Origin of the sequence: Xenorhabdus sp. PR6a, from assembly GCF_028599065.1 — a bacterium.
GTDB lineage: Bacteria > Pseudomonadota > Gammaproteobacteria > Enterobacterales > Enterobacteriaceae > Xenorhabdus > Xenorhabdus doucetiae.
Genome location: NZ_JAQRFJ010000024.1, coordinates 1 through 47,189, shown reverse-complemented (window position 1 = coordinate 47,189; position 47,189 = coordinate 1). Strand labels below are relative to the sequence as shown.

At 47.7% G+C, this 47,189-nt stretch carries 44 protein-coding genes; 18 read left to right on the top strand and 26 right to left on the bottom strand.

The annotated features are described in order from the left end of the window. Positions 1-294 (top strand): hypothetical protein (locus tag PSI15_RS08700; RefSeq protein ID WP_273583190.1); only part of this gene is annotated, 294 nt, incomplete at its 5' end. A gap of 44 nt (positions 295-338) precedes the next feature. Continuing rightward, on the top strand, positions 339-497 hold the full coding sequence (locus tag PSI15_RS08695; RefSeq protein WP_273583189.1) for a hypothetical protein: 159 nt from the start codon (positions 339-341) through the stop codon (positions 495-497). On the opposite strand, the gene PSI15_RS08690 is transcribed toward PSI15_RS08695, so the two are convergent. Further along, positions 494-1,198, bottom strand: a complete 705-nt coding sequence (locus PSI15_RS08690) for a DUF5710 domain-containing protein (RefSeq protein ID WP_273583188.1) — start codon at positions 1,196-1,198, stop codon at positions 494-496. The two genes, PSI15_RS08695 and PSI15_RS08690, sit on opposite strands and share 4 nt — an antisense overlap. A gap of 275 nt (positions 1,199-1,473) precedes the next feature. On the opposite strand from PSI15_RS08690, the gene PSI15_RS08685 reads away from it, so the two are divergent. From PSI15_RS08685 to PSI15_RS08640, 10 genes are read left to right on the top strand one after another with little or no spacing between them, the layout of a single operon-like run. Continuing rightward, positions 1,474-1,806, top strand: coding sequence for an integrative conjugative element protein, RAQPRD family (locus PSI15_RS08685; protein ID WP_273583187.1), 333 nt, complete (start codon positions 1,474-1,476; stop codon positions 1,804-1,806). Continuing rightward, positions 1,803-2,039, top strand: a complete 237-nt coding sequence (locus PSI15_RS08680; RefSeq protein WP_045969258.1) for a TIGR03758 family integrating conjugative element protein — start codon at positions 1,803-1,805, stop codon at positions 2,037-2,039. Before PSI15_RS08685 ends, PSI15_RS08680 begins: the two co-directional genes overlap by 4 nt. A gap of 32 nt (positions 2,040-2,071) precedes the next feature. After that, positions 2,072-2,449 (top strand): TIGR03745 family integrating conjugative element membrane protein, encoded by a 378-nt coding sequence (locus PSI15_RS08675; RefSeq protein ID WP_273583186.1) that lies wholly within the window; start codon positions 2,072-2,074, stop codon positions 2,447-2,449. Between the two features lie 10 nt (positions 2,450-2,459). Then, on the top strand, positions 2,460-2,831 hold the full coding sequence (locus PSI15_RS08670; RefSeq protein WP_273583185.1) for a TIGR03750 family conjugal transfer protein: 372 nt from the start codon (positions 2,460-2,462) through the stop codon (positions 2,829-2,831). After that, positions 2,828-3,484: a PFL_4703 family integrating conjugative element protein gene (locus PSI15_RS08665; protein WP_273583184.1), complete on the top strand. Its 657-nt coding sequence runs from the start codon at positions 2,828-2,830 to the stop codon at positions 3,482-3,484. Before PSI15_RS08670 ends, PSI15_RS08665 begins: the two co-directional genes overlap by 4 nt. Further along, positions 3,475-4,311 (top strand): TIGR03749 family integrating conjugative element protein, encoded by an 837-nt coding sequence (locus PSI15_RS08660; protein WP_443256082.1) that lies wholly within the window; start codon positions 3,475-3,477, stop codon positions 4,309-4,311. The genes PSI15_RS08665 and PSI15_RS08660 overlap by 10 nt, the downstream gene beginning before the upstream one ends. Continuing rightward, the gene (locus PSI15_RS08655; protein ID WP_273583182.1) at positions 4,301-5,725 is read left to right on the top strand and encodes a TIGR03752 family integrating conjugative element protein; all 1,425 of its coding nucleotides are present in this window, start codon (positions 4,301-4,303) and stop codon (positions 5,723-5,725) included. Before PSI15_RS08660 ends, PSI15_RS08655 begins: the two co-directional genes overlap by 11 nt. Further along, a complete protein-coding gene (locus PSI15_RS08650) occupies positions 5,725-6,081 on the top strand; it encodes a hypothetical protein (RefSeq protein WP_273583181.1) in 357 nt (118 codons plus the stop codon). The genes PSI15_RS08655 and PSI15_RS08650 overlap by 1 nt, the downstream gene beginning before the upstream one ends. Continuing rightward, positions 6,069-6,467 carry a TIGR03751 family conjugal transfer lipoprotein gene (locus tag PSI15_RS08645; protein WP_273583180.1) on the top strand — a complete coding sequence of 133 codons (399 nt, stop codon included), beginning with the start codon at positions 6,069-6,071 and terminating at the stop codon, positions 6,465-6,467. The genes PSI15_RS08650 and PSI15_RS08645 overlap by 13 nt, the downstream gene beginning before the upstream one ends. Then, positions 6,467-9,241 carry a conjugative transfer ATPase gene (locus tag PSI15_RS08640; protein WP_273583179.1) on the top strand — a complete coding sequence of 925 codons (2,775 nt, stop codon included), beginning with the start codon at positions 6,467-6,469 and terminating at the stop codon, positions 9,239-9,241. Before PSI15_RS08645 ends, PSI15_RS08640 begins: the two co-directional genes overlap by 1 nt. 80 nt (positions 9,242-9,321) lie before the next feature. On the opposite strand, the gene PSI15_RS08635 is transcribed toward PSI15_RS08640, so the two are convergent. From PSI15_RS08635 to PSI15_RS08625, 3 genes are read right to left on the bottom strand one after another with little or no spacing between them, the layout of a single operon-like run. Beyond that, complete coding sequence (locus PSI15_RS08635) at positions 9,322-9,651, bottom strand: hypothetical protein (protein WP_273583178.1); 330 nt, start codon at positions 9,649-9,651, stop codon at positions 9,322-9,324. Positions 9,652-9,654: 3 nt separating this feature from the next. Continuing rightward, a complete protein-coding gene (locus PSI15_RS08630; RefSeq protein WP_273583177.1) occupies positions 9,655-14,298 on the bottom strand; it encodes a DUF637 domain-containing protein in 4,644 nt (1,547 codons plus the stop codon). Between the two features lie 53 nt (positions 14,299-14,351). Further along, on the bottom strand, positions 14,352-16,037 hold the full coding sequence (locus tag PSI15_RS08625; RefSeq protein ID WP_273583176.1) for a ShlB/FhaC/HecB family hemolysin secretion/activation protein: 1,686 nt from the start codon (positions 16,035-16,037) through the stop codon (positions 14,352-14,354). Between the two features lie 425 nt (positions 16,038-16,462). On the opposite strand from PSI15_RS08625, the gene PSI15_RS08620 reads away from it, so the two are divergent. Next, the gene (locus PSI15_RS08620; RefSeq protein WP_273583175.1) at positions 16,463-19,720 is read left to right on the top strand and encodes an Ig-like domain-containing protein; all 3,258 of its coding nucleotides are present in this window, start codon (positions 16,463-16,465) and stop codon (positions 19,718-19,720) included. Positions 19,721-19,808: 88 nt separating this feature from the next. On the opposite strand, the gene PSI15_RS08615 is transcribed toward PSI15_RS08620, so the two are convergent. From PSI15_RS08615 to tssF, 9 genes are all read right to left on the bottom strand, one after another. Further along, positions 19,809-20,447, bottom strand: coding sequence for a GAD-like domain-containing protein (locus PSI15_RS08615; protein ID WP_273583174.1), 639 nt, complete (start codon positions 20,445-20,447; stop codon positions 19,809-19,811). A gap of 93 nt (positions 20,448-20,540) precedes the next feature. Further along, positions 20,541-21,176 (bottom strand): GAD-like domain-containing protein, encoded by a 636-nt coding sequence (locus tag PSI15_RS08610; RefSeq protein ID WP_273583173.1) that lies wholly within the window; start codon positions 21,174-21,176, stop codon positions 20,541-20,543. A 97-nt stretch (positions 21,177-21,273) separates the two neighbouring features. Next, a complete protein-coding gene (locus PSI15_RS08605) occupies positions 21,274-21,909 on the bottom strand; it encodes a GAD-like domain-containing protein (protein ID WP_273583172.1) in 636 nt (211 codons plus the stop codon). A gap of 100 nt (positions 21,910-22,009) precedes the next feature. Then, positions 22,010-22,645 (bottom strand): GAD-like domain-containing protein, encoded by a 636-nt coding sequence (locus PSI15_RS08600; protein ID WP_273583171.1) that lies wholly within the window; start codon positions 22,643-22,645, stop codon positions 22,010-22,012. Continuing rightward, positions 22,635-23,918 carry a polymorphic toxin type 15 domain-containing protein gene (locus PSI15_RS08595; protein WP_273583170.1) on the bottom strand — a complete coding sequence of 428 codons (1,284 nt, stop codon included), beginning with the start codon at positions 23,916-23,918 and terminating at the stop codon, positions 22,635-22,637. The genes PSI15_RS08600 and PSI15_RS08595 overlap by 11 nt, the downstream gene beginning before the upstream one ends. Before the next feature lie 10 nt (positions 23,919-23,928). Beyond that, positions 23,929-24,303 (bottom strand): DUF4150 domain-containing protein, encoded by a 375-nt coding sequence (locus PSI15_RS08590; protein ID WP_273583169.1) that lies wholly within the window; start codon positions 24,301-24,303, stop codon positions 23,929-23,931. Then, positions 24,278-25,459: a DUF2169 family type VI secretion system accessory protein gene (locus PSI15_RS08585; RefSeq protein ID WP_273583192.1), complete on the bottom strand. Its 1,182-nt coding sequence runs from the start codon at positions 25,457-25,459 to the stop codon at positions 24,278-24,280. Before PSI15_RS08585 ends, PSI15_RS08590 begins: the two co-directional genes overlap by 26 nt. 56 nt (positions 25,460-25,515) lie before the next feature. Beyond that, positions 25,516-27,357 carry a type VI secretion system tip protein TssI/VgrG gene (tssI, locus tag PSI15_RS08580; protein ID WP_273583168.1) on the bottom strand — a complete coding sequence of 614 codons (1,842 nt, stop codon included), beginning with the start codon at positions 27,355-27,357 and terminating at the stop codon, positions 25,516-25,518. Positions 27,358-27,393: 36 nt separating this feature from the next. Then, positions 27,394-29,151, bottom strand: a complete 1,758-nt coding sequence (gene tssF, locus PSI15_RS08575; RefSeq protein WP_273583167.1) for a type VI secretion system baseplate subunit TssF — start codon at positions 29,149-29,151, stop codon at positions 27,394-27,396. Positions 29,152-29,473: 322 nt separating this feature from the next. On the opposite strand from tssF, the gene PSI15_RS08570 reads away from it, so the two are divergent. Genes PSI15_RS08570 through PSI15_RS08550 form a run of 5 tightly spaced genes read left to right on the top strand, consistent with a single transcriptional unit; the run spans position 29,474 to position 34,152 of the window. Further along, complete coding sequence (locus tag PSI15_RS08570; RefSeq protein WP_273583166.1) at positions 29,474-29,872, top strand: TIGR03757 family integrating conjugative element protein; 399 nt, start codon at positions 29,474-29,476, stop codon at positions 29,870-29,872. Further along, a complete protein-coding gene (locus tag PSI15_RS08565) occupies positions 29,869-30,837 on the top strand; it encodes a TIGR03756 family integrating conjugative element protein (protein ID WP_273583165.1) in 969 nt (322 codons plus the stop codon). The genes PSI15_RS08570 and PSI15_RS08565 overlap by 4 nt, the downstream gene beginning before the upstream one ends. A 13-nt stretch (positions 30,838-30,850) precedes the next feature. Continuing rightward, positions 30,851-32,290 (top strand): integrating conjugative element protein, encoded by a 1,440-nt coding sequence (locus PSI15_RS08560; protein WP_273583164.1) that lies wholly within the window; start codon positions 30,851-30,853, stop codon positions 32,288-32,290. Continuing rightward, positions 32,290-32,628 carry a hypothetical protein gene (locus tag PSI15_RS08555; protein ID WP_273583163.1) on the top strand — a complete coding sequence of 113 codons (339 nt, stop codon included), beginning with the start codon at positions 32,290-32,292 and terminating at the stop codon, positions 32,626-32,628. Before PSI15_RS08560 ends, PSI15_RS08555 begins: the two co-directional genes overlap by 1 nt. A gap of 9 nt (positions 32,629-32,637) precedes the next feature. After that, positions 32,638-34,152, top strand: a complete 1,515-nt coding sequence (locus tag PSI15_RS08550) for a conjugal transfer protein TraG N-terminal domain-containing protein (protein ID WP_273583162.1) — start codon at positions 32,638-32,640, stop codon at positions 34,150-34,152. A 336-nt stretch (positions 34,153-34,488) separates the two neighbouring features. Here the strand turns inward: PSI15_RS08550 and PSI15_RS08545 are convergent, their stop codons facing one another. The 13 genes from PSI15_RS08545 to PSI15_RS08485 form a co-directional block, all read right to left on the bottom strand. After that, positions 34,489-34,680: a PAAR domain-containing protein gene (locus tag PSI15_RS08545; RefSeq protein ID WP_443256081.1), complete on the bottom strand. Its 192-nt coding sequence runs from the start codon at positions 34,678-34,680 to the stop codon at positions 34,489-34,491. Positions 34,681-34,854: 174 nt separating this feature from the next. After that, positions 34,855-35,493: an alpha/beta fold hydrolase gene (locus PSI15_RS08540; RefSeq protein WP_273583161.1), complete on the bottom strand. Its 639-nt coding sequence runs from the start codon at positions 35,491-35,493 to the stop codon at positions 34,855-34,857. 27 nt (positions 35,494-35,520) lie between these two features. Further along, positions 35,521-36,732, bottom strand: a complete 1,212-nt coding sequence (locus tag PSI15_RS08535; protein ID WP_273583160.1) for an MDR family MFS transporter — start codon at positions 36,730-36,732, stop codon at positions 35,521-35,523. Continuing rightward, complete coding sequence (locus PSI15_RS08530) at positions 36,732-37,691, bottom strand: TauD/TfdA family dioxygenase (RefSeq protein WP_273583159.1); 960 nt, start codon at positions 37,689-37,691, stop codon at positions 36,732-36,734. Before PSI15_RS08530 ends, PSI15_RS08535 begins: the two co-directional genes overlap by 1 nt. Then, positions 37,688-39,286, bottom strand: a complete 1,599-nt coding sequence (locus PSI15_RS08525) for an asparagine synthetase B family protein (RefSeq protein ID WP_273583158.1) — start codon at positions 39,284-39,286, stop codon at positions 37,688-37,690. Before PSI15_RS08525 ends, PSI15_RS08530 begins: the two co-directional genes overlap by 4 nt. Further along, on the bottom strand, positions 39,286-40,764 hold the full coding sequence (locus tag PSI15_RS08520) for a class I adenylate-forming enzyme family protein (protein WP_273583157.1): 1,479 nt from the start codon (positions 40,762-40,764) through the stop codon (positions 39,286-39,288). Before PSI15_RS08520 ends, PSI15_RS08525 begins: the two co-directional genes overlap by 1 nt. Positions 40,765-40,774: 10 nt before the next feature. Beyond that, positions 40,775-41,521 carry a class I SAM-dependent methyltransferase gene (locus PSI15_RS08515; protein WP_273583156.1) on the bottom strand — a complete coding sequence of 249 codons (747 nt, stop codon included), beginning with the start codon at positions 41,519-41,521 and terminating at the stop codon, positions 40,775-40,777. Then, positions 41,521-42,894, bottom strand: coding sequence for a hypothetical protein (locus PSI15_RS08510; RefSeq protein WP_273583155.1), 1,374 nt, complete (start codon positions 42,892-42,894; stop codon positions 41,521-41,523). The genes PSI15_RS08515 and PSI15_RS08510 overlap by 1 nt, the downstream gene beginning before the upstream one ends. Further along, positions 42,891-43,115 carry a hypothetical protein gene (locus PSI15_RS08505; RefSeq protein WP_273583154.1) on the bottom strand — a complete coding sequence of 75 codons (225 nt, stop codon included), beginning with the start codon at positions 43,113-43,115 and terminating at the stop codon, positions 42,891-42,893. The genes PSI15_RS08510 and PSI15_RS08505 overlap by 4 nt, the downstream gene beginning before the upstream one ends. Continuing rightward, on the bottom strand, positions 43,093-43,764 hold the full coding sequence (locus PSI15_RS08500) for a phytanoyl-CoA dioxygenase family protein (protein ID WP_273583153.1): 672 nt from the start codon (positions 43,762-43,764) through the stop codon (positions 43,093-43,095). The genes PSI15_RS08505 and PSI15_RS08500 overlap by 23 nt, the downstream gene beginning before the upstream one ends. After that, positions 43,761-44,369 (bottom strand): thioesterase domain-containing protein, encoded by a 609-nt coding sequence (locus PSI15_RS08495; protein WP_273583152.1) that lies wholly within the window; start codon positions 44,367-44,369, stop codon positions 43,761-43,763. Before PSI15_RS08495 ends, PSI15_RS08500 begins: the two co-directional genes overlap by 4 nt. After that, on the bottom strand, positions 44,366-45,451 hold the full coding sequence (locus tag PSI15_RS08490; protein ID WP_273583151.1) for a hypothetical protein: 1,086 nt from the start codon (positions 45,449-45,451) through the stop codon (positions 44,366-44,368). Before PSI15_RS08490 ends, PSI15_RS08495 begins: the two co-directional genes overlap by 4 nt. A gap of 188 nt (positions 45,452-45,639) precedes the next feature. Then, the coding region (locus PSI15_RS08485) for a non-ribosomal peptide synthetase (RefSeq protein WP_273583150.1) at positions 45,640-47,189 on the bottom strand (1,550 nt) is incomplete at its 5' end.

The following is a 47,189-nucleotide window of genomic DNA, read 5'->3' as shown; positions in this document are numbered from 1 at the left end:
CATTATGTTTTGTTTGATTTTGAACATCCAGTTATAAAAGTCGATGCCTATTATAAAATAGGTAGAGTTTTTGAGGTAATTATGGGGGTTGTGTTTTTTATTGTTATGGTTTTGATGTTTTTAATGGCATCTTTTTTGGATAATAAAAGCCCACAAGGATATTCTTTTTTTCTTTTCATGATTTTCATGATTCTTATTGGGTTTTTCTCTGTGAGTTTTATGACATTAAGTCCTTCTAAAAAAAGAATAAAAAAATTAAATGAAATTTTATCCAGATATAAACTGGATGATTAAATTGATAAAATAGTATTTATTGGATAAATCCAAGATTAATATTTATGTCGCTGAGTAATGACAGGCAAAACAAATACTTGTTTTGCCTGTCATTACTCAGCAGACAAGCCGCATCGCGGCGCGTCAGTTTGCCACTGATTACCGTTATAAAAAACCGCCATCAATGCAGTAAAAGCATCTCCGGTAGCGTATTACTGGGTTAATGAGAATATTTCGATGAAGCATTCACCACCTGCGTCATCGATCCGAACCAGTCACCGGCGCTATAAATATCGCTGCCCGGATTTTTGAGGTCAATATGGTGATGCTGGTGCGAAATATCTTCACAATACCCCATAAAAGGTTCATCAATACGATGCAGTTGAATAGTCGCCGCTTGCTCCTTGGAAGCAGGAAAAAACGCCCCGCCGACTTCCGCAAACATCTGCGCATCATCCTGCTGCGCGCCACAGTGCTCGCAGTGGTTCATCCAGTGCTGTCGGCGCAGCCGTTGGCTGACCGCTTTACGCAAGGTAGGGTGAAAGCCGGATAACACGTTGCGCACGGTGGTGGGAATATCGGCGATATAAAACAAAAATGCCGGGCGGTCCTGCTCTGCGTAGCCCACTTCAGTGCTGATGTCGTCGTCGTCATCTTCATGATTGTCCTCCAGCATCTTATGCCCGGCCGGCAGCATAAACGCCGTCACTGTGGTGGGCTCCTGACAGTGCGGGCAGGTTGTCCGGGCCTGGGCGAGATACCAAAAGGCGGCATGGACATTGTAGAACGGCAGCCAGTTCATAAACGGGGTCGGATCAAAACTGTCGTCGATATACCAGATGTTGGCCGCTGCGTCCCAGTGTGCGCCCAGCTTTCTGACTTTCTCGTATTCATCATCGGGGACATGTAAATCAATCCGCAGCATGGGGTTTCCTTCATTGTTAAACGGTTATACCCGTCGTCTTTCAAGCTGCCTCTTTGTTGGCTGCGCTCATTCACCCCAGTCACATAGTTATCTATGCTCCCGGGGATTCATTCCCTTGCCGCCGCGATGCAACTTGAAATCCATTGGGTATTCATCAAATAAATAAGTCAGACTATTTAGCTAATTTTCATCAAAGTATAAAGAGTTTATTGCTGATTTGACCTAAAAAAGCCCGCATCCTCGGCATCCTGAACTCCATGACGAGGTGAATATTGATGCGCTGTTGCTTTTTTTCCCTGTTCCGTGCGGCCTGTCTGCTGGGACTGACGGTATTGTGTATACCACTTGCACAGGCTTCCGAAAAAGATGAACTGGCCGGTGCAAAACGCCTGATTGAACAGGTGCAGGTTGCACTGGAACGCGCCAGCATCGCTGAAAAGCCCTCTGACCTGTCAAAATTCCCGCGTTATGACTTCGATTACCGGCGTATCAAGGCCGATCTCAACACGATTAAGGCGGGTATCGATCACTACCTGACCCCTTCCCGTGCCCAGCCCGGTGAGACCACGTCATTATCCGGTCAATACCGTCAGGAACGCACCCGATGACCGCCGCGCAACGCAATGCTTTTGAAGTGGCCTCAGGGCATTTTGATATCCACTTTTTGTATCTGGTGTGTGTCGGATTTTTCCTGGCCACGCTGTTTCTCTGGGCGGCCTGGGCTGCGGTGGATGTCTGGAACGGCTGGGCGAATGAAAAAGTGCGTAACCAGACCCTCAGCCAGTTTGCCCTGCGAACCGCGATGTTATTGGTCGTGGCGGTCTGGATGTTTGCCGGTTAGTGCGTGTAACACGATAAAAAAGGAAACCGAAGATGAAGCAAATTTTTACCGTCTGGCGTCGGGTTAGCACCAATCTGATAACCAGAATCAGCACGCTCTTTTTGCTGTTCGGCTTTTCCTGTCAGTCTGCCTGGGCGGATTTACCCGCCATCGAACCACCCAAAAGTGGCGGCGGGGCGGGATTGCTGGGGCAGCTGAAAGGCTATGCACAGGACAGCATTGTCATCGGGGGACTGATCCTCTCTGCCGTAGCGTTCTACAAGGTTGCCGCTGCGGCAGTAGAGACCTTTTCGGAAGTGCGGGACGGCAAAGCCACCTGGACGCAGTTTGGCGCCATCATCGTGGTCGGTGTGGTGCTGTTGGTCGCCGTGATTTGGCTGCTGGCGAAGTCAGCCAGCATTATCTTTTAAGGTGCCGCTTATGCAGACGATCCCGTTCTTACCCGACCGCTTAAATACCGAACCTGTCGTGTTTCGCGGCTTCACCACTCCGGAGATGGGGCTGGCCGCATTGGCCGGGCTGGCATTCGGACTGATAGTCAGCCTTCCCCTTATTCCTCTGGCGGGTTGGGTCATCATCCCCACCGGAATACTGGTGATGCCGCTGTTATTGATTAGCTTTGGCGGTCGCTGGCTGGCTCACCTTAAGCGCGGCAAGCCGGAGAATTATATCTGGCTGAAGCTGGAAGAGAAAAAACGCCGGCTGGGGTTCGGTGATCCGGCGCTGATTATTGCGGCACAGGGCTGGTCTTTGCGCCGTAGCCGATTTGTTGGCAAGAGACGTCGAGAATGAGCTGGTTTCGCCATGCGGTAAAAAACCGCGATCAGCATATTCTGACCCTGCGGGTGGCCTGCGGTATTCTGGTGGGCGTTCTGCTGTTGAGCCTGACCGGATGGATGTCGGCACCGCGTAATCTCACTATCCATAATCCGCCGGATTTACGCACCGGCAGTACCCGCCCGTGGTGGGAAGTGCCGGCACCCAGTGTCTACAGCTTTGCCTTTTATATTTTCCAGCAACTGAATGCGTGGCCGAAAAATGGCGCACAAGACTACCCGGCCAAAATATATGCTTTATCCCCGTATCTGACGCCCGCCTGTCAGGATTTTCTGCGCGAGGATGCCAGAACCCGTGCCGACGGGGGAGAGCTGCTCGATCGGGTGCGGGTGGTGTATGAACTCCCCGGCCGGGGTTATGAGACGCACAGTGTGACGGTACGTGATCGGGATAACTGGATTGTCCGGCTGGATTTGGTAGCAGATGAATATTATCACGCCGAGCCGGTTAAACGGGCGCTGGTGCGCTATCCGTTGAAAGTGGTGCGCTGGGAGGGGGATGCAGAACGTAATCCCTTCGGGCTGGCACTGGATTGCTATGACGGCATGCCGCAGCGTCTGGAAGCGATGCCACCGTCACCGGCAGCGAAAAAGGGGGTATTTCAGTGACCTGTCCATCTTGCTATTCACGTCTTTTATTGGGATTTTTCAGCCTGTTGCTGTTCAGCATCACTGCAAAAGCCGATGAACTGATGACATGGGAACGGATCCCGTTATCCATTACGCTGAAAGTCGGTCAGGAGCGGATTATTTTTGCTGACCGGAATGTGCGCGTCGGCTTGCCCCCGTCGCTCAGTGAGAAATTGCGGGTGCAAAGCGCAGGCGGGGCCATTTACCTGAAAGCGGGCAGTGCCTTCCCGCCCGCCCGCCTGCAATTGCAGGACAGCGAAAACGGCGAAATTATCTTACTGGATATCACTGCGGCCAAAACCGGGCCAACGGAACCGGTACGTATCATTTATCCCGATGAGAAACGCACCACCTCAAAAGCAGCCGTATCGGGTCAGACAAAACCGGAACTATCTGCACCTGTTCCGGTGGTATTAACCCGCTATGCGGCCCAGCAACTTTATGCGCCGTTGCGTACCGTAGAGCCGGTCACGGGAATTCGTCCGGTGAACCTGCATTTACCCGCATCCATCACCACCCTCTATCCGTCAGAACCGATCGAAATTATCCCGCTGGCCGGCTGGGGAGTGCAAAATGACGCCGTGGTGGCATTAAAACTGCGTAATACCACGCAACACAAAATCACCCTCGACCCGCGCGCCTTGCAGGGGCAGTTTGTCACGGCGACGTTCCAGCATCGCTGGCTGGGTGAAGCGGGGACGGCGGAAGATACCACCGTGTTATATCTCGTCACTAAAGGATTGCCGGACAAGGCCTTTATACCTGAACCGGTCACTGTCAAACCGGGAGGCCGCCATGCCGGTTAACGCCAATGCGCTGGTAAAAGTTCTGGTGCCGACGGTGTTGGTTATCGGCGGGTTTATTGGCATCAAAAGTTGTAGTTCAACGGAGACTGTGCCGGCGGCTGCCTCACAAAACAATGTGCTGGCCACATTGTCTCCGGAGGAGTTACAGGCTCTGGGCGTCGGCGGTGATACCCCGGAAGATACCCTGCGCACCCTGATCGGGGCACTCAATAAAGTGCGGACAGAGCAAAAACAGTTAAGCCGGCAGAATGCCGATATCCTGAAAGAAAATGACCTGTTACGCAATCAGAGTCACGATGTGACGGGGCAGATAGATGCCGCCGTGGCCGCTATCCGCAAAGAAGATGAACAGCGTCAGCGCGAGTTGCAGGATGAGCAGCAGGGTCTACTGGCACAGATTGATTTGTTAACCGAGCGGTTAAATGCAACGCCGTTGCCGGCGCAGGACAGCCATCTGCCGTTTGGCGCAGCAGGGACAACCAGTCAGTATGCTGCCGATCCTCTCCGGGGGCAGGAGGAACTTATCTGGGTCACCCCGGCCGATGAAAAGCCCTTTGATCCGCAACATCTGGCGGCCGACAACACCACGGCGCGGTTCCCCGCCTCTTTTTTAAGTGAACAGTCCGCCACTGAACCGGCTCCGCCATCAAATTCAGCGCTCAAGGAAGAAGATGAAAAGCCGGTCTATACCCTGCCTGAAAATGCCACGCTGGTCGGCAGTCAGGCGATGACTGCACTGTTGGGCCGCGTGCCCGTTAACGGCACGGTCACTGACCCTTATCCGTTTAAAATTCTTATCGGCAAAGACAACCTGACCGCCAACGGCATTGAACTGCCGGAGGTGGCCGGGGCGGTTGTTTCCGGTTCCGCCAGTGGCGACTGGATCCTCTCCTGTGTACGCGGGCAGGTCAACTCCATCACGGTTGTCTTTAACGATGGCACCGTGCGCACCTTACCGGGAGCCGGGCAAAACACCCACGGCAGTGCGAATGGTATCGGCTGGCTGTCGGATGAAAACGGCATCCCCTGCATCAGCGGGGAGCGCAAATCCAATGCCGCCACTTACTTACCGAGCCTGTTTGCCCTCTCTGCGATAAATTCGGCAGGGGAGGCCTTTAATGACAGCCAGCGTACCGCCCAGACCAACGGTGCAGGCGGTATCACGACCGCTTTAACGGGTAACGCCGGACAAGCCGCGTTGGGGAAAGCGCTGGCCGGGGGCATGAATGAAATGACCGACTGGCTCAAACAACGTTACCGCCAGACGTTCGATGCGGTTTACGTCCCGCCCGGTGCCCGGTTAGTGGTGCATATCACACAAAGTCTGGCCATTGATTATGCCGCGAAAGGACGTAAGGTACGCGATGGCTTGAGTGAGCCCGCCCAACATCATCATCAGGAAGCCTTAGATTAATGGAAAAGATGGTCCCTCAATGGCTATTCAGCGCGGGTTTCCCGTATTGCCTGCAAGTGCACGTTACGCCGCTGATTGAACCCGCGCTGGTTCAGCTTTACTGGCGCGCTGTGCATAAAAAAGCAGGCCGGTTGTACTTGTCAACCCATCGGGAATGTCAGCTACTGGGTGACGGTGATTTTACCGTCTTTCGCCTGACGCAAACGCAGTGGCAGGCCGTGGTTGAAAATAAAGCAGAGGCCGGGCCTGAACAGTGGGAACGGCTGCCCTTTACCTTATCGGAACTGGCGGTACACCCCGAATTTGCCACCTTTACTGCCATCGGCACGACGGAGACCGAATCATGCGGAAACTAAGTCCTTGTTTAGTGTTGAGCTTAATCGGACTGCTGGCCGGCTGTGCGACCTCGAAAGAGACCTTACTCCCTGCCGGGGAGCAGACCGTGCTGGCGATGTGGCAGGGGAGCCAGGCCAGTACGACAAGACAGGCAAGACAAACGTTACGTCGTGCTTTAACCCCGGCCGAACGGCACAGGGCACGGGAAGCGCCCTATCATTACAGCCGCCCGGCCGCGCAGGAAATCAGCCAGCAGTTTCCCCGCTTACCCAATCCCGATATGGTGATGTACGTCTATCCGCATCTGGTCGCCGGCAACACGCCGATACCGGGCTACAGCACGGTATTCCCGTTTTATCAGCAGATACAGTATGCCCTGCCGGGTGAACGCACGGAGGCACTGTAATGAAAAAAACCAAGGCACTGAACCGCCCCGGCAAGCTGCGTGAAGCGGATGAAGCCGCGATTTACCGGGCAAACCCTTCCATCATCGATTACCTGCCCTGGGTGGAATATCTGGAAAAAGAACAATGCCTGCTGCTGGATGACGGGATTTCCGTCGGCGCGGTCTACCGGATAGAACCCATCGCCACCGAAGGCCGTCCTGCGGCGCGGTTGACTGAAATCCGGGATCAACTGGAAGATGCGATCCAGGACAGCCTGGAAGAAGACGATATTTCGCCGTGGGTGGTGCAGTTTTTTTGTCAGGATGACGATGATCCTGCTGACTATCTCAACACCTTGCGGGGCTATGTGAAACCGTGGGCACAGGGCACAGCCTTTACTGACGCTTTTTTGTCTGAATCGGAACACCACCTGCACAGCATTGCCCGGCCTGACGGGATATTTCAGGACAGCTTAATCACCGGGCAGCCGTGGCGGGGCCAGCAGCGCCAGACCCGTATGGTGGTTTACCGCTGGCTGCCCGCGCACAAATCGCAGACAAACCATCAGGCCTTATCAGCGGTGGCGGCACTGAATCAGGTCTGCGAACGGCTGGTTTCGTCGCTGGCCGCGGCCGGTGTGACTGCCCGCCGACAACATGGCAGGCAGATCCACCGTTGGTTGCTGCGTCATTTTAATCCGGCGCCGGACTGGGGGATGACAAAAGCTGATTTTTACCGCACCGTGGGTTACGAACCTCCCATGCCGCCCGATCTTCCGGTCAATAATGATTTCGCCGAAAGCCTGTGGTTTAACCCACCGGTGTCTGATCCCGAGAGCGGTGTCTGGTGGTTTGACGGGCTGCCGCATAAAGCGGTGCCGGTTGAGCGCCTGCGCCGTCCGCCGGAGCCGGGGTTGCTGACGGGGGAGATGAAACGGGGTGACACTATCAATGCCCTGATGGATATGATGCCGGCAGGGACGCTGGTTTCCCTGACCATTGTGGCGCAGGCACAGGATGTGCTGGAGGAAGATTTTACCCGATTGTCGAAAAATGCGGTGGGAGAAAATACCGAATCGCTGCGCGTCCGGCAGGATGTGCAGGAGGTGAAGGAACTGCTGGGGCGGCGGCATAAACTGTACCGCAGTGCGCTGGCCTTTCTGGTACGGGGCAAGGATCGGGATGATATCAACCACCGGGTGCATCAGTTATCCTCCACCCTGCTGACCGCCGGATTACAGCCCGTCCGGCCGGAATTCAGTGTGTCACCGCTGAATGTCTGGTTACGGGCACTGCCGATGTGCTTTAATCCACAAAAGGACAAAAAACACTGGTACAGCCGCCTGACCTGGGTGCAGCATCTGGCCGGATTATTGCCGGTGACAGGCCGTTCGACCGGCACCGGGCATCCGGGGTTCAGTTTCTTTAACCGGGGCGGGGCATCGTTGACTTTTGATCCGATGAATAAACAGGATCGCACCCAGAATGCCCACCTGCTGCTGTTTGGCCCGACAGGGGCAGGGAAATCCGCCACCCTGTGTGCTTCTCTTATCCAGCTGATGGCCATCCACCGTCCGCGTCTGTTTATTGTTGAAGCCGGCAACAGTTTTGGTTTGCTGGCCGATTACTATGAAAGTCTGGGGCTGACGGTCAATAAAATCGGCATCAGACCGGGTTGTGGCGTCAGTCTGGCGCTGTTTGCCGATGCCCATCAACTGTTGCAACTGAGTCCTGAGCAATTGCGCATTAACGAAGCTGATATCCCCGATATCGATGAACAGCCGGAAGAGGAGGGGGATGAACAGCGCGATATTCTGGGCGAAATGGAAATTGCCGCCCGGCTGATGATCACCGGCGGTGAGAAAAGAGAAGAAGAGCGCCTGACCCGCTCTGACCGGGGGTTAATTCGTGAAGCCATTATGATGGCGGCGCAGACCAGCTTTAACGAGAAACGCCAGATGGTGGCCTCGGATTTACAACATGCCCTTTATGCCATCGCCCGTAATCATCAGCAGGATGAACACGGTCAGCCGTTAATCACCGCCCACCGACGGGCACGAGCCGATGAAATGGCCAGCGCCATGTCGATGTTTACCCAGGGATTTGAAGGTGAACTGTTTAACTGCCCCGGCACACCCTGGCCCGAAGTGGATGTCACCCTGATTGATTTGGGCACACTGGCGCGGGAGAACTACTCGGCCCAGATGGCACTGGCGATGGTCTCGCTGATTAACAACGTCAATAACCTCGCTGAACGGGATCAATATCAGGATCGCGAACTGCAACTGGTGATTGATGAAGGGCATATCACCACCACCAACCCGCTGCTGTCCCCCTATATGACCAAGGTAGTGAAAATGTGGCGTAAACTCGGTGCCTGGCTGTGGCTCGCCACCCAAAACCTGGCGGACTATCCTGACACCGCCGAAAAGATGTTGAATATGGCGGAATGGTGGCTGTGCCTGACCATGCCACCGGATGAAGTGGAGCAAATCGCCCGGTTTAAAAAGCTGACGGAAGAGCAAAAAGCGGTGCTGCTCTCTGCCAGTAAATTACCCCGTTGTTATACTGAAGGCGTGGTACTGGCGAAAAAAATTGAAGCCTTGTTTCGGGTGGTTCCCCCGAGCCTGTATCTGGCACTGGGGATGACGGAAAAAGAAGAAAAAGCCGAACGGCGGGCGTTAATGCGTGAGCACCAGTGCAGTGAACTGGAAGCCGCTGTTTTGGTGGCCAGAAAAATGGATATCGCACGGGGGTTGAAGATTGATTTTGTGAATTATAACATAATGGATTAATCTATTTATTATTAAGTTTATTTATAGATATTAATGTTAAAAAAAAGTTCCCAGCCTTTATAGCTGGGAACTTTTTTAGGTTAGTCTTCGTACTTGAATTCCATATTAAGCTTCATTTTTTCTACATCAAGAGTAATTGTACATCCGTGCCAAAATGGAGTTTCTTGAGATTGTATATTGTTAATAAAAAAGCTTCTAAGCTCTTCTAGTAGGTCTGTCAGGTCGCTCACTGCTCGACTATCGGGATCAAACCAGTCTAATTTCTCACTTTTATCTATATAATCAAACTCATATGAACAACCATCTCTTTCTGGAAAAAGATCAGCCCGGACAATGATTTTTTTGGCATCTATTGGTCCGGCATCTACCAATAACTGTCCGATTTTCTGATATAATTCTTGATCACCCATTGCTTATTTTCCGCCTGCAGAATTATTAAAGTTAACGATCACTGGCCTTGCTCCATCAATAGAATATTTAACATTAAATTTATCTGGGCGTACACTGTTGCTGTTGTAAATAGGTTCAATTTTAACATTAACTTGCTTACCTTCCTTCAAAGCACTAGCCCAAGTATTTTCCATTTGTTTCCAAGCACCTTTATTCAGGTTTCCATCCATTGGCACAAGATTCAATTTTTCACCAGGCCCATTAAAGATACTGGCGATTAAGTGACCGCCTTCATCACCTGCGTCACCAGTCTTACCTGCTTTGCTTTGCTGGTAAGTGTTTCTATCATTCCTAGACAAAAGCAGAGTTGCTTCTACTTGACTAGTGCGGCTCGATGAATCTGTATGGTATGTATAATTTCCATCCACATGATAAATCGTATTGGGTTGAGGTTTGTTTAATTCCTTGTTCCAATTGCCTTTTGTACCTGAGTTTGTCTTTACAACAATCACCGTTGGTGAAGGGTCTGACTGAGCTACTTGCTGATTATGGGCTGAATTAGTACCTTTTCCTTTAACTGAAAACTTTGTTTCGTTGCCTACCAGTATCTCAGCACCGTTAAAGACATATTCCAGTATTTCACCTTTTGTACTGATATAATCATCGATAACGGCATTGTCCTTAGCCGTTTCTGTTTTCACAAACTCAATGACATCACTATCATAATAAAGTGCGCTGATATCTTGAAGTTCCCCTATCGCTTCATTGGCGAGTTCGCGATGTGCAGCACCACAAATAGTTGGACTGTTCTTACAAGAGGTTTTGACTATATCCCGCTCTTCAGCCAGGCGCTTACGCATTTTCTCAAAGACAGGAGCTGTATCTTCGCCTTTTTCTTTTGCTGCCTTGACTTCTCTATCCAGCTTATACAGATCATATTTTAGGAAGTTATGCTCAAGAACTATTTCACCAGCATTTGCTCCGCTGTTAACACCCTGCGCACTGTTTGCGGCAAATGCACCGGCAATGCCGCCAATGATTTTGCCGCCTGCCAGAATTTGGGCGGGATCATTAAATGTTTTAGCCAGTGTTACAGATGCAAGCCTGGCTGCGAATGCGCCAGCTGCTGCAGCTTTTGCATCTCCCCCACCAATGTGTGCGGCAATCGCCGATACTGCTGCATGACTGATAGCTTTTTCAGAAAAACCTAATGCAGTTCCATTGCTTCCTATAAAATCTGCGCCTTCTATATTGACCTGATTACCCACATTGGCAAGTAATGCCATAGTGAAATTGTCTTTAAAGCTGCCCCCGTTAATGACAGTATTCAAACTGGAGCTGATAACCGATTGCCCTGCAACACGTTGAGCAACTTTGCTCCATTCAAGGTTTCTTAATAAAGGTACGTTAGTTGCACCATTAGCCGCTTTTTCCACACCTAAAAAGTTGTCAAATCCGGCTAAGGCACCACCAATCGCCATGGAAGTAATGGTGGATTTTACCGTATCACTGTTGCCCATATCCTTGAGGGTTTTGGACAGGTTTCCTTCATTATTGATAAGGCTAACCGCTGCTTTAGAAGCCAAAGAGGCGATACCCGCAGAAACTGCACCATATGTGGTGGTACTTACTGTTGCTGCTGTTGCGGCACTGGCTCCGGCTGCGGTAGCGGCACTGCTGGCTGCACCTGCGGCGCCATTAGCGGCGGCTACAGTTAACCCTGCTCCTGCCGTGACCACAGCAACAGCGATAGCAATAACAGCTGAAGCAACCGGATTTAAATACTGGCTCTTATAATCCCAACTTTCATACGCATCCTTAACGGCATTCCAGTGTACATCTTGCCGTTGAGCTAATCCTGTTAGCCAAGCCGTTTCAGAAGTGTTACCAAGGTTTGCCAGTACATTTTGCAAAGATTGGCCGTTCTGAGTTTTTATATCAGCACTGATCCCATTTGCGGCATCAATCGTTAACTTCCCGCCAATATGAACAGAAGGGAGTACCCATGTTTCTGCTGCATGGCCACTATCTCTGTTTTTAATGAAGAATCCTTTAGATTTGCTGATGATGTGATCGAAAGAAACGTCTTTAACCGATTTAAAATTTATTTTCCCATGTGTACTCGTCAACTTAACATTATTATTGGTTTCGATCTTACTGGCTTCATAAGTACTGTCGTCATGGCTGAGGATATTAATATCACCGTCAGCAATGAATTCTGTGGCTTTATTTGTCACACTGTGGTGAGTACGGTTAGTGGTTTTTTTCTTGCCATACCAGTTACGCTTTGTTTCACTGGTTTCATAATGACTGACGTCTTCCATTGCCTGGGCATAGAGGTAACCACCTTGAGCGGAGATATTCATAGCACCTTTAGCAATTAACTTGGTAGCCTGAAATAATAAGCTACCATTGGTCATTATGGTTAAATTACCACCGCTGTTTAAGGTGCTTCCTTTATGGGTAATATCTATTCTTCCTCCGTAGCTAAAATCATTTACCACTGACTTAAGAAATATATCGGCGCTAGAGATAATAGAAAAATCATTTTTGGATACAAAGTCGGAGCCTGTCAGATAGATATTTCCAGTCCGATTAATTAATGAGAAGTTATCACCTTTAAATTTACTATTCTTGAAATTTATTCCATTAACTGCTGTCAGAGATAGATCTTTTTCTGATGAAATATCGGCCTTATTAGTAGAGATGATATTATCTGAAATAATATTTAGGTCAGTTTCTGAATTTATTTTATCTGAAATGTTGATGTATTTACCGTGTAAAAAGATATTGTTAGCCAATATGGCGTTTGATTCTTTGGGAGCCAAATAGTCATAATTAGCTACATTTTTTTGGATTTCAACATCGTTAGAAAAATCAATAACAAGATTTTCTTTTGCAGCTATCGTATTAGCTAATAATTTATCTTTTATGTATTGTTCTAAAGATATATTATCTTGTGTCGCACTATTCCAATCATACCATTCTATATTTTTATCATAAAAACCGATGCCTTTTGATTGGTAGCGATAAAGATCAGAGACGATTATAGGTGAATTATAGATTAAATAAGTTTCAGTAGATGAGCTGGGAAGCTCTGGGATAAATGAATAACCCGCTGAATGGTAAGTGATATTTCTAATATTTCTAAAATTTTTACCAGTCAAAAACATATTCTTTTGACTATTGATTTGACTATTTATATTCCATAGATTATCGCTATTTATATAGATATTTTTTCCGGCTGTAATAGAGCTTGGATGGAAGTTTTCTAAAACTTCCACATCACTGATTAAGCGTTTTATTTCATCATTGATTAATTCAATATAACCTTCATCATCCATCACTCCTTTACTCTTATATTCTTCCAGAGTAAATTCATATTCTTCCCGAAGGAGGTCTGGTTTTGATTGGTCAATCGAATCTTTAGTTATATCTCCATTTTTTGAAGTGAAATAAAGGTTGCGTATATTATATAAATCATTAGCCCTAATGATTAAATCACCATTATTGGTCTTTATTGTGCCGGATCTATTTTGAATGAGATTACTCTTATCTCCTTGTACATTTTTCTGAAGCCACATGTTGTTGTTCGCTTGCAGGAGTGCTTTGTTGCCTATATTAATGATAGTATCACTAAACACCCGCATATCCTGACCGGCAGTCACACCACTTTCATTGGTTACTTTATTACCTGTCAGAGCAATATTTCGTCCGGCCTGAATATAAGGCGTATATTGTTTGGCATGCTCAATATTAATTTCCTTAGCACTGACGTTTAAATCTGTTTTAGCTGTAATATTACCAAGTTCAACTTTTCCATTAGCACTTAGCGTAATATCATCTCGTGTACTGGTTACATTTTTCAGATTAACCCCAACACCGTCCTCCGTTGCAATCAGGCGGATTTTATTGGCATACATACCGCCCAGTGCTTTGGTATCGACAGCTAATTGTGGCCGATTACCTTCTCCGGTAATGGCTTTTGCCGTGCCATCTTTGAACGAAATCTGGTTAGCACCCTGAGTCAGTGCAAGATTCTTGGCCTGAATTTTTCCGTTCAGCTCAGTGGCCCGGCTGATAATATCGACATAATCGGTTGACTGACCATTTAATCCTTTACCACCAATGGTAATTTGGCCTTTTGTCACTTTCAGGGCTTCCAGTGCCCCCTGAGTGTCAAATTGCGGTTTGCCGGTCGTCAGTACGGCACCGGAGGTATTAATAAATCCGCATCCATCACAGATAATGCCATTAGGGTTGGCTATCATGACGTTGGCTTTCTGGCCCGCAATTTCCAGTTGCCCCAATAATTCAGAACGGTTGCTCCCGGTAACTTCATTGATAATAAGTTGGGCTGCCTTTCCATGCAGATTGGCGTTGGCGCTGATTTGACCTGCCAGTTGAGAATTAACCGCCTGGGTGGCGTTATTTAATACCGCTCCCTGAGTGCCGGTATTAAACTCTTTATACGTATTGTGAGATATTCCCGCATTATTGGGCGCAGCAATATTCACCACCGGCACATTGCCATTGTTGTGTACCTGTGTTTGCGGATTGTCAGGGGTAATACCACCTGCCACTGCTGAGTTCAGCGGATAGATACCTGTCAGGTAAATCAAAAAATAACAGGTTCCCCTTGCCACAGGGCTGTTAAATTTATCCATGTTTTGTCCTTTTATTAAATTTAAATTAAGTCCAATTTGTAGGTATGGTTTTATTAAAAATGGAGTGACGCAGACCAATAAACAATCCAGTGGTCTGGTTTGAGATGATCGGGATAAACCAGTGGTTTTCCTATGGTGACTGCCTGATTTATCCGGTTGTTATTGAGTGATATTCCCAGTGATGTTCCCGTGACATTTCCTCCTTCGGTTTGTCTTTTTTTATTGTTTTCCAGCCAGCCTGTATCCAGTGCACTATTTAAAGTAAGTTCACCTAATAAAGGGAGGCTGGCTAATTTCCAGTTCAGTTCATTGCGCCAATATCCGCCATTGTTTCCTATGAGATTCTGTTCCTTAAATCCCCTGACAGAATATTGTCCGCCTAATGAAAGGCGTTCACTGGCATAAAGTTTATCCGGCGTAAACTGCCCATACAGGGAAGTCAGGTAATAGATATCTTCTGTAACAGGAATAAAATAACTGCTGCTCAGGCTGAACTTACGAAACTGACTTCTGGGCGCATTGCGGTCGCCGGAGTCATCTTTAGTCGCTCCCCAGAGCGTTAAACCGTGGCTGAGCGTTGGGTTGAACGTAAGATAACCTCCTGCCAGCACGGTACTGTAGTTAGCACCCAGGCTGGCAACATTTAACGTCGGACTACTGACGGATAATTTTACCCCGGCTGCTACATTGGAGGTCTGGCGGCGGGCGATCCCCATATTCAGCCCCAGTTTTTGTTTACCGTCACGGTATAACGTCCGGTTGACTTTTAGCTGATGGGTTTGTCCTTCGCTTTCATGATGATAGCCGCTTGTTCCCGTCATAGGGATCATTTGAAACGAGCGGTTTCGGGCATACTGGTAATCGAATGACCAGTAGCCATAAGGAACTGTCACCCCCGACGTTACGTTCCAGCTCTGGTGATTATGGCGAAAGTCACTGTTACGGTTGACTGATATTGACCACAGGTCAGCAAGGTGCAGTGGGTTATCCAGCCCTAAAGTGACATTAATTTGTTCTGCTCCGGTATTTTTCTGCCCACTGTTATCCATGCCCAGACTGGCATTGACCGGCAATCGGGAAGTAACCCGTTTTAAAATAATGTCAGAATAACCAGACTGTTTAGCCGGCTGGATATCAATGGTTATCTGCTGGGAAGGCAGGCGGTTTAACTGTTCCATGCCTTGCTCAATATCCCGCAAATTAAGGATTTTTCCTGTCATATTGGGAAAAGCCATTTTCAGGGCAAGGGGCGTCTCACCGTCAAGCAGGATTGTGCCGACCTTTCCTTCCGTCACCGTCATGGTCAGGATACCGGTGGATAAATCCTGCTCTTTTAACCCTGCAAGTGAAGTGACATAACCTTTTTCTATGTAGGTGTTGGATACCTTACGTACCAATTCATTAATTTTACCGGCAGTCAGGCAATGGGATAAATAAGGTTTGGATAATGCCTGTTGCGCAGATGTTGAAAGGCTTTCTGCGCCTTCAAGGTGAATTTTGTGGACAGTGTGGCAAGTTGATTCGTCATCATTCGATATTGATGGATCAGATGGTGATAACGTCATGTTATTACGTATCGCATGGCGTTGTTGTTGTGCCTGCTCTAATAACTCTTTTTGTTGCTGGGTAATTGTTTCCTGATCAGCAGGACTGATAAAAGATGATGCGTTCGTTTTTCCTGAAATGGTCAGTAAAACAAGTATTGACAGCTTTACAACGGTGGTGGGGATTCTTTCCATAGAATAAAACTGCATAAATTGCACTAATAAAAATTATAAGAATTATTCATTTTAGAATTAATGGTAATGAAAATCAATATCAATCTCATCACCATTACTGGTTATATTTGAGAGATAACTCAATTCTTCAAATTTGTTTGCTCAGATAATTAATTTAATAGTGATTTTTGTATATGATTTTGAAATAAATGAATTTTGTTGATATCGGTTATGTTGGAACAGCAAAATACTATAGCGCTATTATCGAAAAAATCTGGGCAATATTGGGATTGATATGTTTAATCTATGCTGGGTGTTCTGCTCATCAATAGATGAAAATTATTTGCTTTTTTTACCTAATTTTCACTCTTGGAAAAAGAATTAAACACAGTATTTAAACGGTCTTATCGGCATGTTACCGATTTCATCATAATGAAAAGGGTGACATGGTCGTGTTTCAGAAAATTCAGTTTCCTCCGTTCAGCAACGCTAATCGGCTAATTATCGGCTTATTGAGCCTGTCGCTCAGTTTCCCCGGTCAGGCCAAGCCCGTACATCAACATGAAGACAATAATGAGAGCCATAAACTGGCTGAAATCACATCACAATGGGGGCAACTGACCCGCTCACACTCGCCCGGTGAAGCCGCGAAGACACTGGCTGCTCAGCAGCTATCATCAGCAGTGACATCAACACTGACACCGTGGTTTAACCAATACGGCAATGCCCGCTTCACCTTACCTTTTGACCGCCATTTTTCGTTAAAAGGTATTTCATTTGACTGGTTGTTACCCTGGTATAGCGCTGCTTCGGGCACAGCATTCAGCCAGTTCGGGGTAAAAACCGATCACGGACAGACGACAACCTCGGTGGGTTTCGGTTATCGCTATCTGACCGATAACGGGTTATGGGGTGCTAATGCGTTCTGGGATGCACTGTGGCCGGAGCAGCATCACCGTTACGGCATCGGGTTAGAAGCCTGGCATGATAATGCCAGACTGTCCGCCAACCTTTACCAGCGTTTATCTCACTGGAAAACCTCCCGGCTGACGGATTTCGATGCGCGACCTGCCAATGGCTGGGATATTCATGCCGAAGCTCACTTACCTGTGTTTCCACACTGGGGCGGGCAGTTGCAGTTTGAACAGTATTACGGGCAGCAGGTGGCGTTATTCGGTGAGTCAGAACGCCAGAAAAATCCCTATAGCGTCACGGCCGGGCTGACGTATACGCCCGTGCCTCTGGTGACGCTGGGCGCGGATTTTCGGCAGGGTAAACAGGGTGTCAGAGAAAACCGTTTCACCCTGGGCATGAATTATCGATTGGGTGTTCCGTTTAGCCAACAGCTTGACCCGAACGAAGTCGCACCGCTGCGCAGCCTGAAAGCCAGTCAGTTTGATTTTGTCAACCGGCGCAATGATATGGTATTGGATTATCAGCAGCAGACGCTGATAACACTGGCCTTTCCAGCCTCCCTCAATGGATATGCAGGAAAAGCAATGACTTTTGTACCCGTTATCCACGCCAAATATCCGATTGTACGTTTAGAACTGGATACGGGGGAATTACAGCAGGCAGGCGGCAAAATGCTTGACCAGCAGCCGGATAAAGTCACCTTGCTGTTGCCAAAAACCACAGAAAAACCGGTCCGGTTTTCCGGGGTTGCTGTTGACAGCCGGGGCAATCGCTCCAACCGGGCAGAAGTGATGATGATCAGTTTGCCGACTGAAAAGCAGTTACAGGTGACAACAAATAAACTTAAGGCACAGGCGGAGGGTGATGACAGTGTGATCTATACCGTGGTGGTGACCGATCAGGAGGGGGCACCAATTCCCAATCAACTGGTGAGCTGGTCAAGTGACAAAGGAAGATTGTCACACACCACACAGAAAACGGATGCGCAGGGACAGGCATCTGTGTCGCTGCGCAGCCGTCAGCAGGGTCTGCATACGGTACGTGTTGCCGTGGATAAGGACATGGCGATTGCGCCTGCGGTCTACTTTGATACCGTGTTGATACCGGAAATCACCGTGGATAAACACAGCCTCAAAGCTGACGGAAAAGCGGTGGCAACGCTGACCGTAACCGTCAAAAACGCAGCCGGTGAACCTGTGCCCAATCAGGCTGTTGGCTGGCAGACTCCTCTCGGTCAGTTTTCATCATTTGCATTAACAACCGATGCAAACGGGCAAGCTACTGCTTATTTAACCAGCCTGACAGCAGGAACAACCGCAGTCACGGTAGCGGCAGGCAGCAGAACCGTGGTTTCTTCACCCATTACCTTTACTGCATCGTTAACTCACACCCTTCAGTCAGATAAGCAAACTGCCATTGCGGATGGTCAGGACAGTGTCCTGTATACCGTCACCGTGCGTGATGCGGCAAACCAGCCTGTTGCCAACGCCGAAGTGCAATGGTCAGTGGATAACGGGCAATGGCTGGACAGGCAGGATCAGACAAACAGTAAAGGTGAAGCCACCGCCCGATTAGTCAGCCGAACCGCAGGAACAGCAACGGTTAACGTGTCTGTGGCAGAAAAAAACCTCGATGCTTCTGTGGTGACGTTTAAGCGTTTGCTGAAACCCACGATCACGGTTGATAAGGTTCGGGCGAAAGGTGATGGTCAGGATACGATTGTGTTGACAGCCAGTGTGAAAGATTCACTGGGGATTCCGGTGGAAAATCAAGCGGTGATTTGGCAAACCGATCACGGTGTGTTGTCCTCAGAGCGGACACAATCGAACCATCAGGGGCAGACGCAGGTCCGGCTGACCAGTACATTTGCGGGGCCGCATCAGGTCCGGGTGCAGGTTGGCGATACTCAGGCCGCGGCCCCGGTTGTGACGTTTGATGAAGTGTTGTTATCAACCCTGCGGATCAATAAAACCCGTGCAGTTGCAGATGGCGAAGATCGTGTCATTTTTACGGTGACAATCACCGATATTGATGGTCAGGGCGTGCCGGATAAAGCGGTTGTCTGGTCTGGCGATATGGGTGAGATGATTGCAGCGGAAGAGTGGACAGACAGTCAGGGAAATGCAACCGCCACCGTTGTCAGTCATCAGGCAGGATGGGTTTCGGTCACGGCCAAAATTGGTGATCAGCCGATTGTGTCGCCGGTGGCGGAATTTATCCCCCCGTTACGTATCGTGGATACTGTTGCTGTTGACCGTCAGGGCGGCAATGCCAACCAAAAATCCTTTGGCATCCGTGGGCCTTCGGTATTCTGGCGGGGCGCGAAATTTCGCATTATCACCGCCGGTAATACAGGCCGGGTAAACTGGCAGAGTGATTCTCCGGCGGTCACGGTATCGGGGGATACGGTGGTGGTGCAGCAACGCCCCGATGGCGTAAGACTGACGGGCACCGATGAGACAGGGCAACAGGTGGTACTGACCTTAAGGAGTGATACCTGGTTTGCGCGTTCAGGGCTGACAAAAGCGTTTTATTTTAAGGCAGGGCAGATTTGCCAATCACTCGGCAGCCAGATTGCTTCTAAATATGCTTTTGAACGGCTTTATGCGCAGTGGGGTAACTTTTACCGTTACGAGGGCTGGGCACGGGAGTTTTATGTGACATCAACGGATTATCTGGCAGGCAGTTCAGGTTCAACCGACGGGCTGACAAAATGGACATTCTGGGCAGAAACGGATCGGTGGATGCGAAATGCCTGGGCCAGTACCGGGTTTGCGTGTGGGCAGTAGCCGCATTGGACAGGGTGCCCCGTTATCAGTGAAGTCAGTGGCTGTTTATACAGCCACTTTAATCAATAAGTATCAGTTATATAAAAAATCAAATTTCCATAATATCTGGATCAGAAAATTGTCGTAAGATATCAAGGTGGATATGCATATCTAATTTTCTGACATTTTCAAGTTTGATCTCGCCGCCTAAAATGATGGCGGGTTCAAAACCAAATATTTCGTTTTCGCCTAATGGACCATATTTTTCTACTGCTTTGGCAAAAATACCTGTTTTTGTACCGCCTTTTAAATCAAAATCATCAGGTGATTTTATTCCAAAGAAAGAAGATATTTCTTGGTCTAACTTTTTCCTTTCTTTCGTGTATGATCGTTTTTTAGAATAATTAATAGAATTAAAAATACAAGATATTGTTAAATTAATTCCTGTTTTTTCACCGCAAAGATAAAGTTTACCAAAACCACTTCTGGCAATGACATGGTAAGAATCCATGGATTCGAATGGGGTATCTTCCAGCCACATATCGACAATGTCTTCATAATCATCTGGGTTTACTATACTAAATAACCCATCTTTGTAGCTGTTCCAGCCTTCATGTTTCCAATAATATAATAATTGGCCAGGAAGTTTTCCCAGCCATTTTTCTATAGCTTCGGCAGGCACTGTTCTGTGCTGGGTAGCTTCTCCCATATCTTCAATAAAAAGTTCAAACTCTTCATCACGCATCATTTTTCCCCTTACCCCGACATAAATTTAATCTAAGTAAAGTCAGTGGCTATTTATACAGCCACTTTAATCAATAAGTATCAGTTATATAAAAAATCAAATTTCCATAATATCTGGATCAGAAAATTGTCGTAAGATATCAAGGTGGATATGCATATCTAATTTTCTGACATTTTCAAGTTTGATCTCGCCGCCTAAAATGATGGCGGGTTCAAAACCAAATATTTCGTTTTCGCCTAATGGACCATATTTTTCTACTGCTTTGGTAAAAATACCTGTTTTTGAGCCACCTTTTAGATCTAGAGTCTTGGCAGACTTGCTTGCGAAAAAACTGGAAATATCAAGGTCCAATGTTTTTCTGTCTTTTTTATAAATGTCATTTTTATCACTTGTTATTTTATTGAATATACAAGATATAGATAAGTTTATTCCGGTTTCTTCTCCACAAAGGAACATTTTACCAAAACCACTTCTGGCAATAACATGGTAAGAATCTATTGACTCAAATGGGGTATCTTCTAACCACATATCGACAATATCTTCATAGTCGTCGGGATTGACAATGCTAAACAGCCCATTTTGATAACTATTCCAGCCTTCATGTTTCCAATAATATAATAATTGACCAGGAACTTTACCCAACCATTTATCCATAGATTCAGATGGTACAGGCCTATGCTGGGTTGCTTCTCCCAAGTCATCAATGAAGCATTCAAAAAATTCGTCACGCATTACTTTTTCCCCTTACCCTGACATAAATTCAATCTAAGTAAAGTCAGTGGCTGTTTATACAGCCACTTTAATCAATAAGTATCAGTTATATAAAAAATCAAATTTCCATAATATCTGGATCAGAAAATTGTCGTAAGATATCAAGGTGGATATGCATATCTAATTTTCTGACATTTTCAAGTTTGATCTCGCCGCCTAAAATGATGGCGGGTTCAAAACCAAATATTTCGTTTTCGTCTAATGGACCATATTTTTCTACTGCTTTGGTAAAAATACCTGTTTTTGAGCCACCTTTTAGATCTAGAGTCTTGGCAGACTTGCTTGCGAAAAAACTGGAAATATCAAGGTCCAATGTTTTTCTGTCTTTTTTATAAATGTCATTTTTATCACTTGTTATTTTATTGAATATACAAGATATCGATAAGTTTATTCCGGTTTCTTCTCCACAAAGGAACATTTTACCAAAACCACTTCTGGCAATAACATGGTAAGAATCTATTGACTCAAATGGGGTATCTTCTAACCACATATCGACAATATCTTCATAATCATCGGGATTTACTATACTGAATAATCCATCTTGATAGCTGTTCCAGCCTTCATGTTTCCAGTAATACAACAACTGTCCTGGAAGCTTTCCCAGCCACTTATCTATTGCCTCGGCAGGAACAGCTCTATGCTGTGTTGCTTCTCCCAAATCTTGAATAAAACATTTAAAAAAATCATCACGCATTACTTTTTCCCCATGCCTCGGCACAATTCTAACATAAGAAAATAAGTGGCTATTTATACAGCCACTTTGATGAACAGATAAATATCAGGGAAATATAAGATCAAATTTCCTGAATATCTGGATCGGCGAATTGACGCAAAATATCGAGGTGGATGTGCATATCTAATTTCCTGACATTTTCAAGTTTGATTTCGCCACCTAAAATAATAGCGGGTTCAAAACCAAATATTTCGTGCTCACCTAATGGACCATATTTTTCGACAGCACGAGAAAAAATACCTGTTTTTCCTCCGCCTTTAAGGTCATTTGATTCTGGAGTTTCACTTGAGAAAAAACCTGCAATGTCGAGGTTAAATTGGTTATGATCTTTATGATTAAAATTATCTTTTTCATGTCTGATAGTATTAAAAATGCATGATATTGACAAATTTGTTCCAGTTTTTTCTCCACAGAGGTAAAGCTTGCCAAAACCACTTCTAGCAATAACATGATAGGCATCCATTGATTCGAATGGCGTATTTTCCAGCCACATATCAACAATGTCTTCATAATCATCGGGATTTACTATGCTAAATAATCCATCTTTATAGCTGTTCCAGCCTTCATGTTTCCAATAATACAATAATTGACCTGGAAGTTTTCCCAGCCATTTATCTACGGCTTCAGCAGGAACTTCCTTGTGTTGAGTGGCTTCTCCCATCTTTTTGATAAAATATTCAAAATATTTATCCCGCATTATTTTTCCCCTTACCTCGGCATAATTCTAATTTAACGTTCATTTTAGCGTCACCTAACCCACTGTCAACGGCCTCTTTTGCTGCATTATCAAGCGATTTTATGCGTTCTCCATTCCAACTACCACCGATAGCACTGTTAATGCCTTTATCGCCCATTTTCTTAGGTGCATATTGCCCAAAACCTCCAGCCACCATATCAGGTTCATGTAAAGCAGCTAACCCTTTGATGGCTTCTTTAGCTTTCTTCTCTGCTATTATGTCGGCTTCTTCCGGACCTACTCCTTTTAAAACTAATTTCTTAGATATACTCTTTCTGATGTCAGATTCAGTATCTATCCTAAAATCTTCCTGAGCTTTTTTAGCCAAACTATTCCGTTTATTTTTCTTATATGAATCTCGCGCAATTTTAAAATCCTCAGGGGACATATTATTAATGGCATCCTGCTGCCTGCGCAGTTGTGCGGAATATTCTTTCAGGAATGCCTGACGTTCTTTCTCTGTTTTTAATCGCTTATAGCGTTTGCTGTTATAAGGATTAAAACACGGAACTTTAGTTAGTTTAGCCCCCTTAACTTTCCCGCCTTTTTTTTCTGGCTCGTTAGGCTTGCCTGCGCTCTCCTTCGGTTTTTCAACCTTATTCACTGTTTTTTTCTTTCCCTCTTTGGCGGTCACTTTTTCAATGGCTTTACCTATCTTCTTAACGCCCCCGACTATGCCTTTAACGACACCTTTAACCGCGCCTTTCGGGTTCAGATCAGCCAGTACCGCACCGAGTTCCTGCTCCGGATTGTCTAATGTCACCCTGAGTTCATCAAGATTACCGGTGGCTGCTCTGCCTCTGGCCTCTTCAGCGGCTTCCGATAACACCTTTGCCTGCTCTTTATTGCCGAAAATATCATGCCACCTTGCCGCGTCTTCCATGGCACGTGCCACCTCCAGCTGGGCTGCCGGATATGCAAGTTCCGCGATATCAACCCCAAAATTCCAGGTATCTTTTGCCGCGCCTTTACCCATCTCAGCAGCACTTTTCCCTGCCTCAACAACCACGTTTTTCGCGCTGTCATACGCCTGACTGGCGAAATTTTTTTCGTTCTGGGGGCCGGGCTTGAGTATCGGACTGGCTTCACCGGGCGCTTTCGTGACCTGAGGCGGTTGCCCGACAATTTCACCTATCGTGTTGCCTTCCCCCGTCGGGGCATCATGGCGCGCCTTTTGTTCCAGCAAGGGTTTATCGCTCACCGTGGGCGGTGTTTTTTTGGTTTTTTTTGCCATGTCTGTCTCCTTATACGCCGTTCATCCAGAATTTGTCACCGTGCCGCAGCAGAAGCTTGTTACCTGCCCGGACGCTTTTGGCGTGTTCTTTAGGGTGGCACTTACCCCCCACGGTGCCGCTTTTGATGCCATTGGCGACGCCGGGCTGGTCGCCCAGTGTCTGCGGCACAAAACTTTGTGCGAAGACCACCATGGGTTTGCCGTTTGCCCGCACGGATTTGACCGGCACAGAGCTTTCTGCCAGTTTGGCCACTACCGGATAGGGAATGGGCGGCGTTGATGCACCTATCGGCGTTTTGCACACATCCGGCACAATGCTGACGACCATCCATTGGGTTGCTGTTCGGGCGAAATAGTTATCAGCCATAGTGCAACTCCTTGCCATCGCCTAAATCGACCCTGACCAGGGGCGCATCCGGATTCATCTCAAACCGGGCTTCCATCAACCGGATGGACTCGTCCATTTCAGCGTGGTAACGATAGGTCATGGAAAGTGTGAGCGCTTCGCTGTCGATAATTAAGGTATCCGGATACATCAGGTCAGGTAACATTTCGCCGCTCAGCATTCTCAGCAGGATAAAAGGGCGGTGTCCCGGCAGCTGCACCCGTAGTATGCCCTCACGGGTTAAATGGAACAGGCTGATACGGATATTGTTATCCGGGTGGTCAATTTGCTGGTCTTCCGGCGCGTTATTCCAGTAGCTAAAATCAAAATCGTCAGGGAGATAAGGGTGGCGTTCTTTCAGCCAGGTCTCATCATAGGTGCCGGCTTTTGTGCGGCGGGGCAGCCAGGGGCGGCCAATCATACCGAAACCTGCAGGCTGGCAACCAGGTTCGGTGATGGTGTTCGGCGGCTCTGAATTGCGGGCAAAATGCGCCACGGTGACAGAGGCATCAGGGCGTTCAATACGCGGTGCGGGATAGCGGGAAAGGGTTTTCGCTTTGGCATACCACGGCGCGACAAATCCCGTGCCAATCGGGTTGTACTCGAAAGTGGCATGGGCTATGGGGGGCGTCTCTTTTTCCGGATGCTGTGCCCGTTGCTCAGCGGACAGCCTGAATTCATCAGCCACGGCAGCGGCCGCCTCATCGTCTTCATAGACCCTGCATTGCCCGCCAAAGGCGTACTGGTAGTCTATCGGTAATTCCGTGAATTTGTGCGGCGGTGTCAACTGCCATTCGTCCTCAGACGTGCGTTGAAACTCACGTTCTCCCCACACCAGTAAGGTTTTATCGATAAGCGGCTGCCAGTCCGCTGTCGTGACGAGTAACCGGACGGGCACTCTTTCAGCCGGAATGCCACCCGGTGCATAGGCCATACCGTTGACAATCACATCACATTTGGGCTTTAGCGGCGCCAGATCACTTTCCTGCCGGACGGAGGACTGGTTGAGTTCACCGCTGAATTCATCCTGCAATGCCAACTCTCCAAACGGCTCGGTTAATACGGCCTGATAATACGGCCCGTCGCCGAGAGGCTGGAGTTGATAGACGATTTTCATCGCGACAACATGATATTCTTCGTCTTCGGTATCGAGCATCTTGTAGTGCATAACCGAAAACGGGGTCAGATTTTTAAATTCCATCTCAGGGCTCCTTAGTTCAGGTCAATGTCCTGTGCGCTGATTTGAATGGCATCACTGGCCTGGAACAGGAAGTTATTCCCCTGGATCGTGACATTACCCAGCTTGTCCATGCGCAGAACGCTACTGCCACAGCGCAGCTCAATCACCGTGCCCGCAGTAATGGATAAGGATTCACCGACGTCAAGCGTATCCGTGAGGCCAATGGTTTCTTCCCGGTGCTCATACACATCAATGGTCTGGTTTTTCTCAACGGTTTCAGAGTGGTTAGCCAGCACGTGGGTATCGCGATTGTTGAGCACTTTGGTGTTCATGTCCTTCTGGGCATGGATAAACACTTCTTCACTGCCTTTCGCATCCTCAAACCGCAGCTCATTAAATCCCTTGCCTTTATGGGTTTTGGTCTTGAAGGTCGTGCGGGTTTTCTGGGCAGGTAAATCCAGCGGCGGGCGGTTCAGGCCGTTGTAGACACAGCCGGTGACAATCGGGCGGTCAATATCACCGTTGAGGTAAGAGATAATGACTTCCTGCCCGATGCGCGGTATCGCCATAAAGCCAAAGCCGTTGCCGTTCCAGCCCTGTGCTACCCGCACCCAGCAGGACGCGCCATCATCTGCCTTGTCGTAACGGTTCCAGTGGAAGTGCACTTTGATGGCACCATCTTTATTGACGAAGATTTCTTCTCCTTCCGGCCCGACCACTGTCGCCGTTTCATCGCCATCGGCCAGTGGCTTGTAATGGAACGGTGGACGCCAGTCGGCAAGTCCGTCAATAAAGCTGAACTGGTTGGTCAGTGTGGTGCCGTCACCACTGTTATCGCCCAGTGCCTGCGGGCAGCGGCCGTGATGGCTGATACCGACAATCTGCCAGCGGGCATTGAGCGGGGCATGCGGGTGACTGACGATTTCGAAGATTTTTCCCGGCATCAGTTTGATGCAGTTACTGCCGCCGCTGCCGGTCTTTTTCTGGTTATCCAGCGCTTCATGGCGGTATTTGAGAAACGGTTTGGCGGCGGCGTCTTTCTGGAAACGCCCGTAGCTTTCAAATACGGTATACGGCGTTTGGCTGCCAAAATCGCGGAAACCTTCACTGCTGGTCATATGGGAGAGGTGATAACGCGGATTGTCGTAGTTAAAGTCTTTGTGGAGGCTGCGTTGCGGACTCATCCCGACCCCCAGCCGTACCTGATAAATCGTATCCAGCCCGTGGGCGGTTTCCGGTTGCGGGCTGTATTGCAGCGGTAGGCCGGCGGTCATCCCCAGATGGCTGTCGCTGAAAAACGCTGTTTCATCCTCAAACCAGAAGCTGATACCTTCTTCGGCTGCCAGCCGGCTGAAAAACGCATAATCCGATTCGCGTTTCTGGGTCACGTATTCTCGATCCTGATGGGGATCGTAGAGTTTCGAATCGGCCCGTACCCGGTGTTTTTTCAGCAAATCATTTAAAATGGCGGGCACATTTTGTTGATGGAAAATCCGGCTCTCCTGATTGAGCGTCAACCGCCAGAGGGCAGGGCGCACGGTCAGGGTATAAAACGTTTTATTGCCGTCGGTACCCGCCCAGTCCGCATGGGAGATAATGCCGGTAATTTTGCGTTGCAGCGTTGTGCCATTAAACACCTGCAACACCGCCTCCTGCATCAGCAAGGCGGTCAAATCCAGCTCATCTAAGGGCTTGAACGGATTCAGGGTATGGGTTTTGACCAGTGTCAGGTTCAGGGTAAACAGCGCCGATAACCCTTCCTGCAAGGAAAACTCCCCTACGCTGAACGTGTTTTCGGGCAGTCCCGCGACCTGAAAAGTAAACCGTAACCCACTTTTGGCGGCGGGCAGCCTGTCGGTGATATTCTTCATCATGGTTGGTTTTACTCCTTATTGTGATGGCCGGATGGCTTACATCTCCCGGCGTGTTCCATAGACTTCCCAGAATTCCCACCTTGCCTTGCGGTTGTCCGGCGTATAGACATCCAGCTTGACGAAGGTGGACTGGCTGATAAAACACGCCATGGCTTCATTGATTAACCGGCAGAAGCGGTACATTTCCCCCGGATTGCGGTAACAATCGGGGTTGAGCGTGAGTTTCACCCAATGCCCGCGAACCGGGCGGCCGTATTTCAGGCGATCAGTCAGGCGCTCTTCCACATGGACAATGCCGTCAATGTGCCGGCGGAGATGGCGGCTCAATGGGCGGTTGAGATCGGCGTAAGGGTCAAACAGACGGAGAAAATGTTTCAGGCTGTCGGGGGTAAATAACAACACCGGCGGGCTGGCGAGGCAGGAGAGCAGCGGCCAGCCGGCATTGCCCTGTAACAGGGGCGGGTAATCGGTGGAAACCGGAATGATATTGTGTACGCTGAGATGAGCCGGGGAGCCTTCCTGTGTGACGGTAATTTCGCCGGGTTTTACTGTCATGGCCTGCGTGTGGTAGCCCAGAAAATCGCCGACGACGGTCAGGGCGGGCAAGTGTTCAGCCGGTTTGCCGGCCAGATCAAAAAAATGCAGCCGGTACGTGAGCCTGCCCAGCAAATCACGCTCACTCTGGAACAGGTAGTAGAACGTATCAGGCTCCCCCTCTTCCGCCAGCCAGGGGGCTGACGGCGTAAACTGGTCGATGGGCAGATAGCGGTAAGGTGCCCCACGTGGCTGCCCTTCATCGGGTTGCTGAACTACCTGAATATCGCGCAGCCGGAACAACTGAACGGATTCACCCAGGGGCAGGGGATAACGATGATTCTCCTCACTCAACGGCAGGGGGAGGCTGGTCAGGGTTTCCAGATGAATGGCCGGCACGCAGCCCAGCATAAAGGCATCGTCGACATTATCCAGCGGCAGTTCGCCTGCAAAGCGAAAGACCAGCTCAAAGGTGCCGTCAGGATTTAACGGGACTTCACGGCAACTGCCGCTGATATCGACGGTCATAAAGTTATACAACTGGGGCAGCGCCTCATATTCCATCAGCAATTGCAGGCCGGTATAGGTGCGATTTTCCGTCGGCAGGATGGGATTATCGAACAGGTTATGCCAGCCATAAGGGAAACTGCGCAGTTTTCGTTGTTCTTCCTGCGTTCTCAGGCTCATCTCACAGATATGATCATCCAGCCACAGGCTGAGCTGGGCAGCACGTTCGGTGTCTGTACCAAGGAAAAAAGTAAGTGGCCCGCTTTGCCAGACGGGGGATGAGGTGCCTGTCTGGCACAGTGTCAGAATGATCTCGCTGTGGGTGCCGGTTTTCTTCACTGCCCGGTCCCGTACAACCAGGGGTTCGATATGCAAAGGCCGGCAGGTTTTAAAGGCCAGTAACTGTCCATTAACCTCGGCAGAAACTGGTGTGCCGGCCGGGATATCCACGGTGCCCTGATGCTCCCCGCCGGTGGGATAAAACTGCATGATGGTTGTGGGCGGGATGGGACTCAGGGCTAACGGCCAGATGCGGGACAGGATACCGTGGGTAATTTCGGGGAAATCATCCTCCAACTTATCCCGTAAGTTGGAAATCAGCAGTGCAAACGCTTCGAAGAGACGTTCAATATCGGGGTCACGGGGTGTATCCAGAAAATCCGCCAGATGAGGCGACGTTAGCGCCACCTGTCGCGCCAGTTCCCGCAGGTAGGCCAGTTCTTGCAGGTACAGCGATTCCTTGTTGTTTTTCATTTATATTTCTCTAATGTGTTGATGGGTAATTAATCGGCATATTGTGAATAAAGTTTAAATAAAATCAATTGGCTATAAATAAATGTGATTTATTTCTCTCATTTATTAATTGAAAATATTGATTAAATTCAAATTTTTTATGCTTTAGGAGAAGTCTGAATGGAGGCTGTAATCGCCAGAGTGGCAATGGGGACAAAGGCAAACGTGTTAACAACTTCCTTTGGGACGTTTTTTTGCATTTTGCAAAAATGAATTATTTGCTGACTTTTATTGGCTTTTTCCGCACGCTTTTCCCCCTGTTTTTGAGTATGGGAAAGTTGTGATGAAAAAGTGTTACGCATTACTTTTGTTAGGATGGATGACATCATCTGCTGTCAACGCAAAAACGGTGGTCTATACCGATAGCCAGAATCTCCCTGCAACTCTCTCTCCTGACAGTAAAGTTATCTGGCTGGATGCCCCGGAACAACTTTATCAGCAGCGCTTTGGTCAGCTGCCCGCAGACCCCCGACAAGCTGCCGTGCAGGCACAGGCTATTCTGCAATCACCCCAATGGCGAGAGCAGGAACAGCAATTAATCCAGGGCTATCGTGATGTCGTTTATGCCTGGCAATTAGGGGTGCGCAAATATCCGGCCGTGGTGTTTGATGACCGCGAAGTGGTGTATGGCACGGCGGATGTGGCCAAAGCGAGTGCACTCAGGGAGCAAAACCGGCCATGAATACGCCCCGTCTTGCTTTGCCGATTGTCATCATCTTGATAGCGGCATTTGCGCCGGTTACCCAGGCCGCCATTAACACTGCCCAAATCGTGGCCAGCAGTATCTCACCCGCCTGCATCCAGTGGCGGGTCAGTGGCATTTGTTACTGGCTGTTTTGTTCCTGGCACGGCTGTACGGTGAAAACCTCGGTCAAAGTGACCCATTTCCTGCCGCAGGCGGTGGTCTCCACCTATCATGCGCCCGGTGGTAATCCGTGGTCAGAAATGGCAAAGCTCAGCGCCTTATCCGGTGGCGTGGAAAATGCCGTCACCGGTACGTTATCGCATCTGACTGCCGGTGGTGGTAACCATAACCGACAGATTGCAGGGCAACGCCGTACCAGCCTGCGTTTCAAATACGCCGATGCCATCGGGCATCCCGCTACCACCCTGATTGGCGGACAAATTCCCGGCTATTCCTGCCGCAGTGCCGCCACGCCCCTGATGCCCTATTTTCTCAGCACACTGGACACCGTGGCATGGCGTACCGGTTTGCCGGAATCATTCTACCCCGAAGCGCTTATCCCCGGTCAGCGGGAGCTGGGAAGTACAATGGCCGGCAATATGTGGGGCAATATTTACCCCCGCTCTGGCTTTGTGAATCAGGCCGATGAAGATAAAGCCGCGGCGGTGGTGGCACAGCGGGTGGCGGATATCATCACCCGCATTGGGCAGCCCCATGTTTATCAGGTTCTGAAAGGTCAGCGTACTGACGGTTATTGGCCGCCTGAAGTCGTGAAAGAAAATACCGGCACGAAAAACCATCAATGGCAGCGGTTATCGCCGCAGTTAAGTCAATCCTGTGCCGTATTTCCTGATGGGGAACACCCGGCTGCCAGCAAGGGCAATCAGGCGTATGCCCTGTGGCAACCCTACAGTTGTTGTCAGCGCCGGGGACAGCGTTTTCTTGGCAGTACGGCTATCTGAATAAGGGTGAATCATGACCAGAATAAGCGTTTTGTTGTTGATACTAAGCGGGCTGGCAACGGCTTCTGCACAAGGCAATACAGTATCCCTTTCATTACCGCAGGTAAATCACAGTGCGCTGGGTTATGGGGCGGATGTCAGCGGTGCCGTCTCCGATACGCTGTTTTATACCCTCGGTGGCGGTTCGGTGATCTCACAACCGGCAACCCGCCGTTCCCCGGCCAAACTGGGCGGACTGGAAATCGGCTGGAGTTCGGATTTGATGTGCGGCAACTTCGATTTAAAAACCACGGTCGGTAATCAGCTGAACGGCATTACCGAGGGGCTGAAGAACCTGATGAGTGAGGTGATCCAGGGCGCCACCGGCGCGGTGGCCAGTCTGCCCGCGATGGTTATCCAGCGTGCCAATCCCGGTCTGTATGACATGCTGACCAATGGCGTTTTGCAGGCCAATGTGGCGTTCGACAAGGCTCAGTTCAATTGTCAGAACATGGCCAGACGGATGATGGATTTTGCGCAAAACACCAAATGGACGCAGTCTGCCGCGATGCAGGAATACAAGACGCTGGTTAACAGCGGGGATGGTGATGCAGTGAGGATCAATAATGCCGGCAGCAAAGCCACCGGTACGGGCGGGCATCCGTGGATTGGCGGCAAAAAGCAGGGCGGCAGGGGACAGAATGCTATCCGCCCGACCCGCGATTTGGCCAGCGCGGGATTTAATATGATGAACAACCAACCCGTGCTGAGCCAGTCTGCTGTTCGCCCGCAACACTGTGATGGCGGTGCCTGCCGCAAATTCCAGAATGCGCGCGAAGCGGCCGATGCCGTGGTGAAAGTGCTGGGCGACCGGGCGATCCGCACCTGTGCCAATGCCGCGGAATGCACCAGTGGCGGAGAAAACCAACAACCGGGTGCCACGGTGGCCGGCACGGGTTTTGCCCCGATGCTGGAAGCACACACCCAGGTCAATATTGAGCAACTGGTAAAACTGGTTAATGGCACGGAAAAACCGACGGCAGCGAATCTGGCCAAACTGAAAACCGGCAGTCTGGCGGTGACCAAAGGGGTGATTCAGGCGTTGCAGCGTGATCCGGATCGTGCCGCGCTGACGGCACGTTTAGCGGGTGAGCTGGCCATGGCGGAGACGACTGAAACGGCGTTGCTGATGCGGCGGATGCTTATCACTGGTATGTCAGAGCCGAATGCCGCTGCTCAGCCGGAAGCGCTGAGTGAAGGCGAGCGGCGGGTGGCGGCGCTGGATCGGGAAATCATCGCGCTGAAAAATGAAATGCAACTGAAACGGGAACTGGCCCGCAATTCCATTCTGACCATTATTGAGCGGGAAAATGATCGCATTCAGGCTCACCCACAAAAACAGGTGCCGGACAGTAGCGATGCGCGTTTTTACCGGCTGGAAATACCCAACAATCACAGTCGGTCAGGTCGCTGATGGCAGAAACAGCAAAAGCGCAGGGGATTCGGTTAGTGAAAAAAGGGTTCATGACAGCCCTGATTATCACTGCGGTCACCATTATCACGTTGGTGATGGGCGGGTCAGGATTCAATCATGCCGAAAAACTCACTGACCTTTATCATTGGATTGCAAAAACCAAACCGTTCTGGCTGGTCTGGCGGCTGGGCCTGTATCTGGTGCTGGGCTGGGGCGGCTGGAAAATCTGGCAGGTTACCAAAACCAAGCCGGAATACCGTGCGGTGTTGCTGCGTATGATGGCGGTCAGTCTGCTGTTTATCCTGCTGTGTGAATATGCCCTGTCAGGCTATTATTGAGGGAACGCCATGACCACAAACAGTTATCTGGAATATTTTCTGACTTTACTCGGTTGGATCGTCAACAATGGCCTGTGGCAGATCCTGATTGCCACGGGGTTGTTTACGCTCCCTTTGGTGATAAAGGTGATAGCTGTCTGGCTGAAAGTCAGGGAAGGCGGCGAAGAGGCGGGCAATGGCGGATTACAGTCGCTGGCCCGTATTGAAAACACCCTGTACAGCGCCTTTTTCGTCATGATGATCTGCGGTGTGCCGCTGGTGAATGTCAGCCTCAGCACCCTCCAGTATGACCCGTCGCGCGCCAAAAGCTGCGGCACCTGGACACCGAAAACCCCCGGCGACAGCAGTTATGCACCGGTGATGTCCAGCCTGAATCATCAGACCGCTGCCGTACCGCTCTGGTGGGCCATGGTGCACCGCTTGTCAAAAGGCCTGACACAAGCGGCCGTTGCCACCATTCCCTGCCGGCCCGATTTGCGGCAACTGCGCTTTGATGTGCAGCATACCCGTATTGCCAACACTGCACTGGCCGCTGAGTTACAGGATTTTACTAATGACTGTTATGCCTTAGCACTGTATCAGTGGCAACAACGGGATCAGGGGCAAACCACTGATCCGGCCACACTGCACGATATCGACTGGCTGGGCAGCCGCACGTTTTTAGCCAGTGACTATAACACCCTGCAATCGCGCACGCCCAAAACCCAGTTTCCGTGGATTGAGAGCCGGGACAGCGGCCGGCCCAATACCGGGCAGGGCGGTTATCCGACCTGTAAAGCGTGGTGGTCAGCCTCCAAAAGCGGGCTGGAAGCCAGGGTGCTGGCGCAGGCCGAGCCGGGATTATGGCTGCGCTTGTCGGCGGCCCTGAAAATGATGGGAAAAGACAGCCGTGAATATCAAGAAGCGGTGATCCGCCGTCTGGTCAGCCCGGTTAATCTGGCGGTGTCGCAGGACGGCTACGTGTATGGCGGCTATGGCGGCAATGCCGATTTTACCCTGTGGGATCGGTCCAATCGGGTCGGTGCAAGTGCCGGCGCGATGTTGGGGGGCTTACTGGCATATCCGATGTTTGATGCCGTGCGCCAGGCACTGCCAATGATGCAGGCGGTGATCTTAATGGCATTGTATATTCTGCTGCCGCTGATTTTGTTATTTGCCGCCTATGAATTTAAGACCGTTTTTACCCTGACGTTTGTGATTTTTGCACTGAACTTCCTCACCTTCTGGTGGGAAACCGCCCGCTGGCTGGACAGTTTTTTGCTGGAAGCCCTGTACGCTTCAGAGACCCACAGTCTGTTTAATCTGGCCGGATTGCAGAACACCTCCGATGACTTAATCATGGGGCTGGTGATGGGCACACTGTTTATTGTCCTGCCGATGGTCTGGCTGGGGGCACTGGCGTGGGCCGGGGTGCGGATGGGGGATATGGCCGGTATGATGAGCCAGGGCGTGGGGCAGGTCAGGCAGTCCGCCGGCATGTTCGGGCAGATGGTGATGCAGAAAATGATGTCAAAGGGAAAATAGTAAAATGAGAATTTTCGCTTTCAATGTCAGGCAGGGCGAGATCTCATATTTTAAATAAGGTTATTTTGGTTAAATAAAAATCATAACATAGCTAATGAGTAACTGTCTTTCACTTTAAACCGTGTGGAGGGTGACTGATTACCCGGAACGGGCAGGAACTCACCCTTATTAACCAGAACAACGGGGATTAAAAAGTGAGGAAGCGTGAGGCGTTAATTTCTTTTCTGGCAGGTGATTTTTCAGATCTCCGTGTTACTGGGTTAATGTATTAGCCCGGTAACACGGAGAAGACAAGCGCAGCGCGTCAGTCGAACGCTAAACAGGAGAAAATACTTATCATTCCATGACAAGAAAACCTTTCTGGCTGGCAATCAGTTTTGCACCACAGGCGGTTTGCATTCCATCCAGTGCAATATTTTTTCCTTGATATTTTAAATCACTGCTTCCCTCTATAATCGTAAGCGGCTCATTTAGACCGTCTATCGGTATTCCCCTGATTCGGGGAAAATAATGTCCATCATTTATCATGGACACTATCGCTATGAAATATCGGACACGGTCTAAATGAGCCGCTTACAAATAAATAGACGTTAAATGAACACCATGGCTACTTTACTATTGCGCTGAGGAGTGCTGTCGATATTTTTGCAATACATGGGGAAGACCATCATGTAAGGGTTGGAGTTAACTAATTTTGTGAATCTATAGTCGTAAAAATTGATTGTTGAGCCATAAAGCATCTTTCAAAAGAGTAACATGCCCTCCGGGGTATGTAATCTCCCGTGCATTGAGTATTCGTGCGAATCGGTATTGTTGCTGTGGCGGTGTCAATCGATCGCACTCTGTAATAATGTAGCTGATAGGACAACTTAGCTGGGTTATTTCTGGCGGCGGTAGATCTATCATCAACTGCACAGGTTCAGATAACGCTAGCTCAGTCGGTTGGCCTAACAAGTGAATGAAGTTTTGTGGTTGATGCAAGATGATTTTTCCACTACTCATATCCAGCTTACATATGTCAAATAGTAGGTGTTGCATACTGTCTTGATAGCTTTCCAAGGCACTGCCTCCTTTACTAGTTAGCGCGCTTAGCAACCACAGATGGCGAACTTTATTTCCTAATTTTGCTGCAAGACACTGAGCTAAATAACCACCAAAACTATGACCAACAATGTCAATTGGTGCATTATACCCACTAAGTTGTTTTTCAGCTAAATACAGCCAGTCATTTAAACCACACTCAGGTTGATCTCTGAGATCGTCGATGTTCAAGCCTTTAATATTTACTGACCAAGCACTCCGTCGTAGGAAAAGACCAGAGATTATGATACGAATATTCATGGATTAGTTATCTCCTGCACTGGTTACTTATGTGAGTTTGCGCAATTTTTGTAGGAAGAGTATAAGCAGGCATAGTCCAGCCAGACTAAGAAACAATATACGGTGACCGATATAATCTAGCATTAGTCCGCCATATAATGGAGCCAACGCGTTTCCCAGTGAGTAAAGATTGGTTGCTCCAAAATAACTACCGCGCAATGTGCTTGGTGTTATTTGGTCAACTTCTACGCTAAATGTAGGAAATACAATTAATTCACCCAAGCTCAAAATGATAGTTGCCAGTGCTAACATAGAAAACAGAATGGCAGGGGAAAATGCAAACAATAATTGTGCGATCAACATCAGCAACAAACCGATTCTTAATCTGGTTCCAGTTGAATGTTGCTGCAATACGCGTAAAAGAGGAAATTGGGCAATAATAATTGTAAGGGCATTTATTGTAACCAACTTAGCAATCAGAGATACAACGTCTGGTATGTTGCTACGTGTAAGATATTGCACTAAGGTTGAATCAAAACTGGCGTAAACTAGGGCTGCCAACATGTTGCTGATCAGGAGTAAAGAAAATAACCGATGCTTAATCATATGATTGCAAGTTACTAAAAAGGCAGGAGGGTTGGATATTACTTTGTTTAGTGATGAGGGCTGAGGGGGGGATTGTCGCAGCAAAGACCAGAGTAGAAATCCATAAACGAAATAGATAATGGCCGTTAGCAAAAAAATGGGGCTACGCGAGGCGATTCCAAGCGTTACACCAAATAAAGGACCTGCCGCCGCCCCTACGTTGATAGCGTAATATCGACAATATAGTGCTAGCTCGCGTGAGGCTTTGTCTCTGATGCGATCACCTATCAATGCCTTACAATTAGACTCAAGAAGATTACGGCCGATACTAACACCAGCAATACTAATACCGTACAGTACAAAGTGATTACTGTAGCTTAGCAGATAGAAAGACAGCGCACTTAATGTAGTGCCACAAAGGATAAGTCGCTCACGTCCGAAACGGTCGGATAACCAACCAGTATATACGCTGCTAAGTGCACCACAAATCGTTGCTATAGAAAGCAACGAACCGATAGTGGTGGCAGAAAAATGAAATTGGCGATATAGCAAAATCGCTAAGAATGGCCACACCATAAAATAGCTCCCTCGCGTTAGTAGAGTACCTGCCAGCATGACATGAATGTCGGTTGGCAAGGCGCGAAAACGTGAGAGTGTAAAAATGTCACCGCTCATTATTCCTCCATACCCTTTTTCGACCATATTCCACCACGAGGGGTTCCTGCTGCCACATTATGAAATAGTGGCTGAAAACTTTTAGGTAAAGGACGGGTAAACTCACTACTTAGCCAACAACGCAGTAGACAACGTTGAAATTGTGCGTTGTTCTCAAAACAGGTACGAGCATGGAGAGTAATGTGGTTATTCACCGCCACTAACATGCCTTTTTTGAAATCTAATTGTGCGTAGTGATCTGGTTGCTCGATAATAGAATCGATTTCGGTCAACATCTGATGTACAGCTTGCGGTTGTGTTATGCCATGTCGTGATACTGAATCACTGAACTTACGAATATATCGTAAAATAAACAAATTTTCAGTTTCACTTAGTAAAGGCACAAGTATCCAGGGTTGTTCACCTTCATCACGCAAATCGTGTGCAATAGGGGTGTTTAAATAGGGAAACCATGCTGGGCGAAGTTGCTCTACTTGCTTGATAACATCGGCGGAGGAGCGTATGCGAAAAGCTCCACCCTTAGCGGCGGGAGACCAGCACCCCAGCACAGTAATATCTGCCCGATCAGAATGGAAAGCTAGTGCTTGATTTGTCAGGTGTCCTCGCTGCGGTGTATTTAGACTATCACGGACGCCATGATCACAAACCTCTTTTAAATAATGCCCTTGTTGATTGATTGGGACGGGGAATCCCAGCCATAGACAAAAGACATTGAATACAGAATGAAAAGCGTTTGCATCCAGTCGATTCAATGTGCTGGACTCATGAAACAGTACACCACTTTTCAGTTCCAATTCCTTATGTATCTCACGCCGCAGGGAGCTGTCCCTCTCTGAGGGCAGGTATCCATTTGCTATATCTTGAAAGAGATTTTCCAATGGTTGACTGAAACGGGCTGAACGTTCAAAGACAGCATTTCCCTGCCAAGCAGGTGGGCGAGTATATGACTTGAAACTCATAGATATCCCTCATATTCTTGTTGCCACAGTGACAGTGTGGTCAGAGTAAACAATTGGGAACTATCCATTGCGTCAATGTGAACTGAATTTAGGTTAACTAGCCCTAGATTATGTAGGGAGCTACAGGTTTGATGTAAATGACTGCGCATTTCATTTACGGCCAGCGGCCAATGGGCGAAAGGCAGACGAAAATGCTGTTTGGGTTGCCACTGCCAGTCAGGAAAACGTTGTTGCAACAAATTGCACAGAGGGAATTTAGCAATGCCGTCCACAATACGGGCTGAACGGCGAGCAAGATGACCTAAACCAGCATGTAGATAAGGTGTCCTTGCTTCAATAGTTCTGGACATAAACAAGTGGTCTGCTCGACGTAACAGGGGTTCTAACGAATAGTGTAAGTCAAAGTGAGCAATAGCCTCTTCGTGCCCATTTCGTAATATAGTGGCTGATAATGTGTCTATTTGATCGCATAATTTAGCCGCGACAGAAGTAGAAAATAGTGCTGCGTTGCCGTGATAATCGCCAAACCAAGTCTGGGCGAAGGTCCGGGGAGTAAATGTGAGCGGATGTTGCCATAACGTGAGGTGACGTGGATATCCCCAAAATAGCTCATCAGCGCCTTCACCCAGTAAAACACAGTGATAACCGGCGTCACCGATAGCATCAGCTAATTGTTGATACATTAACAAACTGGACATCCGAGTTGCTCCACCAAAATTTTTTACTGCCTGGCGCAGCACTGACATGAATGTAGGCTGTGTAAGAGAAACACGGTGCAAATTTGTCTGAGAATGTATTTCCTCTCTAGCGTACTCTAGTTCTAGCGTAAATTTAGGGAAATCAACATCAAGCCAAGTATTGAGCAGATTTGAATCTACACCACCGCTCAGTAATAGTGCTGAGGGACGAAATGTTGTTTTGCATTGGTTAATCGCTTGTGACAAAGTTTCTTCAAGAGACTCTGTTGCAGGTTGAATAGAGGTTTTGAATTGGTAACGCTGGACAAGATGAGCTCGCTCGCCATCCAGAGTAAATGTTAATTGTTCTCCTGGACCTGCCAGTCGTATGCCCGAAAATAAGGTTTGACCATCCAAAGTTACTCCGGCCGCTATCACCTGAGCAATAGCTTCAGTGTCGGGTGATCGTCGCCCAAGCATGGTTAAGAGCGGCATCAGTTCTGAAGAAAAGCAGAGTCTCCCCTGAGTTTCCTGATAGCAGTAGTATAGCGGTTTGATGCCATATATATCGCGCAACAGCGTCAAAGAGGATGTCTGGGGATGCCATGCTGCCAGGGTATACATGCCGTCTGGTAAGGAACCCTGTGCTATTCCATCCAGTAATAGGCATATTTCTCCGTTTATCTCTTGGCCGGGAGCATACACTTCACCATTATATGCAACATGTTTCTCCCCAACTTTGACAGGCAGAATCACTGGCTCCGCACTGGACATAGGTAGCCGTGTCATCCCCATAGCACCTTTAGGTAAGGTGACTATCCCTTCTCCAAAAGGACCCCGGTGATGTAGTTGTTTTAGCGCTTGTCGGAAGCGTATTAACTCAAATCCTTCTCCGATATACCCTAGAATACCACACATTATGTAACCCTCTGAGATATCAAGTTCATAATGGCGTACCGATCATGTTTACCTGCACCGTTAAGCGGCAATTTCTCTTCAAGGCAAATCACTGTGCGTGGTGCCCGTTGAACACCCAGATGGAGATTCAGCCAATTTATCAGCTCGGTTGTTTTAAAAGGAGCTCCCTGAATAACTGCAATATAATCTTCTCCATATAGCTCACATGGTACTTTTAGACAACAAACATCGGCCACGTCATCTCGGGTATTAAGTAATTGTTCACATTCGCTGAGGTGGAACAGATTACCACCTTTATTGACAGTACCATCTACCCGACCTACCACATAAAATCCTTTTTGTTTATCAAAAAAAGCAATATCTTGTGTGTCCAGCCAACCATCACGTACTACCTGTGAGGTTAATGCTGGCTGATTGACGTAACCGGAAAATAAACTGGGGGTACGTACCCATAATCGTCCGGGCACGTTTGGCGTGTGGATTTCCTGCCCTTGCTCATCGATGAGACGCAATGACAATCCAACAGCAGGTCCTACAGAATTATCAAAGTCTTCACCATGACGGCGCCCGAATAAAAAGGCAAACCCACATTCACTGAGACCATAAATATTGGCTAGAGGAGCAAAACGACATTGAAATTCAGCCTGAAGTCCTACGTCCAAACGAGCAGATCCTGAGACGCATAGCAGTTGTTCAAGTGGTAGACGGTTAGCTGGGGGAATTCCTTCCTTTACCATAAAATTAACAATTGGAGGGACGAGGTAAAGGAAGGTGATGGAAAAATACTCAATATAGTGCCAAAAGTGCTCGTTATCAGTCCAACAGTGACGGGGTAATAAAACCACACTGCCACCATATAATAGTGGAAACAGGAAGTTAATTCCCAGAATCCCTAACCCGCTGACTCGGTAAAAACAACCAACACGGGTATGTTTTCCGATACCCAGGCAGCGCCGACCAATGCTGTAGGCATTGACCATAGCCTTCTGGCTGAGAATGATACCTTTGGGTTTTCCGGTGGTTCCAGAGGTAAAGACTATCATCCTGCTAGTGGTAGCTGCTGTTTTGCTAAACGGGGAAATAAAATGGGAGGAGAAGTCGGGAAAAAATTGCAATGTAGCAAATTGATCATTGATAGGTTCAGTGGAAAGCAACGTTTGTAGAGACATTTCTTTAATAATTGCACGCTTGGCTGCTACTCCCCATTCTGGATCGATCAGAATCAGGTCTTTTCCAGCACGTACGACACCGTAAATTAAACATAAACAGTGGTAGCTGTTGTCGAGTAAAACGCCGATACCACTACCGGGGAGAGAAGTAAATTGCCAGGCTAGCGTATCGACAATTGCATTGGTTTCTCCCCAATTATAATTCTTTACTGATTGTATATTTTGGGCATCGGTCAATACTATACGTAGTGGAAAAGATTTAGCGTTCAAACGTAGGGTGGCATCCAGTGTAGCTGGTAAGTGTACCATTTGGTTTTCCTTAGCGTTTGACTGCGGTAAATGCATGAATATCGAAGTTGACAGAAACCGAAGAAGATTTATCGATGCTTGTTACCATTTCCATAAATTGATGAGCGTACATCTCACCACCTTCTTCTTCGATATATCGGGTTACATAACTTGTAGATAAGAAAAATAACGCCACTTCTTCTGGAGTGAGGGAAATGATATTAGCGAACAGTTCTCTACGAGTATCTCGCAGATGTGGGTAGTTACACATCAGTTCTAGTGTATTGTCATATCGGATCAGGCGTGGATCGCGATAGCGTGACCAGTGAGTAACCAATTCTAATTCGATATAATTGCGGAGTGGACCATATACCACCGGAAAATCATATTTGTATGCACAAAAGAGTCCTCCAGGTTTGAGCCATTCCCGTAGGTTCATGAATATTGTTTCGCGATCCATCCAATAAAAAGAGGTGGCACTGGTAATAAGATCAAAGGAATGCGATGGTGAAAAGGTTTCTGCTGGAGATACGTTAAACAGGATATCAGGGTAATTTTGTCGTGCCTTATCGATCAAAGAGTCACCGATATCACAACCTTCCACATGATCAAATAACTCTTGCAGGCGAACAGTAGAAATACCGTTACCACACCCGATGTCTAACGCCGCTTCTTTGGTGGGCGCGCGGGATGAAAGGGATGAATACAGTGTGTTCGGGTAGGTGATTTTTTTTCTTACGATGTCATAAGCCTGAGCGTTTTTATTAAATTGTTTCATTACATAATCTCCAGCAGGCTATCGTGGTAACAACCTTTGTTAACAAAATTGATATAAGTGCCACAACCTCGGATGAAACGGTAAGAGTGGTTGACCCCAGCAGGAATAAAGACACTGGACGGGCTGCTTAGACGACGTATGGTTCCACCGATATTTACCTCGACTTCGAGTCCAGCATAATCTTTTCCGTCACCGAGAAACAAAAAGACTGAATCACAGTTATGTATATGATTATCCACATGTCCGATTTCTGTGGTTTCGTCTGTGTTAGTCATAGAAAATTGACGGGCAATAAAATAGAACGGGGAACCATCTATCAGACGATTATCTAACATGACAAAGCGCTTACCCGGGCCATGGCGGTGATACTTTAATTCGGTGGCGGATTTTTCAAACGGTTTAAGGAATAATTCCTGATGTTGCAACGGAGTGAAACGTTCGAGGGAAATCTGGCCGTTTAGTTGTTCTGGGTCGAAGATACTGTAGGCAGCACTGTTTTGCTGCATAGCAAGTTGGTGTAGACGGGCGACGTGAACAAAAGCATTTTTTCCGACAACAGGTTGCATAGGAGAAAGCGGGATACGGCTATAGGCTTCTACCAGCTCGGAAACCGTGAGAATTTTGGAGATAGTAAAGCGGGTTTGGTCAAATCGTGTAACAAGCAAGGTCAGAAGTTGAAACGTGTCCGTGATTCCAGCTCGTTCGCCGATACCGTTACAACTGGTGGAATGCCATTTGACTCCGGCTTGAATAGCACTAAGCGTATTAGCTAAAGCAAGGCCACGATCATTGTGAACATGATATTCAAACTCCACATCATGGAATTCTTGGCGCAATAAAGATAATACATTGTAAGTTTCATCGGGTAGCAGGATACCGATACTGTCGGCAAAACAAACACGATTGGCTCCTGCTTCGCGAGCAACGGATATCATACTAACCAAATCAGAGACCGCAGTACGCCCAGCATCTTCAATGGTAGCTCTAACTTGTAGCCCATGCTGTCGAGCATAGCGAATGGCATTACCAAACATGGTCAGTAATGATTCACGGCTCATTCCCTTGAATTTTGTCGTCATAGAAATTGTGTTAATAGAAGCAAATAGACCAACCCAGGGCGCGCCAGTGAGTAAAACAGCGTCAATATCCTCTAACCGGGCTCTGGCATGAGAGAGTACTGGCACTGGAGAGACGGCGACAACACTGCGCACACGCTCTACCTCTTCTGGAGATATCAATGGATGGCCACATTCGATCATGTTAACTCCCAGAGTGGCAATTTCTTGTGCCAGGAGAGCCGATTGTTCAATAGTAAAACAGCATTGTCGGGCCTGCATACCTTCCCGTAGAGTACAATCAATGATCTGAATCATGAGGTTGCATCCTTGCTTTTAGATAAGGTGTCAAAGTTCGGTGCAGTGATAAAATCCATAATTTTCGGAGCATAGCCGAACTGGCGGGCAAAACGCGCCAGAAATGTGACCATTTTCAGAGAATGCGAACATAGTTGTAGTAGATAGCTATCTATATTTTTATCAACTATTTCTTCGTCAGGAAAAATACTTTTTAAGTTATTGATTACCCATACTTTCATAAAAACCTCTCATTATTTTTTTATATTCATCTTCATCAACCAATACCACTGGCATTCCAATACGTAGCTGTCCACTGGTATTCATATAGCTACCATGGGGTGTCTTTGCCGGCCAGACTAATATGTCACCAGCATTGAGTGGTGCATCGACAAGGCTTCTGGGGGAAATGTGGTTTTTTTCGAGATCAATGCACTTGAACATGGGATATTGCAAATTGAATTCATGTGGGTAAATCACGCTGGTATTAGGACTGTAGAACATACCGCCATTCTCATTACATGATGAGGTAAGTGCCACCCAAAATGTTATGGCACTTTCATAAGGTTTTTCCCACAAGGCAATATCTTGGTGTAACGGAATAAAAGATTCATCTGCATGACGTTTGATAAAAGCAGCATGGCGTAGTAAATATGGGCGGGACAAATGCTGGTTGATTAACTGGTTTAACCCAGAATCCCTGAACCACGTTTGCCAGAATTGTGGGTCGTATTGGTATAGGTTACGTATTTTTTTTGCGTAACGTTGTTCATCGTCATCAATATCGAATTCTGGCTCTAGTCCAGCAGGTGGGTATTCGGCATGGGTAAGCACCCAGTTCAATGCTTGTTGCTGAAAATCCTCTGTTATAATCTGCTGAAAACATTTCATGGTAAGATAATCTCATGAATCAACTGAATAAGGTAAGAAATAACATTGCTATCTTTCATTACATTGTGATGATCTGAAGATGTATCAAAGTAATTAATATCTTGGATCAAGCAACGCCAATCGATTTTGGCTGTGCTATCACTTTTGGGGCACCGTATCCACCAAGCCCGTTTCAATATTTTTTTTGGCTGCCAGTAACTAAATAGTCGAATATTGTTTAGGATAACTCTCTGATCAATTTCGTTAAGTTCTTGCATAACCATGACCCAATCACGAATGTCTGGTGTTAGCCAATGTTGGTATTGTCGAAGAGCGGAAGTCTTTTGTAGCTCAGGCCAGGGCAGGTGACTGTCAATCATGATGAGCCGAGGAACACAGGCAAAATGATGACTCAATTCATAACCCAGTATGCCACCGAAAGAATAACCGATAATCCATTCTGGTGTTGATTTTATAGCAATAGCAATGTGTGCCGCTAATGCAGGCAGGTTATCGACTAACGGTAATTGGTGATAATTTACAATTTGTCTGTCATGTGGCAACTTGGCCAACAAAGTTTGGAAGCAGCAGGGATGACCAACAAAGTCGGGAAGTAACAGGATCATAAAGTAAGTGCTTCCATAAATGCGACAAGCAATGCTTGCCCAAAAGTTTTTCCCCAGAGAGTGACTAGATTACCTTGCCAGTATTCTACCTGGTTACGAATAAGCGTTAGAGTAATGGGTTTTCGACTACGGAATTCGGGATGATGTTGAAAACCGAAGGTATCAAGAGGAATATCGATCAGATTTATCATCACGAGGGCTTGTTTGTAATCCACACCGCACTGTTCGGCAATCCCTTCTTGAGGCAAAAGAGCATGTTCAAGCCATGATAAACGTTGCGCATCAAAGGTATTCACATCGAGATTGGCATCTAGTAACACTGGAATTAAATTAATATAGCAACCACTACTAATATTTTGCCCCATTTTGGGGCGCAGTGTGACAGGTGTGACGGCAAGATAAGGGCCAGAAAAACCCAGTGTGTCTAGAGCATGAGCTAACGCCAAAGCTATATGGGTAAAAAATCTAGATGAATTAGGCAGAGTAAATGTCAAAGGAGAGCTTTCCGGTTGAATTTCCCGTTGTTGCTGCGAGGATAGCGCACGAAAAATGTTTTTTTGGGAGCGCCAATATTGGCTCAAATAAGAATGTTGTGAGGTCATAGCGTGGTTCAGAACCCAAAACTGTTGTATAAAATGCAGATCGGGTTCCGGCCAGAGCCCTGTTTCTAACCAGGCATTAACTCGAGAAAGTAAAAGTTGAACAAAATCGGCATCGGCGATCAAGTGATGTAGCCAGATCCCCCAGCGCATATTATTCCCACAGCGAGCACAAATAATACGTAACATACCACGCTGAAATACGGAGTGTTCATGCTGCAATTGATGACGAATAAAAGCTGTGGGGTCACTATAAACGGTGATATCTGAGTAGTCTGGTTCATAGACTTTCGGGGTAGTAAAAATGTGCAGTTCTAACCCTGTATCACCCCAAACGACCTGGCTGTCCAAAAGTGGAAATGCCTTATACAGGCCATGCAGTAAATCGTGTAATTGTGATCGTTCAGGGAGGATTTCTGTAGGGGCGAGGAAAAATAGCCCGAACTGTGCGTTATTTTCACTAATCACCTCACTGATTACCATTGTATTTAACCAAAAAGGTAGCGGTAGAATACAAATCTCTTTCGCTGATGGAGTGATTTTGGACTTTTCAAGGCATAAAGCCGTACGTTCATCATCTGAAAGAGTCTGCCATCGTCCGTAAATGAGAAGCTGGTTACCAAATGGACAATAATAGATTTGCCGCTTAGATAAATGTGACAGTAGGTTATTCATAGGATAAGAACCGTGTCAGGGATTGGACAACGAATTTGCATAGCATCAATACCTCGTTGTTGTAATAAACCAGCAAATTCACTTACAGTTGCGTGCCGATAAATATCATGAAGTGTTATCGGGTTAGAAGGATGATGATTCTGGCAAGTAGCTAATAGCTGTATTGCATGAAGAGAATTGCCACCCGATTCAAAAAAGTGTTGTTCCGGTGAGGTAACTGGACAACCCAATAATAATGACCACCATTCGGCACAGGCAGTTTCCTGTTCGTTCATCAAAACGCTGGATTGTTGTGCTTGCTGTTCAATCCATAGTGATTGCAAAGAACGACGATCAACCTTGCCGTGACGGTTCAGAGGAAACGGATTAATGCAAAACCAAGCAGAAGGCCGTTCCCAGGAAGGAAAACCCAGCGCAGCCTGACGCGCATGACACTCATTGTCCGCTTGTAGCGCTGCAATCAGACGTTTATTACCCTGGTGCTCTAAGATAAACAAAGCACAATCACTCACACCCGAAACATTGCGGAGTTTGGCCTCTATTCCATTTAAATTGAGGCGGTAACCGTTTAGCTTCACTTGATTATCCACTCGCCCGATAAAACGCAGATTACCTTCATTATCATAACGAGCCAGGTCGCCTGTTCGGTAAGCACGGTATGATTTTCCCTTCCAATGAAGAGTTACAAAGGATTGTGCACTACGCTGAGGATCACCGAGATATCCAAGCGCTACTCCATCACCAATCGTATAGATCTCTCCAGATAAAGAGGACTGCTGTGTGAGAGGATGACCATCAGAGCCACAAAGAAAAACTTGAGTACCATTAATAGCCTGTCCAATGGGAATATCGTTGCGCTTGAGATCTTGCGGGCGAATTTTATGACAACAAGTAAAAGTTGTATTTTCCGTTGGTCCATAGCCATTAATAAAATTGATTTCTGGATGAGCACAGAAGGCCTTGCGTAAATGGGGGACAGATAAAATATCTCCACCAGTAAGAACGGTATGCAAGCCATTCAAACAATATATATCGGCATCAACTAACGCATTGAACAATGACACAGTTAGCCATAATGTATTGACATTGTGATGGCGGATTTCCTGCTGTAAGATTGACGGTGTTAGTAATTTTTCATGATTAATTATGCAACATCCACCATTGAGTAATGCCCCCCAGATTTCCAGTGTTGATGCATCGAAAGAAAGTGGTGAGTGCAATAGAAAGTTTAGGCGTTTTTCAAAATTGAGAAAATTCTGTTTTCGGCATAAACGGGTGACTCCAGCATGAGTGCATACAATAGCCTTGGGAATCCCAGAACTGCCGGAAGAGAAATTAATGTAAGCAGGCTGGATTGCAGAAATCTTTTTTAAACGAAAAGAGTTAGTATGATAATTTGGCTCAAAAGTGAGAATAGCAATACCATTCGGGAGGTGTTCAGTATTCTCATCTAAGCTATTAATAATTATCCGACACCCTATGCGATTTAGTTGTTCAGTTATCCAAACTTTAGGTTGATTTAGGTCAACATAAACATAATGGTTGC

Excerpts from the sequence above, each read along its gene's own strand:
- PSI15_RS08560 (WP_273583164.1), top strand. The coding sequence starts at position 30,851 with ATGACCAGAATAAGCGTTTTGTTGTTGATACTAAGCGGGCTGGCAACG.
- PSI15_RS08535 (WP_273583160.1), bottom strand. The coding sequence starts at position 36,732 with ATGAGCGGTGACATTTTTACACTCTCACGTTTTCGCGCCTTGCCAACC.
- PSI15_RS08530 (WP_273583159.1), bottom strand. The coding sequence starts at position 37,691 with ATGAGTTTCAAGTCATATACTCGCCCACCTGCTTGGCAGGGAAATGCT.
- PSI15_RS08650 (WP_273583181.1), top strand. The coding sequence starts at position 5,725 with ATGGAAAAGATGGTCCCTCAATGGCTATTCAGCGCGGGTTTCCCGTAT.
- PSI15_RS08655 (WP_273583182.1), top strand. The coding sequence starts at position 4,301 with ATGCCGGTTAACGCCAATGCGCTGGTAAAAGTTCTGGTGCCGACGGTG.
- tssF (WP_273583167.1), bottom strand. The coding sequence starts at position 29,151 with ATGAAAAACAACAAGGAATCGCTGTACCTGCAAGAACTGGCCTACCTG.
- PSI15_RS08670 (WP_273583185.1), top strand. The coding sequence starts at position 2,460 with ATGCAGACGATCCCGTTCTTACCCGACCGCTTAAATACCGAACCTGTC.
- PSI15_RS08665 (WP_273583184.1), top strand. The coding sequence starts at position 2,828 with ATGAGCTGGTTTCGCCATGCGGTAAAAAACCGCGATCAGCATATTCTG.
- PSI15_RS08505 (WP_273583154.1), bottom strand. The coding sequence starts at position 43,115 with ATGAAAGTATGGGTAATCAATAACTTAAAAAGTATTTTTCCTGACGAA.
- PSI15_RS08590 (WP_273583169.1), bottom strand. The coding sequence starts at position 24,303 with ATGGCAAGGAGTTGCACTATGGCTGATAACTATTTCGCCCGAACAGCA.
- PSI15_RS08550 (WP_273583162.1), top strand. The coding sequence starts at position 32,638 with ATGACCACAAACAGTTATCTGGAATATTTTCTGACTTTACTCGGTTGG.
- PSI15_RS08520 (WP_273583157.1), bottom strand. The coding sequence starts at position 40,764 with ATGGTACACTTACCAGCTACACTGGATGCCACCCTACGTTTGAACGCT.
- PSI15_RS08690 (WP_273583188.1), bottom strand. The coding sequence starts at position 1,198 with ATGCTGCGGATTGATTTACATGTCCCCGATGATGAATACGAGAAAGTC.
- PSI15_RS08540 (WP_273583161.1), bottom strand. The coding sequence starts at position 35,493 with ATGAATATTCGTATCATAATCTCTGGTCTTTTCCTACGACGGAGTGCT.
- PSI15_RS08630 (WP_273583177.1), bottom strand. The coding sequence starts at position 14,298 with ATGGATAAATTTAACAGCCCTGTGGCAAGGGGAACCTGTTATTTTTTG.
- PSI15_RS08585 (WP_273583192.1), bottom strand. The coding sequence starts at position 25,459 with ATGCTCGATACCGAAGACGAAGAATATCATGTTGTCGCGATGAAAATC.
- PSI15_RS08490 (WP_273583151.1), bottom strand. The coding sequence starts at position 45,451 with ATGGTAATCAGTGAGGTGATTAGTGAAAATAACGCACAGTTCGGGCTA.
- PSI15_RS08525 (WP_273583158.1), bottom strand. The coding sequence starts at position 39,286 with ATGTGTGGTATTCTAGGGTATATCGGAGAAGGATTTGAGTTAATACGC.
- tssI (WP_273583168.1), bottom strand. The coding sequence starts at position 27,357 with ATGATGAAGAATATCACCGACAGGCTGCCCGCCGCCAAAAGTGGGTTA.
- PSI15_RS08675 (WP_273583186.1), top strand. The coding sequence starts at position 2,072 with ATGAAGCAAATTTTTACCGTCTGGCGTCGGGTTAGCACCAATCTGATA.
- PSI15_RS08500 (WP_273583153.1), bottom strand. The coding sequence starts at position 43,764 with ATGAAATGTTTTCAGCAGATTATAACAGAGGATTTTCAGCAACAAGCA.
- PSI15_RS08620 (WP_273583175.1), top strand. The coding sequence starts at position 16,463 with ATGGTCGTGTTTCAGAAAATTCAGTTTCCTCCGTTCAGCAACGCTAAT.
- PSI15_RS08570 (WP_273583166.1), top strand. The coding sequence starts at position 29,474 with ATGAAAAAGTGTTACGCATTACTTTTGTTAGGATGGATGACATCATCT.
- PSI15_RS08515 (WP_273583156.1), bottom strand. The coding sequence starts at position 41,521 with ATGAAACAATTTAATAAAAACGCTCAGGCTTATGACATCGTAAGAAAA.
- PSI15_RS08695 (WP_273583189.1), top strand. The coding sequence starts at position 339 with ATGTCGCTGAGTAATGACAGGCAAAACAAATACTTGTTTTGCCTGTCA.
- PSI15_RS08565 (WP_273583165.1), top strand. The coding sequence starts at position 29,869 with ATGAATACGCCCCGTCTTGCTTTGCCGATTGTCATCATCTTGATAGCG.
- PSI15_RS08685 (WP_273583187.1), top strand. The coding sequence starts at position 1,474 with ATGCGCTGTTGCTTTTTTTCCCTGTTCCGTGCGGCCTGTCTGCTGGGA.
- PSI15_RS08680 (WP_045969258.1), top strand. The coding sequence starts at position 1,803 with ATGACCGCCGCGCAACGCAATGCTTTTGAAGTGGCCTCAGGGCATTTT.
- PSI15_RS08625 (WP_273583176.1), bottom strand. The coding sequence starts at position 16,037 with ATGGAAAGAATCCCCACCACCGTTGTAAAGCTGTCAATACTTGTTTTA.
- PSI15_RS08510 (WP_273583155.1), bottom strand. The coding sequence starts at position 42,894 with ATGATTCAGATCATTGATTGTACTCTACGGGAAGGTATGCAGGCCCGA.
- PSI15_RS08645 (WP_273583180.1), top strand. The coding sequence starts at position 6,069 with ATGCGGAAACTAAGTCCTTGTTTAGTGTTGAGCTTAATCGGACTGCTG.
- PSI15_RS08600 (WP_273583171.1), bottom strand. The coding sequence starts at position 22,645 with ATGCGGGATAAATATTTTGAATATTTTATCAAAAAGATGGGAGAAGCC.
- PSI15_RS08595 (WP_273583170.1), bottom strand. The coding sequence starts at position 23,918 with ATGGCAAAAAAAACCAAAAAAACACCGCCCACGGTGAGCGATAAACCC.
- PSI15_RS08615 (WP_273583174.1), bottom strand. The coding sequence starts at position 20,447 with ATGATGCGTGATGAAGAGTTTGAACTTTTTATTGAAGATATGGGAGAA.
- PSI15_RS08610 (WP_273583173.1), bottom strand. The coding sequence starts at position 21,176 with ATGCGTGACGAATTTTTTGAATGCTTCATTGATGACTTGGGAGAAGCA.
- PSI15_RS08635 (WP_273583178.1), bottom strand. The coding sequence starts at position 9,651 with ATGGGTGATCAAGAATTATATCAGAAAATCGGACAGTTATTGGTAGAT.
- PSI15_RS08555 (WP_273583163.1), top strand. The coding sequence starts at position 32,290 with ATGGCAGAAACAGCAAAAGCGCAGGGGATTCGGTTAGTGAAAAAAGGG.
- PSI15_RS08640 (WP_273583179.1), top strand. The coding sequence starts at position 6,467 with ATGAAAAAAACCAAGGCACTGAACCGCCCCGGCAAGCTGCGTGAAGCG.
- PSI15_RS08545 (WP_443256081.1), bottom strand. The coding sequence starts at position 34,680 with ATGATAAATGATGGACATTATTTTCCCCGAATCAGGGGAATACCGATA.
- PSI15_RS08495 (WP_273583152.1), bottom strand. The coding sequence starts at position 44,369 with ATGATCCTGTTACTTCCCGACTTTGTTGGTCATCCCTGCTGCTTCCAA.
- PSI15_RS08605 (WP_273583172.1), bottom strand. The coding sequence starts at position 21,909 with ATGCGTGATGATTTTTTTAAATGTTTTATTCAAGATTTGGGAGAAGCA.